Annotated in this window: 41 protein-coding genes, 3 tRNA genes and 2 pseudogenes; 7 read left to right on the forward strand and 39 right to left on the reverse strand. The window is 43.7% G+C overall.

Annotated elements, in window-relative coordinates:
• A pseudogene (locus GPK60_RS05235) lies at nt 1–248 on the reverse strand (RNA-guided endonuclease TnpB family protein); the annotation flags it as partial.
• Here GPK60_RS05235 and GPK60_RS05240 point away from each other — a divergent pair.
• Nucleotides 198–1325 carry a transposase gene (locus GPK60_RS05240; RefSeq protein WP_215659026.1) on the forward strand — a complete coding sequence of 376 codons (1128 nt, stop codon included), beginning with the start codon at nt 198–200 and terminating at the stop codon, nt 1323–1325. The pseudogene GPK60_RS05235 and the gene GPK60_RS05240 sit on opposite strands and share 51 nt — an antisense overlap.
• Before the next feature lie 204 nt (nt 1326–1529).
• On the opposite strand, the gene GPK60_RS05245 is transcribed toward GPK60_RS05240, so the two are convergent.
• The gene (locus GPK60_RS05245; RefSeq protein ID WP_215659027.1) at nt 1530–5300 is read right to left on the reverse strand and encodes a M64 family metallopeptidase; all 3771 of its coding nucleotides are present in this window, start codon (nt 5298–5300) and stop codon (nt 1530–1532) included.
• A 187-nt stretch (nt 5301–5487) separates the two neighbouring features.
• On the opposite strand from GPK60_RS05245, the gene GPK60_RS05250 reads away from it, so the two are divergent.
• Nucleotides 5488–5844, forward strand: coding sequence for a GDSL-type esterase/lipase family protein (locus GPK60_RS05250; protein WP_008789346.1), 357 nt, complete (start codon nt 5488–5490; stop codon nt 5842–5844).
• A gap of 98 nt (nt 5845–5942) precedes the next feature.
• Here the strand turns inward: GPK60_RS05250 and GPK60_RS05255 are convergent, their stop codons facing one another.
• The 15 genes and pseudogenes from GPK60_RS05255 to glyA form a co-directional block, all read right to left on the reverse strand.
• A complete protein-coding gene (locus tag GPK60_RS05255; protein ID WP_243086875.1) occupies nt 5943–6581 on the reverse strand; it encodes a YqiA/YcfP family alpha/beta fold hydrolase in 639 nt (212 codons plus the stop codon).
• Nucleotides 6491–6769: a hypothetical protein gene (locus GPK60_RS15250; protein WP_015559623.1), complete on the reverse strand. Its 279-nt coding sequence runs from the start codon at nt 6767–6769 to the stop codon at nt 6491–6493. Before GPK60_RS15250 ends, GPK60_RS05255 begins: the two co-directional genes overlap by 91 nt.
• A gap of 326 nt (nt 6770–7095) precedes the next feature.
• A pseudogene (locus GPK60_RS15255) lies at nt 7096–7224 on the reverse strand (recombinase family protein); the annotation flags it as partial.
• Nucleotides 7225–7307: 83 nt separating this feature from the next.
• Entirely contained in the window at nt 7308–7919 is a 612-nt protein-coding gene (locus GPK60_RS05265) for a YitT family protein (protein WP_008789344.1), read from the reverse strand.
• A 420-nt stretch (nt 7920–8339) separates the two neighbouring features.
• Nucleotides 8340–9842 carry a fibronectin type III domain-containing protein gene (locus tag GPK60_RS15260; RefSeq protein ID WP_243871964.1) on the reverse strand — a complete coding sequence of 501 codons (1503 nt, stop codon included), beginning with the start codon at nt 9840–9842 and terminating at the stop codon, nt 8340–8342.
• A 16-nt stretch (nt 9843–9858) separates the two neighbouring features.
• The gene (locus GPK60_RS15505; protein ID WP_274601100.1) at nt 9859–9984 is read right to left on the reverse strand and encodes a hypothetical protein; all 126 of its coding nucleotides are present in this window, start codon (nt 9982–9984) and stop codon (nt 9859–9861) included.
• A complete protein-coding gene (locus tag GPK60_RS05275; RefSeq protein WP_147631215.1) occupies nt 9974–10822 on the reverse strand; it encodes a ParB/RepB/Spo0J family partition protein in 849 nt (282 codons plus the stop codon). The genes GPK60_RS15505 and GPK60_RS05275 overlap by 11 nt, the downstream gene beginning before the upstream one ends.
• Entirely contained in the window at nt 10815–11597 is a 783-nt protein-coding gene (locus tag GPK60_RS05280; protein WP_147631214.1) for an AAA family ATPase, read from the reverse strand. The genes GPK60_RS05275 and GPK60_RS05280 overlap by 8 nt, the downstream gene beginning before the upstream one ends.
• Before the next feature lie 351 nt (nt 11598–11948).
• Nucleotides 11949–12884: a translation elongation factor Ts gene (gene tsf / locus GPK60_RS05285; RefSeq protein ID WP_215659028.1), complete on the reverse strand. Its 936-nt coding sequence runs from the start codon at nt 12882–12884 to the stop codon at nt 11949–11951.
• Between the two features lie 49 nt (nt 12885–12933).
• Complete coding sequence (gene rpsB / locus GPK60_RS05290) at nt 12934–13668, reverse strand: 30S ribosomal protein S2 (RefSeq protein WP_147631213.1); 735 nt, start codon at nt 13666–13668, stop codon at nt 12934–12936.
• Between the two features lie 159 nt (nt 13669–13827).
• Nucleotides 13828–15087 carry an ABC transporter permease gene (locus GPK60_RS05295; RefSeq protein WP_215659029.1) on the reverse strand — a complete coding sequence of 420 codons (1260 nt, stop codon included), beginning with the start codon at nt 15085–15087 and terminating at the stop codon, nt 13828–13830.
• Between the two features lie 53 nt (nt 15088–15140).
• Complete coding sequence (locus tag GPK60_RS05300) at nt 15141–17072, reverse strand: biotin/lipoyl-binding protein (RefSeq protein WP_173896478.1); 1932 nt, start codon at nt 17070–17072, stop codon at nt 15141–15143.
• Nucleotides 17069–17758, reverse strand: a complete 690-nt coding sequence (locus tag GPK60_RS05305) for an ABC transporter ATP-binding protein (RefSeq protein ID WP_022120053.1) — start codon at nt 17756–17758, stop codon at nt 17069–17071. The genes GPK60_RS05300 and GPK60_RS05305 overlap by 4 nt, the downstream gene beginning before the upstream one ends.
• Nucleotides 17759–17780: 22 nt before the next feature.
• Nucleotides 17781–19262, reverse strand: a complete 1482-nt coding sequence (locus GPK60_RS05310; RefSeq protein WP_215659030.1) for an efflux RND transporter periplasmic adaptor subunit — start codon at nt 19260–19262, stop codon at nt 17781–17783.
• A 182-nt stretch (nt 19263–19444) separates the two neighbouring features.
• Nucleotides 19445–20683 carry a serine hydroxymethyltransferase gene (glyA, locus tag GPK60_RS05315; RefSeq protein ID WP_215659031.1) on the reverse strand — a complete coding sequence of 413 codons (1239 nt, stop codon included), beginning with the start codon at nt 20681–20683 and terminating at the stop codon, nt 19445–19447.
• A 139-nt stretch (nt 20684–20822) separates the two neighbouring features.
• Here glyA and GPK60_RS05320 point away from each other — a divergent pair, with 139 nt between their 5' ends.
• Nucleotides 20823–21953: a hypothetical protein gene (locus GPK60_RS05320; RefSeq protein WP_147631208.1), complete on the forward strand. Its 1131-nt coding sequence runs from the start codon at nt 20823–20825 to the stop codon at nt 21951–21953.
• Nucleotides 21954–22272: 319 nt separating this feature from the next.
• Here GPK60_RS05320 and aspS read toward each other — a convergent pair whose 3' ends face one another.
• The 11 genes from aspS to GPK60_RS05375 form a co-directional block, all read right to left on the reverse strand.
• Nucleotides 22273–24072 carry an aspartate--tRNA ligase gene (aspS, locus tag GPK60_RS05325; RefSeq protein ID WP_147631207.1) on the reverse strand — a complete coding sequence of 600 codons (1800 nt, stop codon included), beginning with the start codon at nt 24070–24072 and terminating at the stop codon, nt 22273–22275.
• A gap of 16 nt (nt 24073–24088) precedes the next feature.
• Nucleotides 24089–25348: a histidine--tRNA ligase gene (hisS, locus tag GPK60_RS05330; RefSeq protein WP_022120058.1), complete on the reverse strand. Its 1260-nt coding sequence runs from the start codon at nt 25346–25348 to the stop codon at nt 24089–24091.
• Nucleotides 25339–25950 (reverse strand): HD domain-containing phosphohydrolase, encoded by a 612-nt coding sequence (locus tag GPK60_RS05335; protein WP_173898082.1) that lies wholly within the window; start codon nt 25948–25950, stop codon nt 25339–25341. Before GPK60_RS05335 ends, hisS begins: the two co-directional genes overlap by 10 nt.
• Nucleotides 25931–27403 carry a coproporphyrinogen dehydrogenase HemZ gene (hemZ, locus tag GPK60_RS05340; RefSeq protein WP_022120060.1) on the reverse strand — a complete coding sequence of 491 codons (1473 nt, stop codon included), beginning with the start codon at nt 27401–27403 and terminating at the stop codon, nt 25931–25933. The genes GPK60_RS05335 and hemZ overlap by 20 nt, the downstream gene beginning before the upstream one ends.
• Nucleotides 27404–27517: 114 nt before the next feature.
• The gene (locus GPK60_RS05345) at nt 27518–28153 is read right to left on the reverse strand and encodes an MBL fold metallo-hydrolase (RefSeq protein ID WP_022120061.1); all 636 of its coding nucleotides are present in this window, start codon (nt 28151–28153) and stop codon (nt 27518–27520) included.
• Between the two features lie 15 nt (nt 28154–28168).
• The gene (locus GPK60_RS05350; RefSeq protein WP_226911899.1) at nt 28169–30445 is read right to left on the reverse strand and encodes a bifunctional (p)ppGpp synthetase/guanosine-3',5'-bis(diphosphate) 3'-pyrophosphohydrolase; all 2277 of its coding nucleotides are present in this window, start codon (nt 30443–30445) and stop codon (nt 28169–28171) included.
• Nucleotides 30446–30577: 132 nt separating this feature from the next.
• Nucleotides 30578–31102 carry an adenine phosphoribosyltransferase gene (locus tag GPK60_RS05355; protein ID WP_215659032.1) on the reverse strand — a complete coding sequence of 175 codons (525 nt, stop codon included), beginning with the start codon at nt 31100–31102 and terminating at the stop codon, nt 30578–30580.
• A 181-nt stretch (nt 31103–31283) separates the two neighbouring features.
• Nucleotides 31284–31367: transfer RNA gene (locus GPK60_RS05360), tRNA-Leu, on the reverse strand.
• A 252-nt stretch (nt 31368–31619) separates the two neighbouring features.
• Nucleotides 31620–31704: transfer RNA gene (locus tag GPK60_RS05365), tRNA-Leu, on the reverse strand.
• 150 nt (nt 31705–31854) lie between these two features.
• A complete protein-coding gene (locus GPK60_RS05370) occupies nt 31855–32916 on the reverse strand; it encodes a DNA/RNA non-specific endonuclease (protein WP_252191304.1) in 1062 nt (353 codons plus the stop codon).
• A gap of 145 nt (nt 32917–33061) precedes the next feature.
• Nucleotides 33062–33481, reverse strand: coding sequence for a ribonuclease Z (locus tag GPK60_RS05375; protein ID WP_215659033.1), 420 nt, complete (start codon nt 33479–33481; stop codon nt 33062–33064).
• 376 nt (nt 33482–33857) lie between these two features.
• On the opposite strand from GPK60_RS05375, the gene GPK60_RS05380 reads away from it, so the two are divergent.
• Nucleotides 33858–33941 (forward strand) — tRNA-Leu (locus tag GPK60_RS05380).
• Nucleotides 33942–34117: 176 nt separating this feature from the next.
• On the opposite strand, the gene rplT is transcribed toward GPK60_RS05380, so the two are convergent.
• From rplT to GPK60_RS05430, 10 genes are all read right to left on the reverse strand, one after another.
• Nucleotides 34118–34474 (reverse strand): 50S ribosomal protein L20, encoded by a 357-nt coding sequence (gene rplT, locus GPK60_RS05385; RefSeq protein WP_022119053.1) that lies wholly within the window; start codon nt 34472–34474, stop codon nt 34118–34120.
• A 25-nt stretch (nt 34475–34499) separates the two neighbouring features.
• A complete protein-coding gene (rpmI, locus tag GPK60_RS05390; protein WP_022119054.1) occupies nt 34500–34697 on the reverse strand; it encodes a 50S ribosomal protein L35 in 198 nt (65 codons plus the stop codon).
• Nucleotides 34698–34778: 81 nt separating this feature from the next.
• Nucleotides 34779–35276 carry a translation initiation factor IF-3 gene (infC, locus tag GPK60_RS05395; RefSeq protein ID WP_147631201.1) on the reverse strand — a complete coding sequence of 166 codons (498 nt, stop codon included), beginning with the start codon at nt 35274–35276 and terminating at the stop codon, nt 34779–34781.
• Nucleotides 35277–35523: 247 nt separating this feature from the next.
• A complete protein-coding gene (locus GPK60_RS05400; RefSeq protein WP_173898951.1) occupies nt 35524–35847 on the reverse strand; it encodes a DUF1540 domain-containing protein in 324 nt (107 codons plus the stop codon).
• Nucleotides 35848–36029: 182 nt separating this feature from the next.
• Entirely contained in the window at nt 36030–37856 is a 1827-nt protein-coding gene (locus GPK60_RS05405) for a DUF6449 domain-containing protein (RefSeq protein ID WP_173898953.1), read from the reverse strand.
• A complete protein-coding gene (locus GPK60_RS05410) occupies nt 37831–38733 on the reverse strand; it encodes an ABC transporter ATP-binding protein (protein WP_173896901.1) in 903 nt (300 codons plus the stop codon). The genes GPK60_RS05405 and GPK60_RS05410 overlap by 26 nt, the downstream gene beginning before the upstream one ends.
• On the reverse strand, nt 38726–39100 hold the full coding sequence (locus GPK60_RS05415) for a GntR family transcriptional regulator (protein ID WP_173867002.1): 375 nt from the start codon (nt 39098–39100) through the stop codon (nt 38726–38728). Before GPK60_RS05415 ends, GPK60_RS05410 begins: the two co-directional genes overlap by 8 nt.
• A gap of 200 nt (nt 39101–39300) precedes the next feature.
• The gene (locus tag GPK60_RS05420) at nt 39301–40410 is read right to left on the reverse strand and encodes a M20/M25/M40 family metallo-hydrolase (RefSeq protein WP_252191305.1); all 1110 of its coding nucleotides are present in this window, start codon (nt 40408–40410) and stop codon (nt 39301–39303) included.
• A 15-nt stretch (nt 40411–40425) separates the two neighbouring features.
• Complete coding sequence (locus tag GPK60_RS05425) at nt 40426–41163, reverse strand: YdcF family protein (protein WP_173867003.1); 738 nt, start codon at nt 41161–41163, stop codon at nt 40426–40428.
• A 172-nt stretch (nt 41164–41335) separates the two neighbouring features.
• Entirely contained in the window at nt 41336–41842 is a 507-nt protein-coding gene (locus GPK60_RS05430; RefSeq protein ID WP_022119062.1) for an SEC-C metal-binding domain-containing protein, read from the reverse strand.
• Nucleotides 41843–42188: 346 nt separating this feature from the next.
• On the opposite strand from GPK60_RS05430, the gene GPK60_RS05435 reads away from it, so the two are divergent.
• Together GPK60_RS05435 and GPK60_RS05440 are read left to right on the forward strand one after the other, a co-directional pair.
• On the forward strand, nt 42189–42644 hold the full coding sequence (locus GPK60_RS05435; RefSeq protein ID WP_022119063.1) for an Lrp/AsnC family transcriptional regulator: 456 nt from the start codon (nt 42189–42191) through the stop codon (nt 42642–42644).
• 18 nt (nt 42645–42662) lie between these two features.
• Nucleotides 42663–42872 carry a hypothetical protein gene (locus GPK60_RS05440; protein WP_022119064.1) on the forward strand — a complete coding sequence of 70 codons (210 nt, stop codon included), beginning with the start codon at nt 42663–42665 and terminating at the stop codon, nt 42870–42872.
• 45 nt (nt 42873–42917) lie between these two features.
• Here the strand turns inward: GPK60_RS05440 and GPK60_RS05445 are convergent, their stop codons facing one another.
• Complete coding sequence (locus tag GPK60_RS05445; RefSeq protein WP_173867004.1) at nt 42918–43541, reverse strand: hypothetical protein; 624 nt, start codon at nt 43539–43541, stop codon at nt 42918–42920.
• A 372-nt stretch (nt 43542–43913) separates the two neighbouring features.
• On the opposite strand from GPK60_RS05445, the gene GPK60_RS05450 reads away from it, so the two are divergent.
• Nucleotides 43914–44516 (forward strand): HAD family phosphatase, encoded by a 603-nt coding sequence (locus GPK60_RS05450; RefSeq protein ID WP_173867005.1) that lies wholly within the window; start codon nt 43914–43916, stop codon nt 44514–44516.
• Nucleotides 44517–44950: the final 434 nt, after the last annotated feature.

The following is a 44950-nucleotide window of genomic DNA, read 5'->3' on the forward strand; positions in this document are numbered from 1 at the left end:
TAACACCGCTGACTACTGGCATAGAATGTATCTATTTTGACATATTTCCTGCCATTCCACTTTGCCTTATATTCTAACTGTCTTGTCAGCTCATACCATGATACATCACTTATAGACTTTGCCAAACGGTGATTTTTTACCATGTTTTTTATCTGCAAATCTTCCGAAACTATCACTTGGTTTTCGCTGATAATCTCATGGGACATCTTGTGCAGATAATCCTTTCTGGTATTTGTTATTTTTTCATGGCATTACCTGATGACTTTTGTTCACTACTTTCAACAATGAGAAGCAGAAGAATAAGTGCAATAATAATCATTCAGAATCTGGCACAGATTAAGGCTTTGTTTAAGGATACATGGGAAACAATTACAGGTAACTGTGACACTCTTGTCAAAGGCAGTTATATTCCTTGCAAGGCAGTCCGTATTCTGAGGGAATACACCCGCTATCGTTACAAGCTCGTTTCCTGTCGTTCAAGTGAAAAGAATAGATATCAGAATGCTCTTACTGTTTGTAATGTTGCATTAGATTCTGTTGTTTCCGATATCTTTGGGAAGTCATCCACGTCCATTATTGACTATCTGCTTGATCAATCGGGGACATCCATTAACCACGAAGAAATCGCATCTAAACTTCTTAGAAACCTCAAATCCAAAGAAGATGCTGTTATAGAATCCGTCGAAGGATATCAGATGACTGATACCCAAAAATACCGTATGCGTCTTGTTCGCGCACACATGGATTATATCACAGCCGAAATCAATGATGTTGATAAAATGATAGAAAATATGATTTCTTCTAATCCTGATTTTGAAAATGCTGTCCGGTTCCTCTGTACCATTCCGGGTGTCAAACGTGATAGTGCAATCACTATCATCTCCGAAATCGGTACGGATATGTCTCAGTTCTCGGGTTCCAAACGTTTATGTTGCTGGGCTGGTTTAACACCTGACAGCAATGAATCTGCTGGTAAGAAGAAATCTGTCTGGATTACGCGTGCTGGTGTCTACCTCAAGCCTGCATTAGTACAATGTGCTCATGCAGCCGTAAAATCTGACAAATCTCCTTACTACAAAAAGAAATATGAAGCTCTAGTTAAACGTCGTGGCAAGAAAAGAGCCATTATCGCTATTGCCCGTATGATTCTTACTGCCATCTACCAGATGCTGTCTACCGGTGAGGAGTGGAATCCGAGCAATCTTTATAAAATCGATATGCCTGTAGCTCTTGTTGAAAAACAAAAGGCAAAAGCTATCAGACAGGCAAAGAAGCTATTACAACGTGAAGGAACACTTCCACCTGATAAGCCATTAGCTTCTTAATCTATTTTTTTAACTCTATAACACTTCAAAAAAGTTGCCTGCCTTAGACAGCTTATTCAAGTGCGCCAATTTATGGCTTGTTTCTACTTTCTTTCACACTATCTCCCTCTTAATAAACTTATTAGAGGCTACCTTTTCGCAGAATACAAGACATACATGACATGTCCAACTCTTGAAAAGCTAGCCTCTTTAATTACTTTTTAATTATTTAATTTTAAGTTTCTTCTTAAACAACTTAATGGCTTTCTTATTTCCTTTAAGTTTAGTCTTCTTAGACTTAATATTTTTCTTTGCTTTCTTGCTAAATGCATTCTTCTTTACAGTCTTAAGTTTGTCACCTTTGAATGTAATCTTCTTAATCTTGTTATCTCCTATAAATGCCTTAGAACTTATTGTCTTAACTGCTTTTCCAATTACTACTGTTTCAAGTTTTGAGCAGTTCTTAAATGCATTTTTTCCGATAACAGTTACCTTGTTACCTATTGTAAGCTTCTCAAGGGCCTTGCAGCCGGCAAACGCATTGTTACCAATTGTTGTTACATTTAATCTATATCCCTTACAATCTGCTCTGTCCGGAATTGTAACTTTCTTTATTTTATTCTTTTTAGCAGCTACTACACCAATAACCTTTGATTGTCCTACTGTTGCAGTATCAATTGATGTAATCTGGTATATTAAATTTCCTGCCGTATATGTCATTCCAACGTATACGCCGTAGCTATTGGTATGGCTGCTGCCTGTTGCGGGGATCGTTGCGGTTTCAAGAACCTTCTTGCAGACGGTGCATTCCTTATGCTTAGCGCCTTCTGCGGTTTCGGTAGCTGCCGTGTCAATGATCCACTCGCTGGTGCTGTGAGCCGCTTCGTCATTTTTGTCGTGGCAACGAGAACATTCATGCCAGTGGTTAGTATCATCAGACTTCCATTCTGTGCCTGCGGTATGTCCGGGAGCCGGAATCTTCACACTGGTTTTATCGGTAATTTCTACCGATCCTGTTGCATCTGCGAACCACTTGTCACAGCCATCGCAGGTGTAGTATGCGGAATTGCCCGCAGTAGTGCAGGTGGCAGCTTTCGCAGCAACCAAAGTCAGATTGTGAGTGTGCGGTACAGTTTTGTAATATCCGCAGGTGTCGCAAACATTGTCAGAACCGTAATCGTGAGCCGCTTCGTCCTTTTTGTCGTGGCAACGAGAACATTCATGCCAGTGGTTAGTATCATCAGACTTCCATTCTGTGCCTGCGGTATGTCCGGGAGCCGGAATCTTCACACTGGTTTTATCGGTAATTTCTACCGATCCTGTAGTGCAGGTGGCAGCTTTCGCAGCAACCAAAGTCAGATTGTGAGTGTGTTCTTCGTTTTTATTTTTGTAATAATATGTAACAACCGTTCCGTCCGAAACAATAGGCTTATTCAAGCCGTCAACCTTTATAAATTCATAATCATAAAGTGTTTTTGCCGGTGTTAAATCAAGCTTTGTGCCGTATGGCACGGTAAATGTTCCGCCGGCAGTGTTTGGAATTTCAGAGCCGTCCTCAAATTTATACTGAATTGAAACGGTTGTGTAGCGCTGTGTTTCCGTATTGTCGTCTGCAAGCACATTTCCGTTTTCATCGAGCACCTGAAATGCCACGGTATCGCCGCTCTTAAGCTGTGCATCAGACGGAATTTGATAAATAAGCGAGCAACTCTTTAAGCCTGAATTAAAGTCGCTTTTGATGTGATCCAAAGCACCGAGCGGCCAGAAATTTGCCTTATCATTCCAAACAGGAATGTCAAAGGTTTGTACTGTTTGAAGCGGATTCCCCGATGAATCGGTCGCAACGCTTCCGTCGGAGTGCTTAATCCACATTTTGAATTTTAATTGTCGTGCATTTTTATCTGAAATGTTTTGAATAACAGTTCTAAGCTCGATTTTTTTACCGTTCATATTAGTATTAAATCTGCTTTTGCTGTTGCCGCTCAAAAGTCGGTCATTGCGATTATATGTGTAATTATAATATGAACTTGTTTCAAGGTCGGTAAAATCAGACGGCTTTGAATAAGCGCCCGTATATTCCTTAACCTCGGGAGTTGCAACATAAAGGTCTACATCCTTAACAAGCTGAGACATTCGCTTGAAGCCCTGCAAACGGCAAACCTCACAGAATTGATAGTTTGTGTCTCTCATTATGCACTCATAACTTGAAACAAGCATTTTTGAGCCGTAAGCATTGCGGCAAGTATATGTGTTTCTAAAACCTAAAAGCTGTCGCCATTTTATCTTTTCCGGGTCTTCAACCGAGGAAAGATTGAGTGATTTAAGTTCCTTATCGTCAAGCAAATATCCGTTACTGTATTCATCACCGAGACCGAGCAAACCGTGTCCAAACTCGTGTGCAAAAGTTTTTGACGCACGATAACTGTCTGATGGCGAAATGAAATAATGGAAGCCGTATTCACGGTTATTATAAGCACCGCCGAAATCTGATTTTGTGTTTACAACCATAGCGAACTGAGCAATATAATCGTGAACATAATAATAAGGCTCATATTCCGAACCGGACGGAATTGTGTTTGGATCACACTTTTTTTTGATATGAGCATCGTGAATTTTCTCGATAAATTCAGGACCGATACATCTCTCAAAAATATGATTTTTCCACTGACTTCCGTGGAGATTATTAGAAATAACAGGCGAATTATATTTGTCGACTATAACATCAAAGAAGGTGCTTCCACCATTGTCAAAAGTCGATTCGGAAGCTGTGCAAAGAGCGTAAACATTGAATCTGTCGGCATAACTGCGATACGGTTCATATTTCATAGCGTCCTGCCAAAGTCGTTTGACATCATTGATGAATTTGCCCTGCTGACTTTTTGTGTATCCCTCGCCGCAAACGACAACAACCATATTTTCCGTGTCGCTGCGTGTTTTTTGGATGGTATAAACAGGGATGGTAGGATTAGAATATTTTCCGTCATTTGAATACCACGGGCCGAGGGTGAGCTGAATGCTTTGCTCGGTGCTGACATTCCAATCGGGATTTGCGTCCTCGGCAGGTTCCGAAATTGTATAATCATCCTCTTGCTTATTTGGAGCAGAGCCGATATAAGGACTGCTTTGTGAGCCGCTGCCGGAAGTTGTAACAAAATATTCGGAATCGAGATAAAATGCAGGTCTTACGCCCAAATCGGAATACCACGGAGCATAACGACCGACCTGACCCGATGAACTGATATAACGCATATCGTGATTGCAATCGGTAACAGGAGTGCGAAGCCAATAAGGCCAAGCCATACCGTCATTATTATACGCAACATAATAACCTTTGAGATTTTTCCACACGGCATTAGCCTGCTTTACATCAAGAAGAAAAACCTTTTCGGTTGTAGTTTCAAAATATGAACTGTCGTAGTTTGCCACCGCTTCCGAAATATCGGTGTAGTATAACAAATCCGAATTTGCGTCTCCATCAACTATGCCCTTGTTGTATTCGGGATGAGAAACGAGAGAACGCTGGGTAACGGTTTTCATTGCCGCAATTTCAGATTTTGAAAAAGCGTTGAGAAAACCCGCTTTTTCGTTGTACGCTCCCACACCGCTTACATATCCGTCTTTCGGAGGGTTGCCACAAAGCCAATCGACTTTGCCTTCAGCTGCGGTCGAATTTAACCAAGAACGCATATTGCTGTCTTTCCAATAGTTAGAACCGTAATCATCACGCTTATAGCTTCTGCTGTGTGATTTTGAATTGCTGTTGTCATTTGTTTTGGCATCATATGCAAGGGTGTCAACAATTTTGTCTGCAAGCATAAGCGGTCCGTTATTGTCAATGCTTACACATCGCCAAAGAATTGAGGCATTGTTATACGCGCCCATTTTAACATAGTCGCCAACTTTAATATCGGGCTTTGATGCCGCCTGAATGGTCATCGGCAAAACGGAAATTGCCATGCACAATGCCAAGAATATTGCGGTTATTTTTTTCGTCATTAAGGAACCTCCTTTATAAGCTATATATTTGCTTTTATTATATTGTAAGGTGTTATATGGGTCAATGAAAATCCAATTAAATTTTGTTAATTTTACAGCCGACACATTTAATATTACACGAAGAAGAAAATCTTATTAAATATGCAAAAAGGCTTCTGCCCAAAACAGGGCAAAAGCCTTAAAAATTATGCGATTTTTAGGTTTAGTTGCAAGCCAAGGGGGACTATTTCATCTGCCCGAAAACACGTTTTTGAAAAAAGTGTTGCAAAAGCGGTTGAACACAAAGATTTTCATATCCGATAAGCCTGAATTTTGCGGCGCAATCGGTGCGGGATTGTTTGCCGTTGACAGCGACAGATTGTTGGAAAGGCTCGAATGTAACGCCTTGAACATAAACCCGAAAAATCTTGTGATTTTAATCGGAACGAATGACATCGGCATAGGAGTTCCGACCGAGTACACCTTGAAAAATATAAAAGAAATTTTGCAAAGAACGCAGACACTTTGCTCGAATACCGCCGTAAAAAGCAGTATTCGGGCATAAAAAAGCCTCGGAACACGAATGTTCCGAGGTGATGGCAGATTATATCAACTGTCAAGTCTTTAAAGGTGGAGATTTGTCCATATGGTATCAGATGAAAATCATTCGTGTTTTGCGGCGAATTCTTTTAATAATTTCATTGCAATGACATCATGCTTTTTCGAAAACATATGCCCTCCGCCATCTATAAAATGAAGTTGCACCCGTTTGGAATCTTGCATTCCGATCGGCATCGTACTTTTATATGCTTCTGCCGCACGTTTGGCATAAGAAACATCTACGATTTTATCCTTTGTACCATGCACGATGCACACCCTGCCGGCGTAGTTCTTAATTTCTGCAAAGGCATCCATTTGCATGACATCCATTGCATAGCAACACCCCAATTTCATCAGTCCGCAGCGGAAAGTATCGGGAACATTTTGCGGATCAAATTTTGCCATCATCATTTTTCCGGCTCTGGCGTCATCCGGGATACACAATGCCGGATAAAACAGGACAAGTTTTTCTATCGGAAAGTTGTTCTTTGCTGCCACCAAAGCAGACACAAAACCGCCCTGACTGCATCCCATCAATAAAATTTTTTCAGAATCTGTATAGGAAAGATTTCTAACATATTCAATGACCGCTTTCAGATCTTTGGTTTCTGTCAGAACAGACATCTCTGTGGTTTTTCCGTCACTTTTTCCACACATAGCAGAACCGCCACAAAAATCAAATGTAAATGCAACATATCCCATTTCAGCCAAAAAGCCGCATAATGTTTCACACTGTCTTGCCATGCCATAAATCCGTGACATACGATTGCAATCGGAAGATGATCTCCTTTTGGACGGTAGATTGTTCCACGAATCGTCAATCCATCTCTTTTGCATTCAAAAGTGCTTTCTGTAATTCCATCTGATAAAACAGGTTTCTTAAAAATCATAATTTTTCTCCAAATTCAGTGGTATTTTGTTTTTGTTGCATCGGCTATATTTTTAACACTGATTTTGTGTAAATGTTTTAGTCAATAGCTATTTTGCTTGTAATAATCATAAGCACGGGAAACACAAAGGAGCATTCTTTCATGATCGACATATTGTTCTTTGGTTTACTGTTAACTCACACTGTCATAGTATAATAATGCCATTACTTTGTCAATAACTGAAATCATACCTTGTGCTTGAAGTTCTTCAGCCTTTTTAACAACGGCTTCTTTGGTAGGGTAGGGGAAAGAATATCATCAAAGCATTTAAGTACGATCATCGGCAAAATGACTTTCTCTGATAAGTCTGCTGAATAATATTCAGCCATACCTTCAAGTACGTATTCAAGAATTATGCCTTTTGAGCCTTCGCTAATGTTTTCGTTAGCGGATATAACCTTAACTCCGTTTTTTCTATTGTCCATTTTTTACAGACTTGTTCAAAATCGAATTCCATCCTTTTTGTATGTCTTATCACTTTTAGGCTTGTATGAGAATTTTAAGAAATGTTTTTTAAAATCTTTGATTTCTTAACAGTGCTTACGGTTGCCTGAATTATCGGACCGGAGAGCAAAACGGTGGCAATTGTGCAAATTCCGAATTTACCGCCGAGCAAAACGCCGATAATTACCATTATAATATCAAGAACCATTCGTACGATTTTGATTTTCCACCCGTTTTTTTCGGCAAGCGAAAATGTGACTGCTTCATATGAGCCCCTGCCGAAATCAGCGGCGGAGTAAATCCCCGTTCCGAACGAAAATATAGCAATGCCAAGCAGCATTATAACAAAATTAACCGCTTTAATATCTGTATAATGCTGAATTTTTGTGAATACATCTACGAAAAAACTGTAAATGATTTGGTAAAGAATTGTGCCGATATTGATTTGTTTTCTGTCATAGAAAAGGGCAAAAATTATCATTGCCACAGCCACAATAAGCGACGATGTGCCGATTGACATACCTGTCACATTCGTCAGCCCTTGCCACAATATCGCAAGTGTTGCGCCGCCGAAACCTGCGCCTATTGCAAGCGTAATTCCGTATGCGGATATTATTGATCCGATAACGATCATCAGCGTTTTTGTTGCATATTTTTTGAATTTCATATTATCACCTAAAAAAATAAGACTGTAAACTCTGCTGTTGTGTTCAGAAACAGCAAAATTTATAGTCTTCATCAGCCGAGACAGCTTTATTTTTTTGATTATACACCCGAGCTTTTATAAAGTCAACGGTTATAAATATGATTTTCTGTATTCGCTCGGAGTTTTGCTCATTTCAATTCGTGTTACGATTTTGATTTGAGCGATGTCTCTCAAAAGTCTCAGTCATAAATGCCCCCAATCGCACTAAAATGACTTTGAACACTATTCTCTGACGAAGGCGAAGGTGCTTTGTCAAATGTTCTGAGTATTTCTTCAATTTCTTGTTCGTCCATTTGATTTCTCCTTGTTCGATTTCTTTTCGTAAGGAAAAGGCGGCAGCGGAAGCTCCGCTACCGCCATCCTTAAATGGTTAGCTATCTGTTATTTCTTTGTTGTAACAGTCTTAGTTTTTGACCAGCCTGAATAAATCCTTATGGATTTGCCGTTAATCTTAACTGTCTTATAGGTGCAAACTCTTACATAATATTTTTTCTTTGCCTTAAGCTTTTTAACGGTAGTCTTTGTAGTCTTCTGCTTCTTGATTGTTACGGTTTTCTTGTTCTTCTTGAATTTCTTATTGGTTGCGACTTGAACTTGATAGCCTGTTGTCTGTGTAGCCTGCTTCTTCCACTTTACTGTAAACTTCTTTGAACCTGCTTTAAGTGAGGAAATACTTGTTGCCTTTGGCTTGATTGTGAAATAAAGCGTCTTTGTTCCGCTGTATTTACCCTTAAAGGTAATCTTTACTGCGTACTTGCCAACATACTTTCTTCCTTTTGCATAAGACACAGTATAGTCAGTATTCTTAACAAGTGTCTTTCCTGTTCTGTCATTAACAATAACCTTAGGTGTTCTAACCTTTCCGTTATATGTTAATGATGTTGCTTTAAGCTTTATGCTTGATGCCTTTGGAATTACTGTCGTTGAAAGAGTTTTCTTACATACCGAACAGTAATTTACTATCTTGCCGTTTGCTGTTGGGGTTGCCTTTGTTACGGTTTGCTTTGTGGTGTGGGCAATCTTAGCAATATTGCCCCAAGATGCAAGGTCGGTTATTTCCTTTGTACCGAGTACATCTTCATAGAACTTGCCACAACCTTCGCACTTGTAGTATGCTTCCTTACCGCCCTCTGTGCAGGTGGCAGCTTTCGCAGCAACCAAAGTCAGATTGTGAGTGTGCGGTACAGTTTTGTAATATCCGCAGGTGTCGCAAACATTGTCAGAACCGTAATCGTGAGCCGCTTCGTCCTTTTTGTCGTGGCAACGAGAACATTCGTGCCAGTGGTTTGTAGAATCGTATTTCCAATCAGAACCATATGCATGACCGAGAGCAGTATTCATCGCTACGAAGGTATCTGTTGTGCTGATTGCACCGCAGGAGCAGCTCTTGAAATATACTGCGTTGCTTGTGCAGTCAGCAGGGGTTTTAAGTGCTTCTGGTTTTACAGTTTCCTGATTATAGGTGTGCGTATGTGGAGCGTTCTTGTAGGTCGCTTTCACACTTACTGCACTTGCAGGCATAGTAAATGTTGTGGTTGCGCTATTTGCGTCTGCAAGGGTAATGCCGCCGCTTACAACTTCCCACTTATCAAATACCTTGCCGGACGGAGCTGCACCTGCGGTCAGAGTAACGGTTGTACCCATTGTTGCCTTGGTGATCGGAGTGCCTGCACCAACGGATGCAGTACCGCCTGTCACGGTTACATTGTACTCAACAGCTTCCCAAACTGCGGTTACGGTAGTGTTAGCAGTAACGGTAATCTTATCGCCAACCACCTTTTCAACACCGCCAACGCTCCAAGCCTTGAACTGCTTACCGGCAGGAGCAGTGAAGCCGTTTGCAGGAAGCGTGTATTTGCCGGAAATACCGGTCACATCTGCCATTGTGCCTGTACCGCCGTTAGCCGCAAAGAAGTTTTGCATTGACTGACAAATCTGCAAACATTGGGTCTACAATCATTGCTTTGGGAATTCTTATGAAATTAAACTGCTCTGCCTGAGCTCCATAATAATAATCAAATGTCATAACCATCACTCTTCCATTTCTCCAATAACTGGTAAATTATGTTCTCCATTTCTGCCTTTGTATAATTTTCAGGAAAATACTGCTTAAGTTTCTTCCTGGATATTGTAACCTTTGCACTCTGCTGAGTTTTCTCTTCCGATCTTTCAATGATGTCTGTTGATTTTTCCTTATTTTTAATTGCCTTAACCTGCTCTAAACTAACCTTATATCCAAGATTGAAATAATCTAAAATTTCCTGCTGTTCACTCTCGGACAATTCTGCTATTTCCACTGCAAGTTTTATGGCAATCTTTTTTTCATCTACCATTTCAAGTAACTCCGGTAACAGATTAGTAAGCTTTATGTATCGTGATACCTGTCTCCCTGACAAGCCATTTGCCTCTCCTACAACTTCCCTGCTTTCTTCTCCTTTTATTCCTTTATGTTGAATCGCTTCAAGTTTCATTTGAAATGCATATGCTTTTTCACTTGGAAGAATTTCTTCTCTTTGAATATTTGAATCAACCATTACAATTGTGGCATCGTCATCACTTAATTCCCTTATAATAACCGGCACCTTTTCAATTCCTGCAAGTCTTGCTGCGTGAGTTCTTCTGTGTCCCGATATTATCTCGTATTCTTCGTCATTTGTTTTCCTTACCAATATAGGAAGAAGTACACCTCTTTCCCTTATTGACTCTGTTAATTCTTCCATCTTTTCATCATCCGACACCTTAAATGGATGATTGCTAAAATCATGTAATTTATCTACATCTATTTCTTTTAATCCATCTGTTATTTCCACTTTCAATAATTCATCATAACTTGTTAATTTTATTTTTTCTCTTACTTTACTCATGTACAAGCACCTCCTCTGTTAATTCTTCATAACTTTTTGCCACCTTTCCCCTTGGATCATGAATATATATACTCTTTCCCTCAGCACTTGTTTCTGCAGCTCTTACTGACATTGGTATTCTGCTGTCAAATATTCCAATTGTTTCTCCGTAGGTGCTCTCTAATGCCTCTAATATGTCCTTTGTATAGTTAGAACGCATATCAACCATTGTCATAACCATACCTTCTATTTTTAGCTCCGGATTTATCTGTCTTCTTACTCTGCTTATCGTCTTTATTAACTGCTGTAATCCTTTTACCGGTAAATACGATGCCTGAACTGGAATTAGTACTGAATTGGCACATACAAGCGCATTAATAGTTATCATTCCAAGGCTTGGCATACAGTCAATGAGAATATAGTCATAGTTTTCTTTTATATTAGAAATAAATCTTTTCATTACTAATTCCCTGCTCATTACATTAACCATAGAAACCTCTAATCCTGCCAACTCTATGTTTGCCGGAATAAAATCAATATTTTCTTCATGTTTTAAAATTATTTTTGCATAATCGATTTCTTCCTCATTTACAACATCCATTAACACATTTGCCAATGAATACTCAATCTTGTCTGGTTCATCAATTCCAAGACTTACTGTCATGCTACCCTGTGGGTCTGCATCTATTAACACAACCCTTTTTCCCTTTCTTGCTAATCCAATACCTAAATTAACTGTTGTAGTAGTTTTTCCTACTCCACCCTTCTGGTTTGCTATTGCAATTACCTTACACATTTCTTTCTTCCTCCTTATACATTTTTTAGAATGAAAACTCATATCGGCTCTGATTATTGTGTTACATTTTCGTCTTACTAAAGAAACAGGAAGACTTCGCATCTAATTTGGTTGAACCAAAATTTTCCCAAATCAAACCAAAATAAACCAAAATTCTACGATAAGACGTGATAATTTATGATATTTTATGAATTTAAGATATTTTGCATTTTCAGGATTCAGAAAGCAAAAAAAATCCCTCAAACATACTAAAAATAGTACATTTAAGGGATTTTCTCCTCTATAATGTGGGTTTTCACCCGTTATAAAATAGAATTTTTTTTATAAAATCAAGTTATGATAACTTATGATTTATTTCATCTGTTTTGCAACTTCTTCTGCAAAGTTTTCTTCTTTTTTCTCCAGACCTTCGCCTGTTTCAAATCTTACGAAACCTTTGATTGTGATGTTTGCGTTGTTTGCTTTTGCTACTTCCTGAACGTATTTACCAACAGACTGTTTTCCGTCTTCTGCTTTTACATATACCTGATCCAGCAGACAGATTTCTTTCAGCTCTTTGTTGATACGGCCTGCGATCATGCCCTGGATAACCTTTTCCGGTTTCTGGGATTCTTTCGGATCGTTCATGATCTGAGCCAGCAGGATTTCTTTTTCATGAGCAATGTATTCTGCACTTACTTCGCTGTCGTTTGTGTACAGCGGTTTCAGAGCTGCAACCTGCATTGCTACGTTTTTAGCCATTTCTTTTACTGCATCGTTTACAACGTCTGTCTCAACGTCAACCAGAACACCGATCTTACCGCCCATGTGTGTATAAGAAGCTACGAAACCGTTTTCTTCTGTAACCTGTGCAAAACGACGGATGTTCATGTTCTCGCCGATGGTTGCGATCTGATGAGCCAGTTCTTCTTTTACAGTAGCGGACTCGCTGAATGTCCACTCTTCTTCCATAAATGCATCGATATCTGCTGCTTTTGTGTTCAGAGCCAGTTCTGCAACCTGTGCAACATATCCCTGGAACTTTTCATTCTTTGCAACAAAGTCTGTCTCAGCATTTACTTCTACTGCAACAGCTTTTTTGCCGTCTTCGGAAACTTTCAGCATTACGATACCTTCTGCTGCAATTCTTCCTGCTTTTTTCTGAGCGGTTGCCAGTCCTTTTTCTCTCAGGAACTCAACAGCCTTGTCCATATCACCGTCTGTAGCAGTCAGGGCTTTTTTACAGTCCATCATACCTGCTCCGGTCATCTCTCTTAACTCTTTTACCAGTTTTGCTGTAACTGCCATTTTATTTTCCTCCGGATAATAAGTGGTATATTTGCTTTGTATCTATTAATTATTCAGCTGCTTCTTCTGTTTCTGCAGCTTCTTCAGCTACTGCTTCTTCTGCACCCTGATTTGCTTCGATAACAGCGTCTGCCATCTTGGAAACGATCAGTTTTACGGCACGGATAGCATCATCATTACCTGGGATTACATAATCCAGTTCTTCCGGATCACAGTTTGTATCTGCAATACCGATCAGAGTGATACCCAGTGTATGAGCTTCCTGAACACAGATTCTTTCTTTTTTCGGATCTACTACGAAGATAGCATCCGGGATTTTCTTCATGTCTTTGATACCACCAAGGTTTTTCTGCAGTTTATCCATCTCTTTTTTCAGAGCGATAACTTCTTTTTTCGGCAGTACATCAAAAGTACCGTCTTCCTGCATAGCCTCGATCTCTTTCAGACGTTTGATTCTGCTCTGGATGGTCTTGAAGTTTGTCAGCATACCACCAAGCCATCTTTCGTTTACATAGTACATTCCGCATCTCTCAGCTTCTGTCTTAACAGCATCCTGAGCCTGTTTCTTTGTACCAACGAAAAGAACGGTACCGCCGTCAGCTACGATATCTTCTACTGCTTTGTAAGCTGTGTCTACCATACCTACTGTTTTCTGCAGGTCGATGATGTAGATACCATTTCTCTCTGTGTAGATGTACGGAGCCATTTTAGGGTTCCATCTTCTTGTCTGATGTCCGAAATGAACACCTGCTTCCAGTAACTGTTTCATTGAAATTACACTCATGTCTTTTCTCCTTTTGGTTTTTCTTCCGTGTGCTTTTGCTTCCTAATCAACTGCCATGCAGCACCATCTTCAGAATCCACACACGTGATTATTTTTTGCCTCTGGTAGTGTATCATAAAAATTTTCCAAGTGCAAGCCTTTTTTCTGATTTCTTCGTGCTTATTCGTGACGCAGAGCATCGATCGGATCGAGGTTTGCGGCCTGTACCGACGGGAGCAGTCCGAACACGATTCCGATCACCATGGAAAACAGCACAGAGATCAGAATTGCCGGAATACTGATTGCCACCGGTGTCCCGGAAACTTTATGGATGACCTGTGCCAGGATATTTCCTGCGATCACTCCGATAATTCCGCCAAGACTTGTCAGCACAACCGCCTCCGTCAGAAACTGCGTCAGGATGCTGCGTTTCTTGGCTCCGATCGCCTTTTTCAGTCCGATCTCGCTCGTTCGCTCGGTTACCGATACCAGCATGATGTTCATAACGCCGATGCCGCCGACCAGAAGAGAAATACTTGCGATCCAGATCAGCTGCGTGTTCATCGTGGCACTGGAACTCTGGATCTGTGCTGCAAGTTCCAGCACATCCGTTGCTTTGTATTTTACATCGTCTTCTTTTACATTCATGTAGCCATTCAGGATATCTGCACTTTTCTGTCCGACTTTTGTCATCGTCTCGGTGGATGATGCACGTACCACAACATTCTGCGGCTCGTCATACTGATACGGAATGCACCAGCATGCGGAAGGAATGTAGACCACGCCAAGACTTTCGTTTCCTTTATAGTTATTATATTCTTCAAAGCTATTGATCGTCGGCTCAAATTCTTCCAGTTTCTGTGCAATCCCGATGACCGTAAACGGCTCTTTGTTGATCTCGATCGTTTTTCCGAGCGGACTTTCCTCCTGAAACAGGCTCGTCGCTGCCGACTGATCCAGGATCACAACTTTATGGAATTCTTTGTAGTCCTCTTCCCGGAAGGTACGGCCGGTACGCACTACATAACCGGTCGTACTGAAATAATTGTTGTCTACGCCAAGTACCTGTGCTCCCTGAAGAGAGTTATTATTATAATAAATACTGTCGGCATAGCTTCTGCTGTAGTAGGCGGCGGCACTCTCCACACCGTCCACGTCTTTGATCTCCTGCAGAATATCATTCGTTATGGTCGGCACGCCGCTCGGTGCCTGTTCGTAATCCGACACCTGGATTTTTTCATCTGCACGGTAAAGCTCTATATCTACCGTATTATTTCCGCCGCCGATCAGATTCTGCTTGATTTGTTCGTTCGTTCCCTGAATCGTAGAAACAATGGAAATAATTGATGCAATACCGATAATAATACCGAGCATCGTCAGCATAGAACGCAGTTTATGCGACCATACACCCTGAAATGCCAGTCTTATATTTTCTAACACATTCTACCTCCTGTTTTCAACTGCACGGCAAGTACTGAAAAACGCATGCCCGATCAGTATAACTGATCTGCGAATCCGCTTCCTTCCAGTTCTTTTACCGGTGCACCTTCTTTTACTGCTTTTCCGTATGGAAAGGCGATCCAGTCTGTCTCACTGACTCCTTCTTTTACTTCAATATAGGTGGAATATAATGTCTGTCCTGTACGGACATACTGTTTTTTCAGTTTTTTATTTTTTCCTTCTATATATACATAGCTCTGCCCGTTTTCCATGCGGATCAGTGCTTTCGGCAGATAAACGGAAGATCCGTTTCCGCCGTTTCCTTCGATCTGGATATCCACGTATTCATGATTGATCAGATCATCAGAATCCTCAATATAGGCAGTAAAAGGATAGCTGGAGGCGTTTGGATTGCTTTCTCCGCCATAATAATTGCCATCAGAGTTAGACGGATATTTGGAAATCTCTGTGATCTCTGCTGTGATCGGTGTACCGCTCTCCTGTGCCGTTCCGGTAATTGTGGAACCGACAACGACGTTTCCGAGATCCATCTCGCTGATGCTGCCCTTCACATACATTCCTTTGTTGCTTGTCACTGTCAGAAAAGCTTCTCCGTCAACCTGTCCGACTTTCGGATCGCCGACGGTTTTCACCACACCGTTGATTGTTGCCTTCACCGTAGCCTCATCCAGTTTTCTCTGTGCCTGGCTGACACTGACTTCCGCATCACGGATATCCAGCTCAAGTTCCTTGATTTCTTTTTCTTTTTCGGCGATCGCCTGTTTGAGTTCCGATACGGTATAAACGCCATCACCCGGTTCAAACGGATCATCACCCGGATCGTCTGGCTCATCCGGATCGTCCGGTTCATCCGGATCATCGTTCTGCGGATCCTGGATATCCGGCACTTTTTTGGTAATGCCCTGGCTGGTAAAGATCCAGGTCACATCCGGAGCATAGGCTTTGCCTGCATCGATCGTTCCGTTGATCGTCACGGATTTGATATATCCGCCCGCCAGAGAATCTCCCTCTCTGATCTGCAAAACTGCATAGCAGCCTTTTCCGTCTTTATTCACACCGCCTTCTTTTCTGGAACTGCCATCGGTATTGAATCCAAGGATTTTGTTCATGAAAGATGCCGAAACCTCTGCTCCTTCTTTGCAGAGATACACATACGGATCTTTTTTCGTTCCGTTTCCTTTATAGTATTTCGTCTTATAATCCAGTTTCTGGTACGCCTTTGTCTTTGCAAGCGGAGAATCTTCCGTCTCTTCTTCTGTTTCCGGCTCGGATTCCGTTTCTGCCGGATATGCCGGCTCCGTGGAAGGCGTCGTGCTTTCCGGCGTCTGGCTTTCAGTCTGCTGCGTTGTTTCCCCGCCGGCCGTTCCGGTGCTGTCACTGCCATCGCTGTTTCCGTCAATGACCTGCACATCCGCACCTGCTGCCGTGGAAACCAGTGAAACATTATGTTTCACAATCGTTGCCCTGGCTTCCTCATATCCATCTGCTCCACTGTCATCTAGATCATCTGAACTGTCATCCGGCTCATCCAGAAGAGAGGCACCGGATGAGCTGCCTTCACTGTCTGGCACTGGTGTGATCTTCTTTAATTTTTCCAGATCATTTTTTGCTCCCTGCAGTTCCAACTCCTGAATCTGTTTGTTGATCTGTTCTTCTTCCAGATTCAGCTGCAGAAGAGTCTTGTCATATTCCAGAAGGGTATCGCCAATCTTGACTTTGTCACCCTTTTTCACATAAACTTTCTCTACCACGCTGTCGCTTTCCAGATAGACATCCTGAGAAGCATTTGCCGTAACATAACCGCTGGTTGAAGTGCCTTCATCCCACCAGCCGCTGTTCAGGTAAGATACCTGCGTGACATCCACGGCACTGCCGCCGCCTCTTACTGCTCTTGCGATCCCCGTGATCGTGATCGCACACACCAGTACCGCTGCCGTTATGATCATCACATTCTTTTTCTTCAAAGAGTTTCCTCCTTTCGGTCACGTTCTGAAATCTCACCGTCAAAAATGTCAACGATCCGCTTTGCACACTGTGCCACATGGCTGTCGTGCGTGATCATGACAACGGTAACTCCTTCGTCATTTAACTTCTGGAAAAGCTCCATGACCTGATGACTGGACTTGGAATCCAGTGCACCGGTCGGCTCATCCGCCAGAAGGATTTCCGGATTGTTGACGATCGCCCTGGCGATTGCTACACGCTGTTTCTGACCTCCGGAAAGCTGATTCGGGATAAAATTCATACGGTCAGAAAGTCCGACCTTGTCAAGTGCCGCCGCCGCACGTTTCATACGCTCTGCTTTCGGTACGCCCGCATAGATCAGCGGCAGTGCAACATTATCCAGTGCAGTCTGTCTTGGCAGAAGCTGAAACGTCTGAAATACAAAACCGATCGTATTGAGCCTTAGATCCGCCAGATCATTGTCTTTCATACCGCCCACCATATGACCGTCCAGGATGAATTCTCCCTTTGTCGCACGGTCCAGGCAGCCCACGATATTCATAAGCGTGGACTTTCCGGAACCGGACGGACCCATGATCGCCAGATATTCTCCTTTCTCTACCTGGAGATTGATATCCTTCAAGACCGGAACAACCATGCTGCCCTGAATATAGTCTTTATATATATGTTTCAATTCCAATATCACTGTCTTTTCCTCCAATGCCGCATTATTCTGCACTTGCAGGACGATCTCCGGTTTCTGCTGCCCCGTCCGGCATGCTGCCTGCACTGTCATCTGCACTGTCGTCCGGATAATCTTCTTCATCCGGCATATTATCATCCGCACTGTTTATCATATCGGATGCACTTCCGGCCTCCTTTGGCATAACATCCTCGTCAGATCCTCCTATGATCTCTCCATCATCAGATCCGTTCATGATATCCGAATCCACACCATCATCCATACTTCCATCAGAGCCATCATCGCTGTTTCCATATATATCTTCGATATTTTTTGTTACTTTTTCGCCCTCTGTGATGGAATCTTCCGGGTAAGCGATATAATCATCCTCCGTCAGACCGTCCGTGATCTGATACTGATCGAGTTTTTCATCATATTCGCCAAGCGTTACTTTGCGTTTTTCAATCTTATCGTGCCTGCCGGCTGCCCAGACGTAAGGATCCTGTCCGTCTTCCTGGATGATATAATAGCTTGTCAGCCACAGGCCTTCTCTGTTTTCTGTCTGGCCTTCGTCTTTTTCCACATAAACATGCTGTCCGAGCATCAGGTCACTGTCATCCTCCAGATCAATGTAAAACGGATAGTTGCTGGAACTTGTCGTATCACTTGAAGAAGAGCTGCTCATATAATAGCCGCTGTCGCTGTTTTCCTCCGGATGCTCCAGATCGATCGTGCTTACGGTACCTTTCCAGGTCTGGTTTTCGTCTACACGGGAATGTACGATCACGGCATCACCTTCATTTAAGGAAGTACGGTTCTGTTCATTTATCGTACCTTTGATGCGGTAATGTCCGGTCGATAAAAGCGTCATATACGCATTGGAATCATCCGAAGAAGAGCCGGAATATCCGGCACTGTCATCACTGGAATCGTTGATGGATTTTACGACTCCGTTGATCTCACTTGTCACTTCTGCTTCCTGAATGCTCTTTTTAAGCTGCTCGATCTCCTGCTGCGTGCTTTTCAGCTCGTATTCGCTCTTTTTCTGGTTGTTCTGGGCAGACTGGATACGCACAGTATAATCCAGCTGATCTTCGCTGGACGCATTTGCTTTTTCTTTCTGAAGTGTTGCAACATTTGATTTGTAAGTTTCGATATCCATCTTAATGCGGTCGATCTCGATCTCTTTGCTAGAAAGGTTCTCCTCCGCTTCTGATGTATCATAAATAAAAAGCTTCTGGCCTTTTTTGACCTCATCGCCTTCTTTTACATAACATTCTTTTACCTTTTTGTCGGATGACTGTTTGATCGTCACCGTTTTCTGCGGCTCCACCACACCTGCGAAACGGTTCAGCTGTCCGGTACCGCTTCCAAGTCCCATGATCGATGTCACAGAATCCACATACACCAAATCTCCACTGTCTGAAGAACCGGATGAATGTCCCTTCAGAAAAACAAATCCAAAGATTGCCGCAACAAGGATCACGCCTGCCGCACTCCCCCCTATGATCAATTTCTTTTTATTCATATTTACCTCCTGCCTCTGATTTATAAACAGATATTTCTCTGACCCGTACAGTATAACACATTCCCTTTTTATTGAATACTTAATTTTCTTTTAAAGTTTGAACGTTCTGTATTCACACTTCACTTTACCATCAAAAAGGCTCCCGCATATGCAGGAGCCTTCCGGATATTTTATTCGATTTTTTAGATCAGCGGATATTTCTCCGTCAGACCTTTCACCAGAGCTTTTGCCCGTTTTGCAGCATTTTCTTCCTCTTTCAGCACGATGGCGATCGCTTCTGCGATCACATCCATGTCTTCGGTATTCATGCCTCTTGAGGTGACAGCTGCCGTTCCAAGTCGGACACCGCTTGTCACAAAAGCGGATTTCGGATCGTTTGGTATGGTATTTTTATTGCAGGTGATGTTGACCTCATCCAGCAGGTTTTCTGCTTCTTTTCCGGTCTTTCCAAGGTTGGTCAGATCCACCAGCATCAGATGATTTTCCGTCTTTCCGGAAACAATGCGGATGCCGCGTTTTGTAAGGCCTCTGCAAAGTGCCTGGGCATTGTCAATAACACCCTGAGCATATATCTTGAAATCATCTGACAGTGCTTCTTTAAAGCAGACAGCTTTTGCTGCGATCACATGCATCAGCGGTCCACCCTGTATGCCAGGGAAAATAGCTTTGTTAAAGTTAAATTTCTTTGCTGTTTCTTCGCTCGAGAGGATCAGACCGCCTCTTGGTCCACGCAGCGTTTTGTGTGTTGTGGTCGTTGTCACATCCGCATACGGGATCGGGCTTGGATGGAGTCCTGCTGCCACAAGTCCTGCGATATGTGCCATATCCACCATCAGATACGCACCGACTTCATCGGCGATCTCGCGGAACTTCTTGAAATCGATGATCCTTGCATAGGCACTGGCACCGGCTACGATCAGTTTCGGATGACATTCGTTTGCGATCCTTCTGACTTCTTCGTAATCGATCACGCCGTCATCGTTTACGCCATACGGTACAACGTTAAAATATGCACCGGAAAAATTTGCTGGGCTTCCGTGTGTCAGATGTCCGCCGTGTGCAAGGTTCATGCCCATCACGGTATCTCCCGGCTTTAACATGGCAAAAAAGACTGCCATATTTGCCTGTGCTCCGGAATGCGGCTGTACATTGGCATAGGTGCATCCAAACAGTTCTTTGGCACGGTCAATGGCAAGCTGCTCTACCTCATCCACACACTGACACCCGCCATAATAACGTTTGCCAGGATATCCTTCTGCATATTTATTCGTCAATGGGCTGCCCATGGCTGCCATGACAGCTTTGCTTACCCAGTTTTCGGAAGCGATCAGCTCAATGTGACTGTTCTGACGTTCCTCTTCTTTGATGATACAGGATGCGATTTCCGGGTCTACGGATTTTACTTCATCTAACGAATACATATCTGATCCTCTCTTTCTGAAGTTTTATTCATTTGCAAGTTTGTTTAAATATATATAACTTTTGCAAAAATGTCAAGATGTTTGACAATATCTTTGATATCGGATAAAATAAATTTAAATTTGCTATAAGGAGGACGCTATGAACCGGAAATATTTTTCTGCCTCTCTGCTCCTGATCCTTTTGCTTCTGGTCATGCCTTTTTCGCTCGGCGGATGTTCCAAGGACTCTCCGAAACGTGCTGTCAAAAAGGAACTGAACCTGATCAAAGAGCTGGATGAGAGCACGATCAAGGCTTTTGTTTCCTATGAGGATATGATGAGTTCCCATTCTTCCAGCAGCGATGTCGGAATCGAGACAACTGAAGCGGTAAAACGGTTCTTTCAGAATTTCGATTATAAGATAAAGAGTTCTTCCGTGGAGGATAAGAAAGCGACGGTGCACGTAGAAATCACCAATCTGGATACGCGTGCCCTCGCAAAGGATATCTGTCTGGCTCTCGTCAAGAAAGGTACGGGCAGCGGCTCATCGGAAAATATGACGCTGAACTCTTATTTTGCACTGCTTGGCGATGTTTTATCCGAAAACACCTATGATCTGGTGACCACCGAAGCGGATATTAAGCTTCTGAAAACGGAAGATGGCTGGATGATCCAGAATACGGATCAGCTGGAGGATGATCTGGTCAGCGGTTTTATCACCTATCTGAAAGATCCATATCTGGTCACACCGGAAGAGATCATTAACGTTGTCATGGAAGGGCTGAAAGAAAAGTCCCCGGACCAATGGAAATCTTATCTGAACATGCATGATATTTTTGCCACGTACAGCAAGGACTATGAGAAAGTGGACCATGCTCTTGCCGAACAATTAAGTAAATGTATCTCTTATAAAATCCTGTCGGTTCAGGAAGACCAGGCAGAAAAATCTGCCACGGCAACACTTTCCATCACCAGCCTGGATATGGAGCGTGTATTAAAACATTATCAGGATCTTCTGATACACTATGCGGCTACCTCAAAGTCACTCCGTGCCTCTTCCAGTGAGCTTGCCGATGAAACAGCCGCTCTGCTTGCACAGGCACTGACGGAAAACACCGACACGACAGATACCGAAGTGACGATCCATTTTACAAACAACGGCTCTTCCTGGGAAATCCAGCTGAACGAAGATTTCACCAATGCACTTCTTGGAAATGCCGGAGCTGCCATTCAGGCTTTTCAAAATGGATCCGTTGATGTTTCTGACAGTGTATCGGATACAGAACAGTAAAAGCCGACTCAGCGAACGAGCGGTCATCCTGGTCGGAGATTGCAATCCGAATAAGATGATGCCAGGGTCAAAAGGTCTAAATCCACATGAGCTTGCTCATAGGTGGATGAAAGACCTTGGGACCCGCCCCGATATGAGCATAAAAGTGGGATGATAATCCCACGATATGCGAATACTGGGGCGGATTGTGGGAGTGCAACGCACGGAACAATCCGTAGGCATCATAGTTTGGGGACTTTTGACTCCAACATCATAAAATTAAAAATCCCGGATTTCTGAATTTCTTCAGTTATCCGGGATTTTCTATTATCCTGTCTTTTTATTTTTCTTCTTTTTCTTCTTTTTTCTCGATCTCAAGACCAAGCTCTTCCAGCTGCTTCGGATCTACTTCATCCGGTGCCTGCATCATCAGGCAGGAAGCATCTTTTACTTTCGGGAAGGCCATAACTTCACGGATGCTGTCTTCTCCTGCCATCAGCATGATCAGACGATCCAGTCCGTATGCCAGTCCTGCGTGTGGCGGTACTCCATATTTGAATGCATCCAGAAGGAATCCGAACTGTTTCTGTGCCTGTTCCGGCGTAAATCCAAGTACTTCGAACATCTTGGACTGAATATCATCCTGGTGGATTCGGATACTTCCGCCACCGATCTCATTTCCGTTCAGTACAATATCGTATGCCTGAGCACGTACTGCTCCCGGATCGCTGTCGATCTTATCGAGGTCTTCTTCCATCGGCATGGTAAACGGATGATGCATGGCAACGAAACGATTCTGTTCTTCGGACCACTCAAGCAGTGGGAACTCCGTAACCCACAGGAAACGGAAATCGTCTTTTTTCAGCAGATCCAGACTCTTTGCCAGATGCAGACGCAGTGCACCGAGCACATCCCAAACAACTTTTTTCTTGTCCGCAGCAAACAGCAGCAAGTCTCCAGGTTCTCCGTCCATTGCTTTTACCAGTTCTTTTAACTGTTCTTCTTCAAAGAATTTTGCAAAAGAAGATTTGTAAGTTCCGTCTTCATTGACTGCCAGATATGCCAGTCCTTTGGCACCATAAGTCTTTGCTACTTCTACCAGTGCATCAATCTTCTTTCTCGGCATATGCCCCTGTCCTTTGGCATTGATACCGCGAACGGTTCCGCCGTTTTCCAGTGCTCCGGTAAATACACCGAATCCGCAGCCTTTTACGACTTCCGATACGTCCTGCAGTTCCATGCCGAAACGGATATCCGGTTTGTCAGAGCCGAAACGGTCCATGGCTTCCTGCCAGGTCATACGCTGGATCGGCAGCTGTACATCCACGCCGATCTCTTTAAAAATGTATTTCAGGAGACGCTCATTGACATCAATGACATCGTCCATATCAACGAAAGAAAGCTCCATATCGACCTGTGTGAACTCCGGCTGACGGTCTGCTCTTAAGTCCTCGTCACGGAAACATTTTGCGATCTGGAAATAGCGGTCGTATCCGGAACACATAAGCAGCTGTTTGAGCAGCTGCGGTGACTGCGGCAGTGCATAGAAACTGCCCGGATGTACACGGCTTGGTACGAGGTAGTCTCTTGCACCTTCCGGAGTACTCTTGATCAGGATCGGTGTTTCGATCTCCAGAAATCCTTCTGCATCCATAAAGCGACGGATCGCTGTTGCCACTTTGCTTCGAAGCAGCAGGTTTCTTTGCAGGTTCGGACGACGCAGATCCAGATAACGATATTTCAGACGAAGTTCATCTCTTGTCTGGATATGCTCTTCGATCGGAAACGGCGGTGTCTCGGACTCGGAAAGAATACGCAGACTCTCTGCTCTTACTTCCAGCTCGCCGGTTGCAAGATTTTCGTTGACTGCTCCGCCGCGTTTTTCCAGTTTACCGGTTACGGCAATGACAAACTCACTTCTCAGCTTGCCGGCTTTTTCATATCCTTCGGTTCCGATATCATTCTCATCAAAAACAATCTGTAACAGACCGCTTCTGTCTCTTAAATCAATAAAGATCATACCACCAAGATTTCTTCTTTTCTGTACCCAGCCCATGACAGTTACTTCGCTGCCGATCGCTGCGTTTACGACTTCTGCACATCTGTGGCTTCTGTGCAGGCCTTTCATTGATTCAGCCATTTGCTTTTGTCCTCCTTTATTTAATGCCGTCACAGAAAAATTCTTTGAATTCTGTGTAGCCTTCTGCCGTCATCTGTTCCTTCTGGAATTTTTTATTTTTCTTCATCATATTGACGCTTACGATGCTGCCGTTCTTGCGTTCTTCTGCGGCTTCTTTGAAAATTGCAGCCAGCTTGTCACCCGGCATATTTTTTTCAATCAGATATGCTTTCTTACCTGCATTGCTCGGAACCTGATAATCACGCTCCAGAAGCAGCATGACAATACGTTCAAATCCGATGGAGAATCCGCATGCACAGGTCTTCTGACCGGTGAATTTGCCGATCATTTCATCGTAGCGGCCGCCGCCTCCGACGGAACCTCCGAATCCATCAATACTGATCTCGAAGATCGGTCCGGTATAGTAGGACATACCGCGAACGAGGGTCGGATCGAACACGATCTGGAATTTTGCTGTCTTGACAGTGTCAACACTCTGGATGATTGTCTCCAGTTCTTCTGCGATCTTCTGATCCAGGAAGCCTTCCAGAAGTTCTTTTAAGCGGCGTACGCCATTTACATCTTCGGTCACCTCATCAAACAGGGACAGGTACTTGTCGATGCTCTCTTTTGCAAATCCTTCTTTTTCCAGCTCTTCTGCCACGCCTTCTTTGCCGATCTTGTCCATCTTATCCAGAATGATAAAGACGGTATCGTAGCTTTCTTCCGGGAAACCGCTGCATGCTGCCATGGCTTTTAAGATCCTGCGGTCGTTGATGCGGATCGTAAAGTTTTCAAAGTCCAGTTTGCCGACCAGCGTGGAAGTTGCCAGGATCAGCTCGATCTCTGCCAGGATCGTCGGCTCGCCGAGAATATCGATATCACACTGCATGAACTGGCGGTAACGGCCTCTCTGCGGTCTGTCTGCACGCCATACATTTCCCATCTGCAGTGCTTTGAACGGACTTGGCAGATTGTTTGCATTGTTTGCATAATATCTGGACAGCGGAACAGTCAGGTCGTATCGCAGTCCGCCGTCGACCAGATCCATCTCGGTTTCGGCCGTGTCGATCTTCAGTTTTTCGCCTCTTTTTAAAATCTTAAAGATCAGTTTTTCGTTTTCTCCGCCCTGCTTGCTGGAGAGGTTCTCGATGTGCTCCACGCAAGGTGTCTCAATGGAAGAAAATCCAAACGTTCCGTAAGTATCTTTGATCATACGGATCACGTAATCGCGGATCTCCATCTCGCGTGGTGTAATATCTTTCATGCCGGTTACCGGCTTCTTCTTCATTGCCATAAAGTATCCTCCTCTAAATCCCATTTCATCTGTTCACATGTCCGGATCCTTTCACAGATGATCTCATCATGAATGATCTCCAGAAAACACAAAAACAGTTTCAGATCAAAATTTTTTATTTCTTCAATCATAATGGCAACCGCCTTTTCCCATGAAAAAGCTCTGCGGTACGGTCGATCGGAGATCAGTGCCGCAAACACATCACAGATCCGAAGGATCCTCGCCCCAATGGGGATCTCATCTTCCTTCAGGTTCGATGGGAAACCGCTGCCGTCATAATTTTCGTGATGATATAAAATGCTTTTTATGATAAAATCCGAATAATGATTTTGCGATGTGATCGCATATCCCAGTGTCGGATGAAGCCTTACATACTTGATCTCCTCGATCGTAAGCGGCTTCTGTCCTTTCTGATACACATATTTTGCCATCTCAAGTTTCCCGATGTCATGCAGAAGTCCTGCGATCGACAGCTCGTGGCACTGTTCTTCTGACAGTCCCGCCTTTCTTGCAAGCTCTCCGGCCAGAATACTGACCATCATCCCATGCTGCAGTTCTTTGCTCAGGCTGAACTGTATGATATTATACCCGGTTTTTTTCATAGTCACAATAACCCTGTTTCTTACGTTCTATCATTTCATCGATCCGCTCGATATAGTTTTTAATATCCTTTACATTTTCCGCACGCTCAATGCGATCATTCATCACAAACTTGGTCGAAGCACCGGCTCCAAGTGCCAGGATCGACTGCTTCTCTTCCATGATCAGGATATTGTAAATGCCTTCTTTTTCCGGTTTTGCATATCCGACATTCTCAAAATTGCCCTTCATATTCTTCTGGCGGTAGAGATAATATGGGAACATACCGGCTTTTGCCGCATACTGCTCCGTCATCTCCATGATCCTCTGATTGTTTGTGAAAGTCATCTCTTTATATTCATCTTTAAACAGGTTGAGACGTGCCGCACGTTTGATGGCCAGAGAATGTACGGTGATGCTGTCCGGATCAAGAGATAACACCTCCTGCATGGTGTGCTCCACCTCTTCGATGCCTTCTCCCGGAAGTCCTACGATCAGATCCATGTTGATATTGTCAAACCCAAGCTCTCTGGCATCGGCAAATGCCTTTCGGATGTCTTCCACCGTATGCCGTCTTCCAATGATATCCAGCGTCTTCTGGTTCATCGTCTGCGGATTGATGGAAATCCTGGTCACCGGATGCTTTCGGATCACAGCCAGCTTCTCCCATGTGATACTGTCCGGTCTGCCCGCTTCCACAGTATACTCTTTTATGTGGCTGATATCAAAACATTTTTCCACTTCAGACAATAAACGCTCCAGCTGATGCGGCTCCAGCGTGGTCGGCGTGCCTCCTCCGATATAGATCGTATCCAGGACCTGACCGGCCCACATACTCGCCGTTTCCCGGATTTCATGGCAAAGTGCATCCAGATAATCATCGACCTTATTTTTCCACACTTTTAACGGACTGGAACTGAACGAACAGTATGCACAGATCGTTGGGCAGAATGGAATCCCGATGTAAAGGCTGTATCCGTTTTTATAGTCAATATCCTCCAGGATATGACGTTCTCTGTTGGCAATTGAAACAGCCAGTGCCGTTTTTTCCCTGCTGACCAGATACTGCTCCCTCATGATCTTTGCCGTCTCCACGTTAGAATGTCCGGCATCGATCAGTGCCATCGGTATTTTCGTCGGCCGCACACCGGTCAGTGTTCCCCACGGAAGTTCCTGTCCGGTTCTTTTCTGCAGCATATGGTACAGCAAAATTTTTGTCTGATTTTTTCTTTCTTTCCGCCCGTGCATCTCTTCTGTGAGCCACACGCCTTCTTCCTGACGTTTCCGGTCACCGCTTACACGCTCGATGCGGATGCTTATCTTATTTTTCCCGTAAAAAAGAGAGATTTTTTCATCGTATTCCGCTGCCGGACTGTCATCGTCAGACAAAACGATCTCTTCTTCCGGATAAAACGATTTCACCAGATTGTATACATCATACTCAAAATCTCTCTTTTGGAACTGTATTGCTATCATCTGTTCTACTCATTTCATTTTTATTTGCAAACGTTCCGGTCGGCACAAAGCCATGATCTACCGGACAATGTGTGCCTCGCGGAGCGTTTATCTTAGTCGGAGATCGCACTCCCGCTAAGATAAATACGGGTTAAATCTTTGTTCATAGGCAATCGTCGTTATTTCCTGGTGTCCCGGATAAACGACTGTATCACCCGGCAGGTTCTCCGTCAGATACTGCACGGAACGCACGATCTGTGACATGCTGCCGGTCGGAAAATCCGTTCTCCCGACGCTGGTGCGAAACAGTGTATCCCCGGAAAACAGTACTCCTTCTTCCGACAGATAATAACAGACACCGCCCTTTGTATGCCCCGGTGTCTCGATCACCTTGATCTTAAACCCTGCAAGAGTCAAAGTTTCCTTATCTCTCAGCAGACGGTCTGCACGGATCGACAGAGCAGCAGCCCAGGAAGCAGAAAGATTGTAACTGCCATTTTCCAGTACTTCCTCTTCCTTCTCGCCGGCATAACACTGTACACCTTTAAAATATGCTCTTAAATCATCCACCGCACCGATATGATCAAAATGACCATGCGTAAGCAGAATCCCCTGCAATTTCAGGCCATCCGCCTCAATCTTCCGGATGATCCGCCCGGCATCATCCGCCGGATCGATCAGGATCAGTTCCTTTGTTTTCTCATTTATCACAAACCAGGTGTTGGTCTGCACCATGCCAAGCACCATCTTTTCTATTTTTATATTTCCCATAAACGCCTCCTCTGATCAGCCTGAAGTACGCTGGATATCGATCACACTCTCGATCTGACGGATCTTGGCAGTCAGGCTTGCAAGCTCTTCTTTGCCCTGTACATCAAAGGTAAGCAGGATCGTGGCAACGCCCTGTTTGTTCACACGGCAGTTCAGAGAACTCAGGTCAATCTTCCGTTCTGTAAAAATCTTGGAAATATCCACAAGAAGTCCGGTACGGTTGTATCCGAAAATCTTGATCTCTACGGTGTAACGTTCGTTTTTATCCTGCTCAGATTTCTGCCATTCTGCCTCGATCAGTCTTGCCCTGTCTGTCTCTGAAAGGTTCATCACATTTACGCAGTCTGTCCTGTGAACGGAAATGCCGCGCCCCCTTGTCACAAATCCGACGATCTCATCTCCCGGAACCGGTGAACAGCATTTGGAGAAACGCACTGCCACATCATGGATGCCTTTTACGACAATACCGTTCCCGGATTTGGCGATCCGCATCTTTTCTTTGCCCTCAGCAGCTTCCATGATATGCTCATCCGTGATCTCCTTCTGGTGCTGCTTGTTGTACTCATCCAGAAGCTTGTTAACAACCTGTCCTTCTTTCAGACCGCCATGTCCGATCGCTGCCAGTGCAGAATCCCAGTCACGAAAACCATACTTACGCATCACACTCTCCATGTAAGACGGTTTCATCAGGTCGCTTAATGTAATACTACGGCTCTTGCAGTAAGCTGCCATCAGTTCCTTACCGCGGGTGATATTGTCTTCTTTTAATTCATTGCGGAACCACTGGTTGATCTTGTTCTTTGCCTGGGCACTCTTTACAATCTTCAGCCAGTCACGGCTCGGACCTTTGGAATTCTGCGAAGTGATGATCTCGATACGGTCCCCGTTCTGGATCACATAATCGATGTTGACCAGCTTGCCGTTCGCCCTGGCACCGATCATCTTGTTTCCGACCGCACTGTGGATGCTGTATGCAAAATCGATCGGTGTGGAACCATTTGGCAGATTCTTGACGTCACCAGCCGGTGTGAAACAGTAGACACTTTCTGCAAACAGATCCAGATCGCTCTTTAAGAGACTCATAAACTCTTTGCCGTCCGACATATCCTTCTGCCATTCCAGAATCTGTCGCAGCCAGCTCAGTTTCTCTTCTTCCTGTTTGGAAACATTGACGGTTCCTCCGTTGTTTGATGCTTCTTTGTATTTCCAGTGTGCCGCAATACCATATTCTGCGGTACGATGCATCTCAAACGTACGGATCTGTATCTCAAACGGTCTTCCGCCAGGTCCGATCAGCGTCGTATGCAGAGACTGATACATGTTCGGCTTCGGCATCGCAATATAATCTTTAAAACGTCCCGGAATCGGTTTGTACATCTCATGTATCACACCGAGTGCCGCATAACAGTCTTTGACCGTATCTACGATGATACGCACTGCAAAAAGATCATAGATCTGATCGAGCGTTTTGTCCTGGTTTACCATCTTTTTGTAAATGCTGAAGAAATGTTTGACACGGCCGTCGATCTGTGCTTTGATACCCGCTTTTTCGATATGGGCACGCACTTCTGCGACAATACCGTCCACAAATTTCTGGCGTTCTGTTTTACGCAGAGCGATCTTTTCTACCAGGTCATAATAAACTTCCGGCTCCAGATATTTTAGCGAAAGGTCATCCAGCTCTACCTTGATCTTGGAAATACCAAGTCTCTGAGCAAGCGGAGCATAAATATCCATCGTCTCTCTCGCTTTTTCTTTCTGTTTTTCCGGCTTCATATATTTCAGCGTACGCATATTGTGAAGCCGGTCTGCAAGCTTGATCAGGATCACACGGATATCCTTTGCCATGGCAAGGAACATCTTACGCAGATTCTCCGCCTGTACTTCCACCTTATCTGCAGAATAGCTCAGCTGTCCCAGTTTTGTAACGCCATCCACCAGAAGTGCGACCTCTGCTCCGAACTCTTTGGTGATCTCCTCCGTCGTCATGACCGTGTCCTCAACCACATCGTGAAGCAGTCCTGCAACGATCGTCTCTTTGTCCAGCTCCAGATCTGCCAGAATGATCGCAACGCAAAGCGGATGAATGATATATGGTTCTCCGGATTTTCTCTTCTGACCCTCATGTGCCTCATAAGCAATCTTGTAAGCTTTTTCAATCATGCTGATATCCGTGGATGGATGATATTTCTTCACGCTCGCGATCAGTTCATCATACAAGATCTCCGGACTTGTAAAATCCTCCATGGTTTTTACATTCGCATCGGCTTTTTTGATCTCCGCTTTTTTCATCTCTGAATTTTTTATTTCTGTCGTTGTATCTACTTTGTTTTTTTCGTCGCTCATAGCCAGTACCCTCTTTCCGGAAATCCGCAGAAAGCAGATTCTGAATCTGCCCCTGCAACCATCTATTGTCTACTGTTTTTATTTCCCATCATAGCAGAGTACAGACTCTACCTCATATCCTTTTAATCTCTCACGGCCTTTTAATCCGGCCAGCTCCATAAGGAAAACAACCTTTACAACTTTTCCGCCGAGTTCCTCAACCAGTTTGATCGCAGCTTCGATCGTTCCGCCTGTAGCAACTAGGTCATCTACCAGCACAACTTTCTGTCCCGGTTTGATAGAATCCTTATGCATTTCAATCACAGCACTTCCGTATTCCAGGTCATATTCCATGCTGACCGTTTCACATGGCAGCTTGCCTTTCTTTCGAACCGGTACAAATGCCTTGTGCAGGTTATATGCAATCGGTACACCAAAAATAAACCCTCTGGACTCTGTGCCGACAACGACATCAAACTCGGTATCTTTCAGCTTGTCCTGCATGGACTGGATTGCCAGATGCAGTCCGTCCGGATCCTGCAAAATCGTTGTGATATCACGGAAAATAATCCCAGGCTCCGGGAAATCAGGTATACTTCTTACATATTCTTCCAGTTTTTTCATATGTCTACTCCTCCTGTACATGGCATTTGTTTTTAAATCCTACTGTTTTGCAGATTTTCTTTAATCATTTATTCAGTATATCATCCCGGGATTATCTTTGCAAGACTCTACCTTTTGCTTGATAGCAAAAAAGACCCCCGCTTCTATAAGCGAGAGTCTTCTCCGACTAAGATAAAAAAAGTGCGGAAGGCGGGACTTGAACCCGCACGGTATTGCTACCACAGGCACCTGAAGCCTGCGCGTCTGCCAATTCCGCCACTTCCGCATCACAGCTATATTTATACCACAGGTTTCTGTGGTTGTCAACAGTATTTTTTGATTTTTTTATATTTTTTGTATTTTTCCTACGATTCAGACAACTTACTGTGTTTGATCCTATATCCATTCAGGTATCTGATATAAAAGACCGTTTTCTTTTTTCTGATATTTACCTGACAGAATCACGAATGCACTTTCTCTTTACATTATTTCTCTCGTCAAAAAGAAAAGAGAGTTCGATTTCTATCGAACTCTCTTATGCAGTTGACGGGACTTGAACCCGTACCCAGTTATCCCAGACTAGATCCTTAGTCTAGCGCGTATGCCAATTCCGCCACAACTGCTTGACACTGGAGAGTATAGCACCTTACCCTCCTTTCGTCAACCCCTTTTTTGAAATTTTTTTAATTTTTTCTATTTTTCATATTTTTGCAACGATTTTGTGTTCCCCTGGCACCTGGCAAAATGGAAGGCACCTCACATCGGATATACTTTTATGGATTGCACCGTTTACACGGCTCGTATCCCATATTCAGCACTTCTTCTCTGGTTCCGTCGTAGACCCACTTGTTACTGTCACTCATCTGATTCACGCTGGAACAGCTTGGACGATGAAATTTCATCGTATTGGTATTAAGGATATACTCGCTCGCCGCTGCAGTCTGTTCCTGAACCTGTGTCTGTTCTGCCGGTGCTTCCGTCTGAATTTCTTCTGCACGTTCATCACCCGACTCTGCCTGACTTGCATAAACTTCAGCATCTTCTGCCAGATGACTTTCTCCTGTCGCATGGTCGATCGCAACACCCGGCTGTTCGTTGTACACAAATACATGATAACAGATACCGTCGCCATCATCTTCTACTGACCTCGCTTCCATCTCCACGCCGTCCGCCACCAGGTTGTCTCCTGTATAGATCGGTGTCACGCGATACAGAACATGGTTGCCTGTTTCTTTGATGTAATCAGCCACCATATTTTCAAACGGCAGCATCCCGTCCACATTCATGTATCTCGTACCGGTGATCAGATTCTTTTCGTTGGCATTTTCCGCTGTCAGCTGATAGCCGATCAAATGGCAGCGATTATAAAGATATTTGCCGTCTACAAAATCGTATTTTACTGTATGCCAGCCGCTCGGTTTTACTTTTCCGATCGAACCGCGTTTTTTCGTTGGCATCAGATCTTTTCCGATATTTGAAACTGCCACACCGCATCTGCCCAGTTCATCCAAATCACTGTAATATTCATACGATGTTTCCGAATAATCACTTTCCTGAAAATCCGGTTCATTATCATCGATCACCACATACGGTGCATCCGCAAAGGCCGGGATCTCCTCCATGGTAAGCACTGAACTTTTTTCCGTCGCATAGTCCGTTATCTCATCCTGCGTTTTTGCGGCACTTTCTGTTTCATCCGAAGCAACGACTGCTCTTTGCTCCTGTGTTTCTTCCAGCGTATCTGCTGTTTCCGTCAGCGTCTGCTGCATTATGGCATCTGTCTGCCGGCTCTCCGTTTCCGATCCGCAGCCTCCGATCAGCAATGCAATCAGCAAAAACCAAATGGGAAGAAATCTTTTTCTTTTCTTTCTGTTGTCTTTCATCTTTTTCAAGCCTTTCTTTTTTACTTCTGTAACGCTTACTCTTTATGCACGCTCTTTCTCCAAGAACCTCTCTACCCTCTTCTTCAACAATTCTTTCTCATGCACGTTCTTTCTTCCTGTACTGTAAGCGTGTGATCTTTTCGTGAGAATATCCAGCAAATTCCTCTTCCGCCGTTTTTTCCATCTGTTCCAGATCCAGATCCAGTTTAAAGTCAAACGGATACGCCCGGTTCCATCCAAACACGATCAGTTTTTCAATCCGCCCCTCCGTTCCCTTCAGTGACTGATTTTCAACAAAACAGATATCTCCTTCTCCTGCTTTTTCCAGAAAATTTTCATCCACGCAACAGTTTTCCGGATGTTCCTGCTCAAAAAGTTTTTCAGAAAACGGATGTATCCAGAGCTTCTTTCCTTCTGACAGCTCCAGGATCTTTTGGATCACCGTCCGGTCTTTTGATACCCTTCTGTTGTTAAAAAGCATGCCACCTCTGTCTTCTGTGCAAACAATCACGATCATTTCTCATTCTCCCTCCTGTCGTCTGTCTTTTTCACTTCGGATAGCGCCGTCACTTTCCGTACCGGCAGATCCTGATGTCGTGGTTTTTATTTTGACACCACTATTATAGAATTTTCTGTTTCTTTTGGCAACCCGATTATCCCCCTGATATTTCTTTTGTTCACCATTGATAATTTTACCTTTCTGACAATCGTTACCTCCATCTGTTTATGGAAGCATTATACTACATTGGGACATTTTCCTTTGTGGTATATCAGGATATTATCATAAATGGTTCATAATATTTTTAATTTTTTCAAAAAAAGTGTTGACAAACGTCAATCCATGTAGTAATATATGCGTTGTGAGTTGCGAGTCAGCTTCACAGAAACAATACGCGGAAGTGGCGGAATTGGCAGACGCGCAGGCTTCAGGTGCCTGTGGTAGCAATACCGTGCGGGTTCAAGTCCCGCCTTCCGCACTTTTTATTTTCTGTTTAAAAGAGCTCACAGAGCAGACTGCGAGTTCTTTTTTTCTATACATTAGTCTCAGACTTCTCCCCGGTATAAACAAAAAAATAGAAGAAAAGCTTTTTCAAGCTCCTCTTCCATCTTATTACCTCTCACATTTGCTGTGCAAACAGCTGCTTTCCCGGTATTATGCCAGTTTAGATTTTGCCAGCTCTGCCAGTGTTGCAAATCCTTCTGCATCATTAACTGCCATGTCTGCCAGGATCTTGCGGTTCATTTCAACACCTGCCAGTTTCAGTCCATACATAAATTTGCTGTAAGACAGACCATTGATTCTTGCTGCTGCGTTGATACGAGCGATCCACAGCTGTCTGAACTGACGTTTTTTCTGTTTTCTTCCTGCATAAGCACTTGTCAGTGCTCTCATTACAGACTGTTTTGCAACTCTATACTGTTTGGAACGAGCACCTCTGTAACCTTTTGCCAGTTTCAGTACTCTGTTATGTTTCTTTCTAGCGTTCATGCCGCCTTTAATTCTTGCCATGTCTTATTTCCTCCTTCGCTTATTCTTATAAATAAGGTAAAATCTTCTTCATGTTCTTGAAATTTGTAGCATCTGTGATGATTGCTTTTCTCAGATTTCTCTTTCTCTTTGTGGATTTCTTTGTTAAGATATGGCTCTTATAAGCTTTATTTCTTTTCAGTTTTCCTGCACCTGTCTTTTTGAAACGTTTTGCAGCTGCTCTGCTTGTTTTAATTTTTGGCATTTTACGTTTTCCTCCTTGTATAAATTCTATTCATCGGCTGTAACCTTCCGGTTTTGGCCGTTCTATTTTAACCCTGCGTTCTTAGGAACGTTTTTCGGTTAAAAACATCGCCATGCTCCTGCCTTCCATCTTGGCCGGCTTATCTACGAGTGCGATATCTTCCAGTGCTTTTGCGAACTCATCCAGGATATGTCTGCTTGACTGTACGTGAGCCATCTCACGCCCTCTGAATCTGAGTGTTACTTTTACTTTATTACCTTTTTCAATAAACTTTCTGGCTGAAGCAATCTTGGTATTCAGATCGTTGCTGTCGATATTCGGGGAAAGACGAACTTCTTTTACTTCTATCGTCTTCTGTTTTTTCTTTGCTTCTTTTTCTTTTCTTGCCAGCTCGTAACGGTATTTTCCATAATCAATGATTTTGCATACCGGTGGTTTCGCCTGCGGCGCAATCTTTACCAGATCCAGTTCCGCCTCTCTTGCGATCTTCATAGCTTCTCTGGATGACATAATTCCAAGCTGCTGTCCATCTTCGCCGATCAGACGTATTTCTCTGTCTCTGATCTGTTCATTAATCATTAACTCGCTAATAGTTTTGCACCTCCATTAATGCGTGTACCACCTTTGCTCCCTCATAGACCAGAAAAAGGTGGACAGCATAACTGTCCACCTAATAATCGTTTTCCCTGAAACAAATCTCTCTGTTTCTGAACTTTATTAACCGATAGTCACCTTTTGTGCTACGGTGAGAGTGGACACTCTGCTTTGTTTTCTCAATAACCTTGAATAGATTACCATACTTACCGGCAGGTGTCAACCCCTTTTTTTATTTTCCGCAGTTACATTTAAATGTTCCACATTCTGTCTGCTCGCAGGTACATGCCCCGGCTCCTACAATACCGATCTGATCTGCCGTACATTTGTGTTCATCATTGTATACACAGTGACAGGCTTCACATGCAACATCGATTTTCTGCGAAGCACTGCCCATGGAACTTTTCGCTCCCTGCGTGGTTCGTTCGGTAAAATCCGTACAGCAGGTCTCCTGCACTCTGGTCGCATTTTCTCCGCCTACTTTGATATCACCTTTGCTGCAGTACATCCCGTCGTTGTATACACATTTTTGTGCTGAACATACTAACATCGCCATGATACTACCTCCTTTTATGATTTTGGGTTACAAAGCTGTTAAAATCAAACGATGCCATAAAACCACTCCTGTGCAAGCACATCGTGGTTTCAGGCTTTTGACCCTGGCATCTTACAAATTGTTTCCCCGCTAAACGGTTCTTACAATTTCCCGGATAGTATCTGCTGTTTTTTCTTTTTTATTCACAACGGTTCACTGTTCTTTTTCTGGATTTCCCGTATTTTTTTCCAGGTTCTGGCAAAATCTTTCCGAAGCGGATATCCATATTCCTGATAAGTGATCGTCTTGTCCTTCGTTCTTTCTTCAAAGGAAAAATAAAGATCACGGGTATATCCGTCTACATCTGTGCTGTCTGCAGAAGCATCATTTTCTGCAGCCGGAATATTTTTCAGTTCCTGTCCGGTTTTTTCTGTCAGCTCTTTTTTATAAATACGGTAAAGCTCTTTTGCATCTTCTCCGGTCACCACAACATCGTCTTCATAGAGATAAGAAAGACGGATGCCCGTCAGTTTCTCTTCTGCATACTGCGGATCATTTGAAAGAATCGGATAGCAAAGCTGCTGATACCAGGACTGCTTCCACAGTTTTTCCTCTGCCGCATTCCAGACATCATCCAGGATAAAATAGCGGCGATATTTTACTTTTCCATTCTGCATGACAAATTTTACAAGCACTTCATCCACATTTCCATCTTCGCCGCAGTCACGGTTTCCTTCTGCATGTGCTTTTTCTACCAGATCATAGATCACATCAAACTGTTCTGTCTGCTCCAGATCCAGGTGGCTTTCAATATCACTTATTGTTTCAAGACTTTGCATCTGATTTTCTATCACATAGAGGTTTCCATAAATTTCTGCACCAAGACCGCCTCTGCTGCACACAGACATCGCTTTAACCTCTTCTTTTGCCGGCATCCAGCGATTATATCCCGGCCAGTCAAACACCAGACTGCAGATCAGCAAAATCCCTGCCGCCAGTGTGATGCCGGTTCCGATCTTATGGGCAAAGGCCAGTTTTACGTCTCTGTGGTAAACAAATTCCATCAACATACCAAGCACCAGAACGCCGAAAATGAATCCACCGAACAACCAGGAATACTGATTTGATCCGGTCATACCGTATGCTACAATACCAATAGCCAGTGCCCCCGGAAGTACCATCAAAATCTTCAGGATCTGCTCTGTTTTCGGAAATGCCAGTGCCATACCGCCGCATTCTGCCCTGTGGTGCGTACACATCCAGAGATCTGCCAAAAAGAATACAACAATGCCGCCAAGTGTCATGCATGCTGCTCCAAACCACGGCGTTCCATGCTGAATCCCCTGTTCTATCCAAATCATAATCCCGATTGGTGTCGTATATGCAATTTTCCAGAGCTGGATTGCTTTTAATGCAGTGTAGAATCCGGTTTCAATATAAGCCTGGGCGATCATAGTCACCGCCGGACCATAACCGGCGATCACTGCCATACCAAAGACAGCAATCAGTGTATTGCCGGTAAAAAGCATCGCAAAAGCAGCTGCACTGTAGATCAGCAGAAATTCTATGATATGCAGCACGCTTCCTTTCAGAAACGGCAAAAATAACAGAGAAAGTGATACCCCTTTTGTAGCCGCAACCAGCATGGCAAGGATCTCACACACCAGAAAAATCCCGACAAACATCAAAAATCCTGTCATATATCCACTCAGAAAGAGCTTCTTTCTGCGAACCGGGATACTGTAATACAAATCCATCTTCTCTTTGCTGTGTACATAAGAAAATTCCGCTGCTGCGATCATAGCCGCTGCTGCCGTTACAACCAGTGCCATGGCAATGTTTCCTGGTGCCAGAAGATCGACCGCCACACGATTTCTCCAGATATCATTTACCGTTGTCTGTGCATCCAGCCCGATCATCATCAACACCGGATAGCACACGAAGAAAAGCACACTTAAAAATACCAGCATCCAATTTCTTCTCTTGGCATCTTCCTGCATCAGTTTAAGAAATGAAATTTTTGATGTCATAACCGGCCACCTCCGTTTCGCTGATAAATATTTCTTCCAGAGTCAGAGGAAGAATCTCCGCCAGAAGCGGGTTTTTCTCCTGAATGGTCATCAGAATCTCCTGCTTTGTTCCTCGTGCCACAATGCTCATAACAGAGCCGCGTTTTTCATGCTGCAGCACTTCCAGTTTTGCAAGGATTTCCTCTTCGTCCCCGGCATTTTGAAATACGCACTGCACTTTATGGATGTGATATTTCATTTCTTCCAGTTCTTTCGACAGCAGAATGCCTCCTTTGTACAGCAGCCCTACATGGTCACAGATATCTTCCAGCTCACGCAGATTGTGCGATGCGATGATCGGTGTAAAGTCCCGTTTCATGATTTCAGATGCAAAAATGCTCTTCACTGCCTGACGTACAACCGGATCCAGTCCGTCAAAACTTTCGTCACATATCAGATATTTTGTTCCGGCACAGACGCCAAGAAGAAGTGCCACCTGCCGTTTCATGCCTTTGGAAAACGTGGACAGCTTCCTTGTAAATTCCAGTCCAAATCCGGAGACCATCTCCCGAAAGCGTTCCATATCAAACTGCGGATAGATCACCTGATAATATTCTGCCATCGTTTTTGCCGTTGCATTCTGAAAAAAATAGGCATTGTCCGGAAGAAAGAAAATCTTCGCTTTCGCCTGTGGATTTTCATAGACATTCTCCCCGTCGATCAGTGCCATGCCGGTATCCGGCTTCAAAACTCCGCTGATCACACGCAGAAGTGTGCTCTTACCGGCTCCATTTGTCCCGATCAGCCCGAAAATGCTGCCTTCCTGAATGGTTGCCACAATGTTGTCCAGTGCTTTGATCTCACCAAACATTTTGTTTACACCCGTTACTTCAATCATGTTTTCCCTCCCTGTAATACGTTCTGACCTTTATTGAAAACTCCTCCTCATTGATTCCAAGTTTTTTCGCCTGATTCACGGTTTCTTTCAGCCGCCCGAAGCACTGTCCCTTCATCCGATCCGTCACCTTATCTTTTTCCGAGACAAAATTTCCTTTTCCCTTCACCGGATAAATTGCTCCATGTTCTTCCAGAATCGCGTATGCTTTCTGGATGGTATTCGGATTGATAGAAAGCTCCACCGCCAGTGCCCGCACAGATGGAAGCTGCTCCCCCTGGCTCATCACGCCCGCTGCGATCAGACTCTCTACATGTTCTACGATCTGCTCATAGATTGGCTGTCTGCTCTGACTGTCAATCACGATCATGAAATCATCCCTGCTTTCTTTTCATATTCAAGAATGCCTCTGGCATTCTTGCTGCGAGGTGCACGCCATGCATCGCATGACATATTTTTCTGTGCACATCTGATGTATTATAGTGTACTAGTACTTTCCATACACTCGGAGTATAATATAAGTCCCATGCGAATACAAGGGACTTATGAGAATATTAAGAATGTTAAGTTTTACTCTTTCATTTGCAGCAGTTCGCTGACAATCCCTGCCACCTGTGCCATTTCGGACACTTCGGTATATTCCTGGCAGGAATGTACCTGATGCATCGCCGATGCCATGACGATCCCCGGGATGCCATGCTCAGACATTTTGTTCTGGTCACTGCCACCAAAGGTCGCGATCAGGCTGCTCTTGATGCCGCACGCCGTACATGCCTTCTGAAATTCTTTTACAACACTTTCTTTTTCGTCCGTTTTATAGGCCTGATAGCAGATATCCCGGATAAATTCGATACTGCCGCCGCGTTTTTCTGCTTCTTTCGCAAAAATCTGCTCCACCTTTGCAAGTTCTTCCAGTGCTTTTTTATGCGAAAAACTGCGAAGCTCACCGGATACCTCACAGTAATCCGGGACAATATTGCTGGCACGGCCGCCTTCGATCTGTCCGACATTGACGGTTGTATCATCTCCGATCCTGCCTATCGCCATCTCTGCGATTGCCGTCGCTGCGATCCGGATCGCATGCACGCCGTCCTGCGGTGCAAATCCGGCATGTGATGCTTTTCCACGTACTTTTACCGTAAATGCGATCTGACTCGGAGCCTGCACTGCTGCCGTACCGATCTCGCCGCTCATATCAAGCACGATCGATTTTTCTGCCTGTATTTTTGAAAAATCAAACACTTTGGCTCCCTTTACGTGCTTTTCCTCTCCGATACTGAGCAGAATCTCTAACTCTCTGGTCGGTCTGTTTTCTTCTTTTAAATGATGCAGTGCTTCTAAAACTGCTGCCACACCGGACATATCATCTGCTCCGAGCACCGTTGTGCCGTCGCTTGTAATCCTTCCGTCCGGATGCACAACTGCTTTTTTGCCTTTTGCCGGCTCCACCGTATCCATATGCATGCCAAGCAGCAGCGGACTGCCGCTGCCCGGACGGTGTGCATAGAGATTTCCGCAGTTGCCGTCATAAACCTTCCATGCATCATCCTCTTCCACCGAAAAGCCCAGCTCTTCCAGTTCTTTTGTCAGATAATCTGCCATCTCTCTTTCTCTGTAAGAAGGAGCATCGATGGAAACCAGTTTTACAAACTGTCTGGTAATCCTCTCTTTGTCTATCATAGTTCACACCTCTCATCAAATGTTTCCTTTGATCTTTTCTTTGACCAGTGCAAAGGCTTCCCGCACCATGTAATGGATCTGATACCGCCAGTCCGAGCCCGCCGCCACGCCGCAGACATCCTGATAGCCCTGCTTTTTCGCAAGTTTCAGGGCACGATAAACATGAAAATTGTTGCTGACGATCCCGGTCTTCTTTTCTTTGCAGTCCGACAGTCGTGCACAGAACTGCAGATTTTCCATCGTACTGACAGACTCGTCTTCCAGTATCATTTTATCCTCTGGAATACCCTTTTCCACCAAAAATCGCTTCATACACTCTGCTTCCGTAATGCTCTCGCCGTCTCCCTGTCCGCCGGACAAAAGCAGGATCGGCTTTCCGCAGCGTTCCCACTCCTGTGTCGCCTTCTCCAGACGCAGCTTCAGTGCTCTGCTCGGTCTTTCTCCATGCACCTGTGCCCCGAGAACGATCATATAATCCAGATTCTCCTTCGGTTCTGCGGACATCCGGCTGACGATACACCCTTCTGCGATCATAAATATCAGAAGCCCGACCGCAAAAACTGCGATCACTGCGATTTTCAGTCCTTTTGCGATCACGATCGAATGAAGAACAGTATACTTGTGCACGGCTGCGATCCCCCAGAAAAGTACCGCTCCCACAAGCCAGATCCATGAAAAATCCATCCCGATGGAAACCAGCAAAGCAAAATACAGGGCACACAAAAGCCCCAAAATTCCTAAAATCAGTTCCATATTCCACTCACCCTCCTTTTATAGCATGATCCACATACAGAAATTTTGCCCACATTTACCCGACAGAATCGCCGTACAGTCTGCACTCCGTTTTAGTCGGAGCTTGAGTCTGACAAGATAAAATGAGCCGCAGCAGCCTGTGTCCAGGCCACCGCAGCTCCGCTCTCTTTATTTATGCATTCTTTCCGCAGCAGAATTTATATTTCTTTCCACTTCCGCATGGACACGGATCGTTTCTGCCTACTTTTTTGCCTTTGATAACCGTATTTGCTTTCTTTGCTTCACGGTAAAGTGCTTTCTTTTTATCTTCGTCAAAGATATTGTCCCACATCGGCAGACCGTACAGCCAGTCTGCTTTTGCATCTACCATGTTTTTGTACAGTTTTTCCTTGTCAAAGATCAGGTTTACTTCGGTATCCTCGTCCATCTCTTCGATCGGGTTCGGAACGATCAGACTCTCATCGATACCATCCAGGAATCCAACCATGGTCATAACCGGGATCTCATATTTTGCTGCCAGCTCTTTGACTGTGCCTTTTACTTTTACATCCGGCTCTGAGAGCAGCTTTTCATAAATTCCTTTTTCTATCATAAAATAATCCGTCCAGAATTTCTGAAGTACCTTTTTATCTGTCTGCTGAGAGTACGCTGTGTCTCTCCACTGCTGTAATAATCCCATATGCTTACCATCCTTTATTTTTGTTGTAAATTATCGGAATATCTATCCCGTCATTCGGCAGGCTCTGTCTTTTTCGCAGAAACCCCATGTCCTGTATTATATAATACTTTGGCTTTTTTGTAAAGCAAGAGACCGCAAAAAATCCCCCGCAGCCGCACCTCTTTGTGTCGTCCGCGGGAGATCAGGGGAGGATAAGTATTATATTTCTCTTTGGTATACTCGTAGTATGAACCTTTTTTTGTTTTTTATACAACATAATCACAAAATTCTTTGACAAATTGTCCAAAAAGTACGATAATGTTCTTTACCAGCTATATCAATTTTTACGAAAGGAGGTCCATCTATCGTGGACTATTTAGATCAGCAGATTTTAATGAAACTGAAAGAAAATGCAAGACAGTCTGCTTCCGATATCAGTAAGGAGATACATTTGTCCGTATCCACCGTGATCGACCGTATCCGCAAAATGGAATCTTCCGGTGTTATTGAATCTTATACTGTGATCACGGATGAAAAGAAAACCGGAAATGATGTCACTGCACTGATGGAGATCAGCCTTGAACATCCAAGATACAACGAACTTTTCATTGAAAACATCAAAAAGAATCCAAATATCATCTCCTGTTATTACCTCACCGGAGAATTTGATTATTTACTGAAAATCGCATGTCAGTCTTCCGAACATCTGGAGCAGATCCACCACTGGATCAAAGATCAGGGCGGCGTACGTCAGACCCGTACACACTATGTCCTTCGAACCGAAAAGAATATTTATTCTCCTCTGCCGGAAGCAAAAGAGTAATAACAGGAAAGGATTTTTATGAAAAAAGCAAAACGCATCTTTGCACTTGCGGGTGCTGTGATCCTGATCGCTCTGTATCTGCTTACTTTTCTATTTTCACTTATGGACAGCGATCTGGCACATGGATTATTTGGTGCATCTTTCGCATGCACATTTATCATCCCGGTCGTCTCTTATGCCTGCATTCTTCTTTACAGACTCAGCCATAAAGATGACAGTGAAAAATAAAAAAACACTGCAGAATTGTTTCATCTTTCTGCAGTGTTTTCTTTTTTAAAAGGCAAATGCCATATCTTCGGAAAGGATCGCCGTTCCCTGCATCATCTCCCAGATCGTATTCGGAAGATTGACTCTCTTTTTGTAAACTGTCAGAACTTTATTTTCTTCCAAACACTGGATGGTCATAGCTTCCGGCCAGAACAGGTTACCCCATCCGCCGACCACACATCTGACTTTTTTAACAAAGGCCACATAACCTTCTTTGCATTTCAGTCTTTCTTTCTGATATTCAATCACATTTCCCGGACTTAAATGGTTCAGAGTTGCCTGCAGATAAAAGTCCTGAAACAGGGCTTCCTTACTGTCTTTCATCCATTCAATATCGCCTCTTAAAATCCGGTCACAGTCTGTGCGGCTCAGTTTTGCACACGCACGGTGCCAGATATGCATCTGCATGTATTTCTTTTCCAGATAAATTGCATCTTCATCCTGATTCTTCACGCACAGATAATAGTGCGGCACTGCTTCGTTTGACACATCCCCTCTGAATTTGAGTTTTCGCAGTGTATATTTTTCAAATTTCTGATTTTCTTCTTTTTGAAGCAGCTGCTGTTTCAATCTTCCATACTCGTCGTAATCAATCTTCTGCTGCTCTTCATAATACATTGTGTACTGCATAAATGATTCCCCTTCTTTCAGTTGCTGAACCCTCTGTTTTCCTCTCCGATATGAAATCGAACATTTACGGGATTGTGCATGTTTATGCCTTCCATCCCTTCTGTCATAATATATTTTAACAAGCATTTGTGAAAAAGCAATGGAAAAGTTATAAAGTATTTCTTAAGAGAACGCAAACATTTGTAAGATATTCTGCCATTATGCATATATCCAGCCTGAACAATTTGACAATCGCCTCTGTCTACCTTAAAATAAAGTGCAATGATGTACCGTGATTCTGTCAGTTCAAGTCGAACGCATGTGAGACTTGGCATGCACTTCTGATCAGGTCACATGCGTGTTCAATTTAATTTCAGAAAGAAGGATTTACTTATGATTAAAAATATTGTTTTTGATATCGGAAAAGTTCTGGTTCGTTTTGACTGGGAAGACTATCTGGCTTCTTTTCAATTTCCAGAAGAAGAAACCACTGCAATCGCTAAGTCCATGTTTTTAAGTTCAAACTGGAATCTGGTCGATGAAGGCCGCCTTTCCTACGAAGAGATCGAGCAGATTTTTGTCGATTCCTGTCCTGCATATGCAGATGATATCCGACTGGTATTTGCTCACTTCGGTGACTGCATCACACGTTTTCCTTATACAAGACACTGGATTTCTTCTCTGAAGCAGCAGGGTTATCAGGTCTATTATCTTTCCAACTATGGTGATTTCACCTGCCAGTATACCAGAAAAGACCTTAATTTTTGCGACCTGATGGACGGCGGCGTGATGTCCTATGAAGTAAAATGCCTGAAACCAGACCCAGTGATCTACCAGAGCCTGTTTGAGAAATATCACTTAAAGCCGGAAGAATGTGTGTTTATCGATGACAATGCGGCAAACATCGATGCCGCAAAGAAACTTGGGATGAAGACGATTTTGTTTCAAGACTATTTCAAGGCACAAAAACAGCTGAATGTGCTGTGCAACAAATAAAAAGTTGTGGCGGAGGTTTGTGTAAATGTGAAAATGAACGCCATAGAAATGATTTTATAAAATATATAACGCCATGATGATTCGAAAACAATCTCCTGACACGCTGCGTTTCCTGTTCGGTTCGCTCGCCTGTTAGCCGCCCTTCGCCTAAACTCGCCTCTTCGAGGCTCAAGAGCGATTTGTTTTCGAATTCATCATGGCTGTATTATTTTACACACCATGTTTTACAATACAGTTCGTCTGCACATTGCTAAAAGCTCCTGGCTTGCCGGGGGGGTGCTTAAGCGGAACAGTCCTTTCAGGCCAAATTACAAAACACGAAAAAACAGAGACACTGTAACGGTAGTAAATTTTCGTCACTGTGCCTCTGTCTTTTTTGTTTTGTACACAAGAAAGTTGATGCGGAAGGCTTTGGTTCTAAAACCTGTTTGCGT

The organism is Ruminococcus sp. MCC718 (assembly GCF_018783905.1).
Taxonomy (GTDB): domain Bacteria; phylum Bacillota; class Clostridia; order Lachnospirales; family Lachnospiraceae; genus Hominisplanchenecus; species Hominisplanchenecus faecis.

Coding starts and splice junctions, on each gene's coding strand:
- GPK60_RS05240 (WP_215659026.1), top strand. CDS start 198: ATGGGACATCTTGTGCAGATAATCCTTTCTGGTATTTGTTATTTTTTC.
- GPK60_RS05420 (WP_252191305.1), bottom strand. CDS start 40,410: ATGATAGACAAAGAGAGGATTACCAGACAGTTTGTAAAACTGGTTTCC.
- rpmI (WP_022119054.1), bottom strand. CDS start 34,697: ATGCCAAAAATTAAAACAAGCAGAGCAGCTGCAAAACGTTTCAAAAAG.
- GPK60_RS05245 (WP_215659027.1), bottom strand. CDS start 5,300: ATGACGAAAAAAATAACCGCAATATTCTTGGCATTGTGCATGGCAATT.
- GPK60_RS05375 (WP_215659033.1), bottom strand. CDS start 33,481: ATGATCGTGATTGTTTGCACAGAAGACAGAGGTGGCATGCTTTTTAAC.
- GPK60_RS05410 (WP_173896901.1), bottom strand. CDS start 38,733: ATGATTGAAGTAACGGGTGTAAACAAAATGTTTGGTGAGATCAAAGCA.
- GPK60_RS05335 (WP_173898082.1), bottom strand. CDS start 25,950: ATGAAAAAAACCGGGTATAATATCATACAGTTCAGCCTGAGCAAAGAA.
- infC (WP_147631201.1), bottom strand. CDS start 35,276: ATGATTAATGAACAGATCAGAGACAGAGAAATACGTCTGATCGGCGAA.
- GPK60_RS05415 (WP_173867002.1), bottom strand. CDS start 39,100: ATGATCGTGATTGACAGTCAGAGCAGACAGCCAATCTATGAGCAGATC.
- GPK60_RS05280 (WP_147631214.1), bottom strand. CDS start 11,597: ATGTGTAAGGTAATTGCAATAGCAAACCAGAAGGGTGGAGTAGGAAAA.
- GPK60_RS05250 (WP_008789346.1), top strand. CDS start 5,488: ATGCGATTTTTAGGTTTAGTTGCAAGCCAAGGGGGACTATTTCATCTG.
- GPK60_RS05405 (WP_173898953.1), bottom strand. CDS start 37,856: ATGACATCAAAAATTTCATTTCTTAAACTGATGCAGGAAGATGCCAAG.
- aspS (WP_147631207.1), bottom strand. CDS start 24,072: ATGGCTGAATCAATGAAAGGCCTGCACAGAAGCCACAGATGTGCAGAA.
- GPK60_RS05355 (WP_215659032.1), bottom strand. CDS start 31,102: ATGAAAAAACTGGAAGAATATGTAAGAAGTATACCTGATTTCCCGGAG.
- GPK60_RS05320 (WP_147631208.1), top strand. CDS start 20,823: ATGAACCGGAAATATTTTTCTGCCTCTCTGCTCCTGATCCTTTTGCTT.
- GPK60_RS15260 (WP_243871964.1), bottom strand. CDS start 9,842: ATGGCAGATGTGACCGGTATTTCCGGCAAATACACGCTTCCTGCAAAC.
- GPK60_RS05275 (WP_147631215.1), bottom strand. CDS start 10,822: ATGAGTAAAGTAAGAGAAAAAATAAAATTAACAAGTTATGATGAATTA.
- glyA (WP_215659031.1), bottom strand. CDS start 20,683: ATGTATTCGTTAGATGAAGTAAAATCCGTAGACCCGGAAATCGCATCC.
- GPK60_RS05445 (WP_173867004.1), bottom strand. CDS start 43,541: ATGCAGTACACAATGTATTATGAAGAGCAGCAGAAGATTGATTACGAC.
- GPK60_RS05350 (WP_226911899.1), bottom strand. CDS start 30,445: ATGAAAAAAGCGGAGATCAAAAAAGCCGATGCGAATGTAAAAACCATG.
- GPK60_RS15505 (WP_274601100.1), bottom strand. CDS start 9,984: ATGACATTTGATTATTATTATGGAGCTCAGGCAGAGCAGTTTAATTTC.
- GPK60_RS05450 (WP_173867005.1), top strand. CDS start 43,914: ATGATTAAAAATATTGTTTTTGATATCGGAAAAGTTCTGGTTCGTTTT.
- GPK60_RS05265 (WP_008789344.1), bottom strand. CDS start 7,919: ATGAAATTCAAAAAATATGCAACAAAAACGCTGATGATCGTTATCGGA.
- rplT (WP_022119053.1), bottom strand. CDS start 34,474: ATGGCAAGAATTAAAGGCGGCATGAACGCTAGAAAGAAACATAACAGA.
- GPK60_RS05425 (WP_173867003.1), bottom strand. CDS start 41,163: ATGGAACTGATTTTAGGAATTTTGGGGCTTTTGTGTGCCCTGTATTTT.
- GPK60_RS05255 (WP_243086875.1), bottom strand. CDS start 6,581: ATGGGATATGTTGCATTTACATTTGATTTTTGTGGCGGTTCTGCTATG.
- GPK60_RS05345 (WP_022120061.1), bottom strand. CDS start 28,153: ATGGGAAATATAAAAATAGAAAAGATGGTGCTTGGCATGGTGCAGACC.
- hemZ (WP_022120060.1), bottom strand. CDS start 27,403: ATGATAGCAATACAGTTCCAAAAGAGAGATTTTGAGTATGATGTATAC.
- GPK60_RS05310 (WP_215659030.1), bottom strand. CDS start 19,262: ATGAATAAAAAGAAATTGATCATAGGGGGGAGTGCGGCAGGCGTGATC.
- GPK60_RS05400 (WP_173898951.1), bottom strand. CDS start 35,847: ATGGCGATGTTAGTATGTTCAGCACAAAAATGTGTATACAACGACGGG.
- hisS (WP_022120058.1), bottom strand. CDS start 25,348: ATGGCAATGAAGAAGAAGCCGGTAACCGGCATGAAAGATATTACACCA.
- GPK60_RS05440 (WP_022119064.1), top strand. CDS start 42,663: ATGAAAAAAGCAAAACGCATCTTTGCACTTGCGGGTGCTGTGATCCTG.
- GPK60_RS15250 (WP_015559623.1), bottom strand. CDS start 6,769: ATGATTTTTAAGAAACCTGTTTTATCAGATGGAATTACAGAAAGCACT.
- tsf (WP_215659028.1), bottom strand. CDS start 12,884: ATGGCAGTTACAGCAAAACTGGTAAAAGAGTTAAGAGAGATGACCGGA.
- rpsB (WP_147631213.1), bottom strand. CDS start 13,668: ATGAGTGTAATTTCAATGAAACAGTTACTGGAAGCAGGTGTTCATTTC.
- GPK60_RS05430 (WP_022119062.1), bottom strand. CDS start 41,842: ATGGGATTATTACAGCAGTGGAGAGACACAGCGTACTCTCAGCAGACA.